The organism is Psychrobacter sp. 4Bb (assembly GCF_002836735.1).
In the GTDB taxonomy this organism is placed as follows: domain Bacteria; phylum Pseudomonadota; class Gammaproteobacteria; order Pseudomonadales; family Moraxellaceae; genus Psychrobacter.
The window spans coordinates 1-49,556 of the sequence record NZ_PJAS01000064.1; the positions used below are offsets into that span (position 1 = coordinate 1).

The following is a 49,556-nucleotide window of genomic DNA, read 5'->3' on the forward strand; positions in this document are numbered from 1 at the left end:
TTTTCTAATCGCTCAATGTTCATGAAACCAATGACAGATGAGAGCATTTTGAGAAAATGGTTTTTATAGTCAAATCCGTAGTTTCGGTCTATAACCTGCTTCTGTACATGAGTTTTAGTTGCTTGTAATCTTAGCAAACGATTTGCACACATTTGTATAATATTATCCATGGATTCTTCTATCCAACCACATAGCTCAAGTATTGCAAGTTTCGAATAATATAGCTGTTTTTTGTAGTCTGTAGTTTCCAAATACAATTTATTCAATTGTTTGAGGTTATATTCTATATGTTTGCGAACAATCATGAGCTGTATACACTATGAAAAAATTTGTATGGATGCTGATATGCGAGCTTTAACCTTTTCTTTTTTAGCAACTCCATCATTGAGATACTCGGTCGCTAGTGAAGAATGTTCTCGAAGTTTTCTGAAACGCACTTTCAAATCTTCTTCTGATAACTCTTCGAGTTCATCTATATTTTGGGATATACCTGCTAGAAGAGCTTCTAATATTGAAACACCTATTCTTTCACCTTCATCTAGAATTTTTGTATCTATTAATTTTACAGTTCTAGTGAAGTTTATCCTTTTACTATTTAAGAAGGCGTCACTAGGGTCTCTGTTGATTCTCATATATTCATTCAGAAACTTAGACAGGATGCCTTTATATGTAGATAGGTTATCGTTAAACGCAAAATGTCTTAGTATCATTTCAACATTTTTAAATCTTGAATCATCTTTATCTTTTAATCTATTTATTGATCTCCAATGAATATCTTCATTTAAGTCTTTCAAAAGAGTATTGAAGTTACCACTAAATATACAGTTTCTTATCTCTTGGTTATTTAATTTAGTACCCCCAGTATTCAGTCTATGAAATATAGTAAACAAATATTCCATATGTGACTTTTTACTATGATCACACCTTAAAACAGTTACTGGCAAAGTTAGGTTCTCTAGTCTTTGATACAGGATATGATCAATACTAGTCTCATCTTTAAAATGAGAGACTTTTTTACCAGCTAGTTTCTTATCAATATCATCAAGATCAGATAAGCGCCATGTTTTATCTTCTAAGAAACGAATAATTGCGGTCATTCGCTGCAAGCCATCTATCACTTGCCATTTTTGGGTCTTAAAATCTAAACTAAAACACATGCTTGGTATAGGTAGCTGCTTTATCAATGAGTCAATAAACCTCGTTTGAGCTGGTGGGCTCCAAACTGAATTTCTTTGAAAGTCAGGTGTTATATCCAGTATGCCTTTATCATACATTCGATATAAATCTGCACAGGAACGTAGTTCATTATAGGCAATTATATCTGATGGGGGTTGCTGATCAGATTCATCTTCATAGAATAAGTTTTCTTCTTCCTTTTCTAATTCCAGTTCTAGATTGGTTACTGAATCCATACTCATAAGTTGTCTCAATTAAGTTAAATCGTAAAGGTTTTGAATATATAGAACTTACATTGTAATAGTATTTAGCTTACGCATCTGAAAAGTCAATTTTTTCTTTAACACAGGTACTAATTTCACAACACCTCAAACCCAAACTTACCCAACGCTTCTCGCAGCATCGCAATATTATAATAAGCATGTGCATTGACGGTGTTTTGAAAGAAGATATATAACGTATCAAAATGATGTCGCTGATTAGCAATCGCTTGCGCCCAGTCCTGCATCTCCGCTTCGCTATAGCGATAATCATGGCGGTCAGCCGCACTCATCGCATCCCACCAGTTTAGGTTATTGCCATGCATCCGAAGATAGCCAGTGCGTTCAGTGAATATCAACCGTGACGGCGGTAATCCGCTGACCTTAGGGTAATCAACACTACACCAAATGAGTCCTTGCCGCCGAAAGCTATCGACCACTTGCGGGGTGTGCCAGCCGTTATGACGAAATTCAATGGCGAGTGGATAGTCTTGAAACCAACTGACGAGATTGGCCAGATAGAGACGATGCTCACGAGTACGATCAAAGCCATGTGGGAACTGAAGTAATAATGGCGCTAAAGCATTTGCTTCGATAAGTGGAGATAAAGCGTTTAGAAATGCCTGTGCGTGTTCGGCAGTGCCTTTACGTGCATGAGTAAAGTCTTGATGCAGTTTGACGGCGAACTTCAACTGACTGTCCGCCTGTACATAAGCTTTATCAACCATCCCAGCAAAGGCTTTCTGTCCGATGGGCGCATAGAATGTGCTGTTGATTTCTACTGCGCCGTATTGTTTGGCGTATTCACGTAAGAAATCGGTCTTTTTAGTGCCGGTGGAATACAGTGTACCGAGCAAATCGGTATCGCTATAGCCACCAGTGCCGAGGTAAATGCGCTGGGTAGGGGAACTGTCCATGTTGACCACTCACTGCCGTTTTGAATAATAAAATTTACTAAGATATCTACTTTCGACTGCTATTTGACAAGCTACTTTTTACGCGACCAGAGCCATTCAATCAGTGCTAGTAGTGCATCATTGTCTGTGCCAATATTATCTTCATTGTCGCTAAGCTCACGACTATGTAGTTCATGAGAAATGGCTGCACGTCCGTCATTAAATAGCGATTGCGCATAACTGGTGGCATTATCGACACCCATCAGTTTTACGTAGGTAGATTTGTCTAGTTTTTCATCGCTACCTGCAGGCTTACCAAGTGTATCAGTCGTCATCGTGACGTCTAGCACATCGTCTTGGACTTGAAAGGCGAGACCGATATGTTGCGCGCACTCTTGTAGTGCCATGCGCTGCGGAGCCGTTGCACCAGCACAGACACCGCCCATGAGCATCGCTGCTTCAATCAACGCGCCTGTCTTATCACGGTGGATGGCTTCCAAATCATCCTGCGCGACACTGACACTGGCTTCGGCATTAAGATCTAACATTTGACCCGACACCATGCGTCTGGCGCGCGGCGCAAATATTGCCATGAGCTGACTTGCAATATTTGTATCAAATGGCGCAAAGGTTGGCATCTCTGCGGTTAATACTTCAAAGGCTAGCGTCTGCAATACATCTCCTGCCAGCAGAGCCGTCGCTTCATCAAAGGCGATATGCGCAGTCGGTTGCCCACGGCGCAGCTCATCATCGTCCATACAGGGCAAGTCATCATGCACCAACGAATAAGTATGCAGCAGCTCTACCGCCAATGCGGCACGGCGCGACATATCATAGTCTGAGTCGTTTTCTAGTAGCGCGTCCAGCTCAGCATCGAGAGTATTGATATCGTCATTAGGCTCGTCTGTACGCGCATTATTGCTGCTATTAATACTGGCAAAAGCGCTGGCAACCATCAGTGGGCGTACCAGTTTACCTTGACCCGTCATTACGTAACGGCAGGCATCTACCAGTGGGCTAGGGAGCTTGGCATAAGCAAACAAGACCTCGATATCTTGCGCTAATTGGGCACGCACAGCACCATGGAATTGCTCAGTGCTTTGAAAAGAGACAAAGTTAGAAGGGATAACGCCAGTAGAGGTAGTGCTAGAAGTAAGGGAAACAGTCATAATCCAACCATTTATCAGGGATACAGTAAAACTTATTAGGGATAAGGAAAAAACGCTATTAGTGTAGCATGATAGGTCATATCGCTTATGTGACACACGGTATCAATTGATTATTTTTTGCATTTTTCTACCAAAGTCTATTCGAAAGTAGAGCAATCTTAGCTGCAATATAACGACAAGATTTCGTTACCGATGGATGATGTCACTCTCTGGTTGAATATGTTCTGATAAAAGAGCAAGCTAGGCTGGTACGTTAATTTTATTATAGTAGAAAAGTGGTATTGAATGCTGACACTGAATAGCTAGCACTGACCAAGTAGCATCGATCAATTGGCACTTATTAGATAGCGCCAACGGACTGTCGTTCCAAAGATGGCATTCGTTGAGCCAACAACACGAAATAAATCTAAATTAACAATTCAGTATACATTTATTCACTAAAACACTTTTAGCGTAAGGTAAATGCCTGCAAGTGATTTAAGAGTGACTTGCGAGTATGGTATTAGCTTGTGACAGTTAGGGGCATAATCCCCTACACTAATTGACGTGAAAATGGTCTGATGGTGGCCCTACTGGGTTTTTTCTCAGGATGTTCAATCGTCGATACCGAGTATTAGACCAAGTCTCAGTCAATATTTTGAACATCAGTACCTGCAACAGCAGTATATAAATGAAGCGTCATATGATGTCATGCAAGAGACGCAAAATACGTGCATCATGATGAACGCTGGATAATAAAGACATCTTCACTTGTGAGCTAGTTATATGTTTGTCTTTATAACATGACAAGCGCACAGTGCTATTACCCATTTTACTAACAGTAACTGGCTATTTATTTTAATTCAAAACGTAGCTTTCGTTATATAGAAAGGAGTTTCAAATGGTATACCAAGGAAATCGCATCACGGTGACAATGCTAGAGGATGGCATCGCCAACATGCAGTACAACGCCGAAAATGAGAGCGTGAACAAATTTGATGCCGAAACTAACAAACAGTTTGGTGAAGCAGTTAGTGCGTTAGAAAAAGCCGACAACGTAAAAGGTCTTATCGTTACTTCAGCCAAAGGCGTGTTTATCGCTGGTGCTGATATCACAGAATTCGTCGGTTCTTTCAAAAAATCAGAAAGCGAGATCAAAGATTGGGTCGTTCATGTTAATGACGCTTTCAATCGTTTTGAAGACCTGCCATTCCCGAAAGTTGCGGCTATCAATGGCGCGGCAATGGGCGGCGGTTGTGAAATGACTTTGGTTTGTGAATACCGTGTCATGAGTGACAAAGCGATCATCGGTTTGCCAGAAACTCAGCTAGGTATCTTCCCAGGTTTCGGCGGGACAGTTCGTAGTACGCGTATCATCGGTATCGATAACGCACTTGAGCTGATCGCGACTGGTAGCCCAAAGAAAGCATTGGCAGCATTGAAACTAGGCTTGGTTGATGCGACTGTACCTGCTGATGACTTACAAGATGCCGCAATTGATCTAGTCAAAAAATGTATCTCAGGTGAGCTTGATTGGAAAGCAAAACGTGAAGAAAAACTGGCTCCAGTTAAGCTAAACCAGCTTGAGCAAGCAATGGCGTTCAACAGTGCCAAAGGTGCTATTTTCGCTAAAGCCAATCCTAAGCAATATCCAGCGCCAGCAATCGCTATCGAAACGATTGAAAAGCACGTTAATTTATCACGTGACAAAGCAATCGAAGTAGAAGCTGCTGGTTTTGCAAAAGCCGCTAAAACCCCACAAGCAGAGAGCTTGGTTGGTCTATTCTTAAATGATCAGCTAGTCAAAAAACTGGCCAAAAAACACAGCAAGCAAGCACACGACATCAGCGAAGCTGCTGTACTAGGCGCTGGTATCATGGGTGGCGGTATTGCTTATCAAGCAGCCAGCAAAGGCTTGCCAATCATCATGAAAGATATCAAGTCTGAGCAATTAGACCTTGGTATGGGTGAAGCGAGCAAATTGCTTGGTAAAATGGTAGAACGCGGCAAGATGACCCCAGCAAAAATGGGTGAAACATTAAGCCGTATCCGTCCTACTTTGAACTATGGTGATTTTAGCGATACTGATATCGTTATCGAAGCGGTCGTAGAAAATCCAAACGTGAAGCGTGCGGTACTAAAAGAAGTAGAAGGTCTAGTAAAAGACGACTGTATCCTAGCGTCAAACACCTCGACCATCTCTATTACGTTCCTAGCAGAAGCGCTTGAACGTCCAGAAAACTTCGTCGGTATGCATTTCTTCAACCCAGTACATCGTATGCCATTGGTAGAAGTTATCCGCGGTGAGAAATCATCTGAAGAAGCCATCGCGACTACGGTTGCACTTGCTTCTAAAATGGGTAAAGTGCCAGTAGTAGTTAACGACTGCCCAGGTTTCTTGGTAAACCGTGTATTGTTCCCATACTTTGGCGCGTTTGACTTGCTACTGAAGCAAGGTGCTGATTTTGCTCATGTCGATAAAGTTATGGAAAAATTCGGCTGGCCAATGGGCCCTGCATACCTAATCGACGTGGTTGGTCTAGATACTGGTGTACATGGCGCAGCAGTGATGGCTGATGGTTTCCCTGACCGCATGAAGCCTGATTATAAAGGTGCTATCCAGCATCTATATGACAATGAGCGTCTGGGTCAGAAAAACGGTATCGGTTTCTATAAGTACGAAATGGACAAGCGCGGTAAGCCAAAGAAAGTTGCTGATGAAGCCACTTACGAGTTGCTAAAAGCCACGACTGACAGCGAAAAGCAAACGTTTGACGATCAAGCAATCATTGATCGCACTATGATTGCCTTCTGCAACGAAACCGTTCGCTGCCTAGAAGACAACATCGTAAGCACACCAAGCGAGGCCGACATGGCGATGATTATGGGCGTAGGTTTCCCTCCATTCCGTGGTGGCCCATGCCGTTATATCGACCAAATGGGTCTAGATAACTACTTGGCACTATGTGAAAAATACGCACATCTTGGCAAAGCTTATGAAGCGCCACAAAAGATTCGCGACATGGCAGCCGCAGGCGAGACTTTTTACGCAACAGCGTAATAGTCAGTCATTACTAGGATGAAGTGCAGTACGTTTGCTATTTTGCATGAAAGCAATTGAGACATGAATCGTCTTCAATAGCGAACGTACGATTATAGTTGGTTCGGTTTAATGCTAATACGTGTAAATCAAGCGCAAATGTACCTATTGTACTTTGAGCGAGATTAATGAGGTAATAGTTGTAAATTGGGCTGACTACACTGACAATAAAAATTGAAAAGGAATATGGTATGACAACTTTAAGTCCAAAAGATGTGGTCATCGTAGATGGCGTACGCTCGGCAATGGGCAAAACCAAAAACGGTATGTTCCGTCATGTACGTGCTGATAGCATGTCAGCGGAACTAGTACGTGCGCTAGTAGAACGTAATGACTTTGATACCAATGATATCGAAGACATTATCTGGGGTTGTGTCAACCAGACGCTAGAGCAAGGCTTGAACATCGGTCGTAACATCGGTTTGCTAGCTGGTATCCCAAAGACTGCTGGTGGCCAAACGGTTAACCGTCTATGTGGTTCTTCTATGCAGGCGCTACATACTGCTGCTGCACAAATCATGACCAACCAAGGTGATGTATTCATCATCGGCGGTGTTGAGCACATGGGTCACGTAGGCATGATGCACGGTGTTGATTTGAACCCTGCTGCTTCTAAGCATTATGCAAAAGCGTCAAACATGATGGGCTTGACTGCTGAAATGCTAGGTCGTATGAACAACATCACGCGCGAAGAGCAAGACGCGTTTGGTCTTGAGTCACATCGCCGTGCATGGGCTGCAACCACTGAAGGTCGTTTTGACAATGAAATCATCGGTATCGAAGGTCATGATGCTGCTGGTCGTCTGCAACTATGTACGGTTGATGAAGTGATTCGTCCAGACGCAACGATGGAGCAAATGCAAAAGCTACGTCCAGCGTTTGATCCAAAAGGCGGTACAGTAACAGCGGCAACCTCATCTGCATTATCTGACGGTGCGTCAGCGATGCTAGTAATGAGCGCACAAAAAGCCAAAGATCTAGGTCTAAAGCCACGTGCCCGTATCCGTAGTATGGCTGTGGCTGGTTGTGATGCAGCTATCATGGGCTATGGTCCTGTACCTGCTACCCAAAAAGCATTGAAGCGTGCTGGCATGAGCATTGCTGACATGCAGACCATCGAGCTAAACGAAGCATTTGCTGCTCAAGGTCTATCGGTATTAAAAGGTCTGAACCTATCTGACAAGCAAGACATCGTTAACATCAACGGTGGTGCCATTGCCCTAGGTCATCCACTAGGATGTTCAGGTGCTCGTATCACAGTGACATTGCTAAACGCAATGGAGCAGTCAGATACTGAAATTGGTCTAGCGACGATGTGTATCGGTCTTGGCCAAGGTATTGCTACTATTATTGAGCGTGTTTAATCTTATTTGTATAAACAAGATTATTTGAACACTCAATAAGTAGCTACTCGCTAACGAAAAACCTCTAGTCATAACGGCTGGAGGTTTTTTTATGAGTAAAACTGATGTTTGGTAAACTAATAAATCACGGAGTCGAAAAACACGGTATTACAGCGATTAAAAATTATCTCCATTGACGCATTCATGAAACTATGACTAAATAAGAGAAAGATGAACCATGGCACTGTTTATGATAATTCTAAAATAGTTTTTAGTTGCAACTGTCAGCCGTACAAGGAGTGTACTATGTCTACTATGATTAATGATCGCACCTATCGCATCGCTCGTGAGAATACCCAAGCAATGATTGTCGATGTGCAAGAGCGCTTAACGCCGCATATCTACGATCACGAAAACATTGTCAAAAAAACCGTTACCTTGATTAAAGGGCTGCAAGCGCTCAATATTCCAATCATGCTCAATGAACAATATAAAAAAGGCTTGGGCGATACCTTACCAGAGCTGCGCGATGTACTCGAAGGAGACAATGCCAAGAGCTTTGAAAAGGTCACCTTTAGTGCCTGTGATAACAACGATTCATGGCACCATTTAGCGCAGCAGAACCGTAGTACCGTGTTGCTTTTTGGTGCTGAAGCTCATGTTTGTATTATGCAAACGGCACTGGATTTATTGGATAATGGTATGCAGCCTGTCATTATTGGGGATGCGGTGGGTTCTCGTTTTCCTTATGATAAAAAGCAAGCAATTCGCCGTATTCGCCGTGCAGGTGGGGTGATTAGCACTGTAGAATCAATCTTATTTGAACTATGCCGTAGCAGCGAAGATCCTGCGTTTAAAACCATTATTAATTTGATCAAGTAGGTGGTTTAAGGTTTAGGTACTTAAAGACTTGGATAAATAGAGTTTCAATTTAACCATTTATCTTCTAATTTATAATAGATAGCGCTTAGTAAAATAAGCGCTATTTTTTCGATAATGGTAATAGTCTTTTAACCATTGTTAGATATCAAACTAACTATAATATCTTGAGTAATGAAACTTAGAATCGCCAGAAATTATAAGCATTAAAACCAATAACTAGAGAAAGCCAGAGAAAATCAATGTCGCAAGCCAGCTCTATATCACTCACTAACTCCGAATCTACTTCATATATCGATGATGTCACTCATTTCTTATTGGAGTTAGATGCGCTCAAACGCGTGAATCGCCGCAGCTATGTGACACAGACCACTCGCAAAGAAAACTCCGCCGAACATTCTTGGCATTTAGCGATGGCATGTTGGTCGATTGCTGAATTATTTGCACTAGATGTCAATCATGAAAAATTGCTGAAGATGGCGTTGGTTCATGATTTGGGTGAGATTGATGCGGGTGATACTTTTTTATATGCCGATACGCGTACTGATGCACACGTCGAAGAGCGTGCAGGCATTGCCAGATTACAACGTGAGCGAGGCAATGGCATTAGTGATTTAAGCGAGGTTTGGGAAGCGCAGGAAACAGGAAATAGCAAAGAAAGTCAGTTGCTCAGAGTCGTTGATCGCTTATTGCCATTTTTACTCAATTTAAATACCGATGGTAAAACGTGGATTGAGCTTGGTGTTACGCGCTCGCAAGTGGCGGGTGCGCATGCATTTATCAAAGACAGCTTTCCTCCTATCCATGATTGGCTCTCACATAATATTGAGTATGCAACTCAGAAAGGCTGGCTGATTGATGCGTAAATTTGGATAAATAGCAGGCGTAAAAAAGCCCAATCAAGTACTATGATTCACGCTTAACTGGGCTGATATTTTCAGTATTTTTATATAGGTGTGTTATTGAGCGTTTGCCATTCCTAGCAACTGACCCATTTGCACGATGCTGTCGGCTTGCATACTATCTAGCCAGTCAGCCTTTGCTGCTTTTGGTAATACTACGATAGCCGTTGAGCCTAAATAAAAGCGTCCAAGCTCTTCGCCTGCTGCAAACTGCATATCATGATCAGACTCGAATATGTCGTCAGTACGAGCAATCTTGCCAGTGGCGACAGTTTCAATACCAGCGACGATCATAGCACCAACCATCACGACAGCTGCTTTGCCATACTTGGTATCAAACATACAGACCAGACGTTCATTACGCGCAAACAAGTCTGGCACGTTAGCCGCCGTAGTATTGTTGACCGAAAACAGTGTACCAGGTACATAGCGAGTCTTGGTCAATGTGCCAGTAAATGGCATATGCACACGGTGATAATTACTAGGCGCTAAGTAGATAGTCGCAAAACTACCATCAGCGAAATAACTGCCATCTTCACTATCAGCAAGTAATTGACCGACATCATAGTGACGACCTTTTGCTTGTAGTAGTTTGTGGTCTTCAATTTGTCCTAGCTGAGAGATAATACCGTCCGCAGGACTCACGATACCGTTTGCAGTAGCGTCGATGGTACGAGCGTCTTCTTTTAACTCGCGGGTAAAAAAGTCATTAAAACTCTCATAGGCATTTAGGCTTTGGCGTTCGTACTCGTCTAAGCTGATATTATAAGCTTTGGCAAAGCTACGGATAAAGGTACGTTTGACATAAGGATGGCGACTGGCGGCCAAACGTCCAGCGACTTTACTGAGCTTTTGCTGCGGCACAAGCTGTTGTAAGGTGGTAAATACATTCATAATAAGGCTACCAAAATAAGGTGTAATATAAGAAATAATAGTTAAGTTAATGACGGTATTTTATCATGGACAGCATATTATTGTATGGCCATAATCTGTTAAGGAATTAGTAAATGAAAGCACTCATACAACGGGTGAAGCAGGCTAGTGTGATCGTCGATCAGCAGTGTATTGGTGAGATTGAGCATGGAGTATTGGCATATATTGGCTTAGGGCATGAAGACGATTTTGCCACTGTCCAGCGTATGATTGACAAAATACTGACCTATCGCATTTTTGAAAATGACGATGACCCTGCCAAATTTGGTAAGCTGGATAAAAACGTTCAGCAGGTTGCTGGTGGATTGCTTTTAGTTTCACAATTTACCTTGATGGCAAAAACAGACAAAGGGCGCCGACCAGACTTTGGTGGTGCGATGGCACCTGCTGCGGCGCAAGTATTATTTGAACAACTGGTCGACTATGCCAAAACTAAGCACCCGAACGTGGCAACTGGTCAGTTTGGTGCTGATATGCAAGTGTCGAGCGTCAATGATGGGCCGCTCAATTTTTTACTAGAGATCTGATTTTAGAGTGTCATCAAGCTGTCATAATTAATCCGTTTAATAGGTAGAGACTGGTGAGTATATATCGCCTTTTTACATGCTAGATTTTGTCCTCTAACACCGAGAATGTCCTATGTATAATGAGCAAATTTTGATTGTTGAAGATGAGCCTGCGATTCGTGAAATGGTTGTCATGACGCTAGAGATGGCTGGGTTTGATAGCTTGCAAGCAGCTGACGTGTCAGAAGCGCATCAGCAAGTGGTCGATCATAGACCGTCACTGATACTGTTAGATTGGATGTTGCCGGGTGACAAGAGCGGTGTGGATTTTTGTCGCATGCTCAAAAACGATGAGCTACTCTCTGAAATACCAGTCATTATGCTAACGGCAAAAAGTGAAGAAGACAGTAAGGTGCATGGTCTAGATGCAGGCGCAGATGATTATATGACCAAGCCTTTTTCGACTCGTGAGCTGATTTCTAGAATCAAAGCCGTACTACGCCGCAGTAGTGCTATGAGTAGCGATAAACCTATCGAAATTGGACAGTTAAGTTTAGATACCAAGAGTCAGCGCGTGACAGCTGCAGGTAAAATCGTTGATGTTGGGCCTACAGAGTATCGCCTATTGGCATTTTTTATGAGTCATCCTGAGCGCGCCTATACACGAACGCAGCTGCTCGATCAGGTATGGGGCGGCAATGTATACATCGAAGACCGAACCATCGATGTGCATATTAAACGTCTACGTAAATTACTGCGACCTTATGACTGTGATACATTGATACAGACGGTACGTGGAACAGGCTATCGATTTTCTAGCCTGATTGAGCCAAGTTAATCTTGTACAAATAATGCCGCAGCAATATTGAGGCAGCGGATAGTGGTAAGGATAAAAAATGGACAAGATAGCGCCAGCACAAAGTGAGCAATCAGCTCTATTAGAGCAAATATCTACTCAAAGCACAGCGGAGCAACTCAAAAAAATCGGCAGTGCACTACGAGCCTTGCGCGATGCAGTGATTTTGCTCAACAACAATGATGGTCTAGAATGGTGGAATCAGGCAGCACAAGACTTATTGCTGCTACAGCCAGAAGATAAAGGTCAAAATATTTTTGACTTTATCACTGTACCTGAGTTCCGCCAGTATTATGAAGGTACAACGATACCTAACGATGGCGTCCATATAGAATCATGGCGAGATCCTAGTCGCTACTTAAAGTGTGAACTGACCCCTTTCGGTGATGAAAAACTGCTGTTTGTATATGATGTGACCCGCTTGCGGCACTTAGAGCAAATGCGTCAGGATTTTGTCGCAAATGTCTCGCATGAGCTTAGAACACCATTGACGGTAATGATGGGCTACCTAGAAAATTTCTCCGATCAGCCAGATATGCCGCCGCAATGGCGTCGTGGTTTTGAGCTGATGACTCAGCAAACAGCCCGTATGAACAGAATTGTGAACGACTTACTGCTACTGTCTAAGATTGAAATCGAAGAATCGCACGAGCTGCATTACATAGATATGACTAAGCTACTGACCAATATCTATGACGATGCACAGGCCTACAACCAAGCGTACAAACATATCATTCATTTGCATATAGATACGTATGATGGGCTGTACGGGTCAGAGATGTACTTGAATAGTGCGCTATCCAATCTAGTAATCAATGCGATCAAATATACGCCAAAGGGTGGCAATATCACTATCAGCTGGACAAGGACGTCTGATGGCTGTCGTTTCGCGGTTGAAGATGATGGGATCGGTATTGCGTCAGAGCATATCGCCCGTTTAACAGAGCGTTTCTATCGTATCGACAAAGGTCGTAGCCGTGCAACAGGTGGTACAGGGTTGGGACTCGCGATTGTAAAGCACGTATTACACCAGCACGAAGCGCAATTGCAAATCGATTCAGTAGAAGGGGAAGGATCGACATTTAGTGTGGTATTTCCCTCAAATTACGTCAGATCCGTCACAGCCAATTAATATGATTTAGGGTCTGTATTAACGACAGTTTTTCGGCTTCATTTTTTTAGCTGATATCAATTCAGTGCTACTTCAAATTAGGTTAACGACATACTTTTCTGTATCCGTTAATTCTTTTGCAACAGCGGATAAGGGTTGACCGCACTGCCATTAATATAGATACCATAATGTACATGTGTTGGTGTCCCTTTTGCATTACCGCTATCACCCACATAACCTATCACATCGCCCTGATTGACCCAGTCATTGGGTGAGATGTCAGCATAGTCTTCTAGATGAGCGTAGTAATGTCCTGCGCCACCAGGCCCTACCACCACAACCACGCGTCCACCCAACGTGTTCTCACCAACCTTGCTTACCACACCTTGCGTGGTCGACTGCACGGGAGTGTTGCGCGGTGCAAAGATATCGATGCCTTCGTGGGATCGGCCTTGACTACGTGCAGCGCCCCAAGTGTCTGTCAGGTTTCGTTCTGGTAGTGGACTGGGTAAGCTGTTTTCGGTCGGCAGCTCTTGTTGCAATAGACTCAGTTGCTGCCATTTGGCAACCACAAATGACTGCGTTTGTTGACTGATACTGGGTAGTAGCTTATCAAAAACAAATAACAGTGCTAGCAATACAGTAGCCTTAATCAATAGGCTTATTAAACGACTGAAAAGAGAAGGTCTGGGAGGCTGGTTGTTTCCATCTGCTAGCATTGATGTCTCATATATATTTTATGTCATTTGAGATTTTATTATAAAAGCTTCGTCTGATAACGTATGTATCGCATTGTTATCTATCGTTTTTACCCCCATAGTTATTCTTATGGTTAAGGATATAGACAGCAAATACAGTTTTATCTACTTAACATTTCTGCTGAGCATAGACAGTTGCTACTGATGGTTAATATTTTATGAATGATGCTTTTAATCCTGCTGATATTTCTGCCACGCGCGAAACAGCGCTGGTTATCGATACCGAAACAGATCAGGGTAGTGATCCTAGACCTATCCAAGTTGCTACTATCAATGTAGCAACTGGCTTTGAATGGATGAAATACTTTAACAGTGGTCGATCTATTTCACCCATTGTCATAGAGGTGCATGGTATTACCGATGATGATGTGGCTGGACTTGAGCGCTTTGAGCTAGAGCAGTTTGAATTACCAGAGTACTTGATTGGTCATAACGTACGTTTTGATTGGCGAGTGATTGGCAGTCCTTCTGCTAAGCTGATTTGTACGGTGAGACTTGCGCGGGCAGCCTTTCCAGAATGGCGCGCTTACGGTCAGTCTAAGTGTATCGAGCAGTTATTGGGCAAAGGTGAAGCGAGTGCAATGACAATTGCCGCTCATGATGCGCTTGGCGATGCTCGAATGTGCTATCTACTGTATCAAGCGTGCTGCGAGCGTCTAGAGATTGCGCCGACAGATTTTGCAGCAGCACATGCTATTTCTAATAAAGCGACCCCTGTGAGCAAGATGCCGTTTGGTAAGCATAAAGGCAAGCCGATCAAAGACGTGCCCATCAGCTATGTTAAATGGATGATAGGCAATATTCATAATATGCAGCCATCGCTGTATTCGGCATTGACTAAGCGCTTAAAACTGGATGAAGCCGAAAACGCAAAAAAGTAATCTAAGTTGTTACGTAGCTAATATATAAGAGGCTACGTAACGATAAAATTATGGTTGGTCGTGCAACCATGTCACCGCCATCTGCCATAGCTGCGGCGCTTTGATATTGGTCTTACTGCTAAAATAGCGCATATGACCGATATGATTTAGTCCAAAATCTTCAGGGTCTAAGAATCGCTTTTCGACGGGCATTTTTGTAAACACCCTTATCATATCGTCCATGTTTTCACTGTTGGCGATATCGTCATCGCTAAAGCCAAGCCACAGTGCTGGCATGCTAAGCTCATCGTAGAAATGCGTATGTATGCTTTTGCCAAATGCGGTTTTGATATAGCCTGCGCCATTGCACCATTCACGCCATTGACGAGCCACACCGCGTGGCAGTGGCTCACCCATACCTATTTTATCTGACGGCGTATAGCCCAGTGTTAAATTAGTGAATGGAATAAACGCATCCATAAAGCCCATGGCTTTGAGCTTATATGGCATGCCCATATTTTTGATACGCCCTGACGAGCAAGCGACATTGAACACTGAGCCAATCGCCTGATAGTTAGGCATCAAGCCAATGAGCTGACCACCTGCGCTATGACCGATAAGATGATAAGTCGCATCAGGAAACTCATCTTGTAAGGCATCAAGTACAGCTGGCATGTCATGGCGACCCCAACTGATCAAGGAAGCGCTACATTTTGCCAGATCGGTCGATAGGGACTCACCGATTCCTTCGTTATCAAAGGTCAGCACACCAAAGCCGCTTTCTGCTAGGTAGGTCGCAAAATTATGATAAAAGTGGCGCTTAATACCTGTGGCGGGTGCCATCATGATTGCTTTTTTTGTCGCATCTTTAGGGCGATAGACAGTGGCTGCCAATGCTTGGTTGCGATTGGTCATGATGCTTAATGAGTAAGTATCAATATTGCTCGCGTCATGCACATTACTTTTACTAGTGAGATTGCTATTAAGCACAGAGCTTGATAGCTCGGCAGTAGGAGAGGTGTTGTGATTATCCATGGGTTATACCTTAGTATTTTTATTAGTAGATAATGAATATCGAGCTATGATGAACAATAAATGCGCATCTTGAAAGTGTAGTCGTTGCGTAGTGATAAATCGTTGTGACTATGTGGTAGCATTGCTTATGTTAAGATAAATGCTGGCAAGACAGTTGCGCAAATATGACTTCCAAGTTTTGTATGACTTGGTTGAGTTTGTCTTATGAAACATGTGCATGACAATATAAATGATAGGTGTCGGTATGCAGCCCTCACTAATAACAAGCACTCAATAAAAACTGACAGGTAATTAAGGAAGCTATATGCAAATGAAAATCAACGATGACACTTATGATGTAATCACAAGCAAAGACATTACAAATATTGAAAAAGCAGTCGACAAGTCTGCCTTATCAATGCCGCTCGTGGCTGTATATTGCGGTTCACGCTTGGGCAACGGTGACGTGTATGAACAGGCGGCGCGCGAGCTCGGCAGTGCCTTGGCAAATAATGGCATGGGGCTAGTATATGGTGGCGCTAGTATCGGTCTGATGGGCGCAGTTGCGGATGAAGTAATCAATGGCGGCGCGCAAGCAGTGGGCGTGATTCCAACCTTTATGCTCAAGCACGAAATCGCTCATGAGCAGCTGACTCGTTTGCATTTGACTGACACTATGCACACGCGTAAGACCGTTATGGCAGAGTATGCCGATGCCTTTATCACGCTACCGGGCGGGCTAGGAACATTAGAAGAGATTATGGAAATCGCCACGTGGCGTCAATTGTACCAACACGAAAAACCAATGATTATTCTAAATATTAATGGCTTTTATGACCGTATGATTGAGCATCTAAAATATACGGCTGAGCAAGGCTTTATGAAGCAGCAAGATTTGGATCGTCTGGTGGTGTGCAATACCATCAGCGAAGCAATTGATATGCTACAGACAGTAGTGACCATAGATGATGCTGTGGATACAGAAAAGATGGCTGGTAGTAATCGCTAAGGTATATAAAACTTACCAACCTTTATCAGTAGTAGTAACTGTTAGAATATTAAGACCCATTACAAAAAAAGGAGCAGACAACCAAATCTCGGTTATCTGCTCCTTTATTATATGTATTAACAACCTATCAGCGAATCATGTCTATTAGGCATCAGCAGGCGTGAGATCGTCCAATGCTACTTCACGAATACTATGATTGACATGAGCCATCGCTATCGGGAATCCACGCTGCTCAGCAAGCTCACGTGCAACCTCATCAACCGTGAGGCTATCATTATGGACAAGGTACGACCATTCATGGGCATAGCGGCTACGATTCATAGGCGTATCGTTCTCTATCAAACCTAGATCTGTCAGCTCACTAACTATTTGATCAGCGGCAATCAAGGTCGAGGATGCTTTGACGTTTTCTGCACGGGCATAACGTATATTAGAGTACAAGCTCACATCAGCGACTCGCAGGGTATCATCCTGTCCAGGAATCTGCTGCCCACCGTATAGAGCATTGCCAACAGTTCGCGCGCTGTTAAATGTCGGTACAAACTCAGCGACATATTCAATCGCTTGTTGGCTACGTGCTTGTAAAGGCGCTTTATCCCAACCATCTTCAATATAGTGCACATATTGCTGTGGCAGTTTGGGCTGCGCACTGTCTGTACTTGATGCGACAAGACCATCATCAAACAAAGTAATGGCTTTGCTCATACCGTGAATCTGAAAGTATCCACCAGAGTAGGGAGTAAGCTGCGCCATGCCTTCTGGCGTACCTCGTTGACCATAGACGATAATCTCTGGTATCTGTCCACCAGCATCGCCCCAATGGGTCACATAAGACGATTTGAACTCAACCATACGCGTGACTTCGACACCAACCATATCGTCAATAACACCTGTACGGAAACCGCAAGCATTGACTAGGTAATCAACTTCGATAGACTCAGGCTGAGAGGCGTGTTCTTGACTATGGATCTGTTGATAGTCGATACGCCATTTGGTGACATGATGGTCAGCGTTGGTACAATTTTCACAATCTACCGGCACGACTTTTTGCACAGCAGTTTCAGTAAATACATGCGCATTGTCGTATTCTTCGAGCGCAAGCTTAGCAGAAGCGGCTAAACGAAAAATATTCCAGCCATATTCTTGAACGACAATTAACGGAAATTTAACTTTGTTTAAATCTAGGTATCTAGCGACTGGAATCATCCACTCATCAACCGTACTTGGTACAGCGACTTGCTCACGTTCAGACAGCTCAATCAATTGCTCATGGCTGTAGAGTTGATAGTAATCTTCAGGCTCACCCAATACCTTATTATTAGCATCTTGCTCGATCAATTCTTGATAAGCATCGGTCAAAATGTCTAAACGCGGTAGTAAATCTTCAGGCAGTCCTTCGTCACGTGTCGGTACAGCAAACACCGTAGGACGGACGTCAATAGTGTGCGGATACAAACGCAAAATATCGATACATTGCTTAAGCAGCGCTACGCAATCTTCGTCCGGTATTTCACGGTACAAGTTACCACCTGCATGCAAATGACACATAGGTGGTCCATCAATGAGAGATTTTTTCTTTTCAAACAAATAGGTCTCTAATCCTAACGCAGCAAGTCGAATCGCAATCGTCGATCCCGCAGTACCGCCGCCCAAAATGCCAACGCGCTTTTTAGGTTGAGTGTTTTGTGCCCCATAAGATAACACCCCAGAATGAGCGTCACGATTAAAGGATTGAGCGTATTTTTTATCAAAAGACTGAGTCATTGTCGTCGTTGTATCCTTAATAGCATCTGTATTAGGCCGTGCTCGGTATATGTATCAAATGTTCTATATTTCTTGATATGCGTGCGAAGGTAATTAAGTTCAACACACAAATCTGAACTTCAATAGTCATCTTTTCTATTGTTTAGCCATTCTTCATCTCTATAGGTTTATTTTACGAAGAACTACAGACAATATGATGGGAAATACGTAAGAAGATGCATGAGTTTTGTCAACGAGTCGCTATATGTGTGAAGTTTTTCAGAGAAACAAGTCTGTCTAAAAATAGAGTAAACGAGAGAGGTGGCAAACTTGTGAAATCAAAAACAAGGTCGTTTTATTGTTTTGTAAAATTCGACCACTTTTGTAAGCGTGTATATTGATTATCAAGATAATATAAAACCATATGCTATATTTATTTTGCTTAACAAGAAGTGTCGGTTCTGTTTTGATGACTGTTCAAAATTACAAATGTCAAAATTAACAAAAGGGACAGTCGATAAAGTAAACGACAACAAGCTTATCGCTATAAAAAATACGACTAAAATTACAAGGAAGTTATGATGAAAAATATAATGATGTTATCGGCACTAACAGGTGTATTAACACTAACTGGCTGTACTACTTTAAAAAACGTAGTCGGTAACGATATGTCAGGTACGCATGAAGTACAGGCAACCAGCAATAATACCGCACCAGTCATTAGCAAGAATGGGGTGTTGGTAGATGCTACCAACCATATGACGTTGTATACGTTTGATAAAGACTCTATGAATAAGTCAGATTGCGGTGCAGCTTGCCAAGTTGTGTGGCCAATTTTCAAAGCGCCTAGCGATGCTAAAGCCTCAGGTCAGTTCGCTGCATTTAAGCGTGAAGATGGCAAATATCAGTGGGCAATGAACGGTAAGCCTTTATACTTCTATGCTAATGACACAAAAGTTGGTGACAAAGACGGTGATGATAAACTTGGCGTTTGGCACGTTATCCCAAGTAAATAACAGGTGTTAGATATAAACTAACTCGGAAACGTTAAGATAGAAAAGCAGCCTATCCTCAATTATAGAGGCAGGCTGCTGTTTGTTTGGTTCTATTTTCCACTATCGAGAATACTACCGTGCGTATATTCTCTAATAATAGATGTGACCTGTACTATGTCACATTTGCTAAAGGCTCAACCTGAATGGTCTCTAGCACTTCTTCTTTGCTAGGCTCTTTTTTATATAAAGGAAAAAAGTCTGAAAGCAGATCATTTTCCGTGAACCAGATATCAGCTACTAACTCTGTATATTTTGCTACGTTAACGACGAGTCTATAAGTCTTAAATAGTAACTCTTGCGAGCTAAAGCCTTTTTTATACTCATATAAAGAATCTAAATTGGAGCCAACGCCGCCACCAAGATGTAGTACTTCATAACGGTTCTCTCGTCCCCAATTACGAGCGACATGAGTGATAAGTTTAGAAGGTTGTAGGTGCGTATAGGCGTTCAGCGTGCCACCAAGGTGGAACTGCATAATGCCAGACTCTTGGCAGAGCGTATATATAGAAGACCCAATCGCTTTATCGTCTTGATAGGCAGTTATTAACAGTATTTTTTCTTGAAGGTTTTCAAGCAAATTAAAGAAATAATCATCATCAAAGAAGTAATAATTACTGGCCTTGACGTGTCGCATTGTCTCTTTATAAATGTCTGAAAACACCATGGCGTTCTGTCGGGTCAAGAACTCTGTTTTTGTCACGACATCCATTTTCATGGCTTTTTTGATACCGCGGCGATGTCGATTTTGTGTCTCGCTCCAATGCTCTTCTTCTGACTTACTTAAATCAGACATCAAGGTCAGCCCGTGAGTCAGTGCTTTGCCAACTGTGGGTATCCATTCTTTATTAATAATCGGATGCAACCGCATAAACAAAGACACGCAGCCTCTCTCGCAAAGAAAAGCCCTTATCTCATCTAGTACGATGTCTAACTCGGCATCAGTGAGGGTTTTGTCCATCAACGGGCCACCGTAACCATAAGTGGAAGTAGCATCCCAATGCTCTGAGTCAATGTCTCTAATTATAATGGGTAACAATACTTCTTTATTTTTATAGTGGGCGATGATGCCTTGAGGCTTGCCCTTGTCGATGACAGCTGAGGCCGCAATCCAACCAGATAAGTGGTATATATCAAAATGATGATTTGATACCTTCTTATCCCACTCAGCATCTATCGCTATGTAATCAACTTGTACTGTATCCACGTTGCTGCTCCCTCAGTGTTGCGTTATATATTCGTAAATCCGTATATACGAATATAACAACAAATTATGAAGCCTTCAAGTACATAAAAACCTTTTATGTAAAATAATGAATATATTATTAGAGCGTAGAAGAATCTATAGGAAATAAAAAAGCAGCCTGCCTCTATAAATGAGGGTAGGCTGCTTTTCTCGTTTTTGTCGAAAGCTATTAGAGAGCTATAAGCTTACTTTGATTTTTTTTCTACTAGCTCGCCATCGATTTGGATAGGAACATTGGTCGTAATACCAGCAGAGTAGGCTGTCATACCATAAGCTGCACGGTCTATAGTGCCAGTAGCACGGAAGCCAACGACTGGCTCTTTGGTCAGAGGGCTATTAGCGATTTTGTTTAACGTGACATCTAGGGTTAGTGGCTTGGTTTGACCCAGTAAAGTAAAGTCCCCAGTTACTTTTGCTTGCTGCGGATTTACAAAATTAACCTGAGTAGATTTAAAGCTCATAGTAGGGTATTTTTTAACGTTAAAGAACTCTTCCGTTTTTAAATGTTTGTCACGGGCAGCCCAAGCAGTATCGATACTGTCTGTATCAATGACAAAGTTCAGCTGGGTTTGGTTAGGGTTCTTTAGATCAAATTTAACGGTACCGTCTACATCGCTAAAGTGTCCCATGACCGTAGAAAATCCCATGTGATCAACTGAGAAACCGACACGAGTGTGAGAGTTATCTAGTTGCCACTGAGTCGGCAGTGCAGCGCTTGCCATGGTAGTGATAGAAAGTATTGAGCTGATCAATAGGGCTTTTGTAGTGGTTTTCATTGAATAGTCCTTACATAGTATTAGGGTATTGGTGCTCGCCGATGAACAAAGAAGAAAACATTTTTTGTAAAAAATGAGTAAATATATTGTAGCTATGTGTCCTAGAGTTGCGATAAATAAATAGCGCAGCCAACCTATATTTGGTTAGATTAACTACATATAAAAATGTAATTGATTAATATATCTAACCAAAACATTGTACTGGGTTAACTCATACATCTCAACACTATTTCTCTATTATTGACAACTTATCACATATCTCTATCACAACTGCTCCTTGCGTCTTACGTCAAAAACCGTTAAAATCGCGGTTTAATTTTCCCGCTGGGGAAAGGCTAAGCGAACAGAAGGGTGGTGTTGGGTGCTGGAATAAGCCAGTGACGCAGTTGCCATACTTGTAATGTCCTTAGTGCCTCAGTTACGTATGTCATTATTTGTTTGATACATCATCGATGGTGTTGTATTTAGACGTTGTACATACATCGGACCTAGAGAGTATATTATGCGTAAAGATATCCATCCTAATTACCAAGAAGTTTTGTTCCACGACACTAACGCTGACGTGTTCTTTTTGACTCGCTCAACTGCTAAGACTAAAGCGACTCGTGAATACGAAGGTAAAGAATACCCATACTACCCACTTGATATCTCAAGTGCGTCGCATCCATTCTATACTGGTGAGCAACGTAAAACTTCTACTGAAGGTCGTGTTGCAAGCTTCAACAAACGCTTTGGCGCATTTGGTGGCCGTAGCAAGAAAGCTGCAGACGCTGCTGAATAATTTGCACTTATGGTGTAAATATATTTCGTTAAGCAATAAAAAACCGCTGATTATTCAGCGGTTTTTTATTGCTTAATTTTTTATGATCTAAAAATAAAGCTAACAGTCTATTTAGCGCTCAAACTCAGTAGTAGATGAGTCCAATAACTGAATAGAATCTAGTAACTGAATAATGGTTTCTACGATTTGCTGCGCCCAATAGCCGTACATCAGACTGCTAGGATGAAAGCCATCACTGGCAAACATCACATTGATATCGATAGCCGAGCCATTTGCATGCTCCTCTAGCATCCGTGTAAAGTCGGTTGCCATATACGTAACACCAGCATGAGCCGCACAAACCTGCTGTAATATCTCATCCAGTACCGATGCTTTTGCACCCACAAAGTTATTGAGCGGGGCAGGGATTGCAGGCATTTGCGCCATCGGCGGCAAACTTAAAAAAACCAATTCTCGTACGCCAAATTTACGCTGTGCGATATTGATAATGTCTTCAATTTGCTGTTGCCACTTATGCACAGAGACATTGGACGTCGTGTCATTGACCCCTACGCTTAGCAACATCACATCAATAGACTGCTCAGGAGCCGGTAGGACATATAACCTGCGTAGAATATCAAAGCTGGTATGACCTGTTGTCGCTTGCAATGACCAATTGAGTCGAGCAAAGTTTGCTTGGATAGTTTCGTTTTGTTCCAGTATCGGGATGAGCTTACCGACCAACGCTTCTTGTTGCGTTTGGCTACCCACGCCTGCTGCTGCCGAATCACCGACGACCATGAGGTTAAATGTCTTAGCGTCTCGCGTTGATACTTCATCATTCGCTTGAGGCAGCTCAATTACGCCGTGCCTTTCACCATGTGGTTCAGGCAAGCGAACCGTATCACGCTTGATTTTGCGACCTTGATAGAGGTAGACAGGGGCAAGTAAAACGTCCTTTGCGACCGATGTTAGTTTGCTAGTATCTACCATCCTGCACGTTCCCTAATAGTCGTAAGACTGTCTTCAATTAACAATTTACCATCGACGTAGACATCATGTAATAGATTGTCAGTTGGGTCGCTCATCTGATTTTCTTTGACGGTTGTTAGCTGGCCGCTGTCGTCTTTTACCAGTGCCAATCGTCCTTTTTTTGAGCGCTTAGAGCGGCTGGTCACAGGGTCTTTGTAGATATCTTTCCATGTCCCATTTATAGAGATAGCACTGGCTTTCATTGCCCAACTCATGGTGTCACGATTGACTTGCTGTAATAGCCCGCCACCCATACCGAAGGTGACATTGTCTGCGCTAAATCCTGCTTTTAGTATCACATCAATAATCTTACTCAAGCTCTGCGGACTGATGCCATCGCCTTGAATGACACGCACATAATCTGGCAAGACCTTATAGCCTTTACTATTAGTGGTTGTGCCAAACTTCACTGCTAAGCGCTCTAATGCCTCACGAACCACTTTAGCAGGGTCGCCGCTGTCAGGTCTGATGACCAAGGTGCCACCCATATTTTTGACATCGTCTTTTAGGCTGCCACCCCAAATATTATCAATGGCATTCCACAAATCATAGCTGTCAGACACCACTGAAAAGCTTTTGCCTGTGCCACCGAACTGCTCAATCATATTGGCAAAGGCCTCTGTCTCACCATCGCGGCCCCAGGCGGTCATGGTGCTGTGCTCAGCTGCAGGGATAGAAAATGCAGGCATGTCTTTATCCATTTGATACCAACGACTGGCAGCGACCAATGCCGTCATCGAATCAGTACCTGCAAAATTCACCAAGTGCGCTAAGCTACCGAGCGCGACGGATTCTTGGCTAGAAGCACCGCGCGAGCCAAAATCATGCAGTCGAAAAGTGAGCGAATCGATATTGTCCGCTGACTTCTCTAAGGCTTTACGAATGATGCCTTTGCAATAATGAGAGACGCTAGCGACGGTGGATGGATACCAAATAGCGCGTAGTAGCGCTGTTTCGATATAGCTGGGTAGCCAGTAAAACTCAGGATCGGTGTTGATCACTTGGCAGACTACATTGGACACAGGCACGATACTGCCTTCGGGCACGGCTTGGATACGCAATGGCAAGTAGCCGTCGTGTTTTTCGATCAAATGCTCCCAACCAGCACGATTGAAGGTTAGGCCATGCGCTTGAATCACCTTTTCGGCTTCATCGATATCTTGATGAGTAATAGGAGTGCTTAAGTACTCTTTGATAAAGGCTTGTAGACCAAAGAACACCACATCGTAGTCGCCCTTGCGCGCCTCAATGTAGCTTGACAGATATTCACTACCGCTCGGGTATTGCACCCAGTGTGAAGTCTTATAGCTGTCGCTATTTAAGATTAAGTTGTTTAGATTGCTGGTATACATCACAGAACTCCTCTGCTTTGAAATGCCGCAGCTGCTTTAATGAAAAAGCAGTGGCGGCGGTTGATTGCCGTCTATCGGCGTTGGTATCAAGTTATTAGTGAGATATTTAGTGATAACTGTTTTGATAATAATTTGCTCAAGTAGCTATTAGAAAAAGCTACTAGAAAAGCGATTAGCAGCGAACTATAAGCCAACCATTTTAGTAATAATCGCATAGTGATCTTCAAACATCATCTTCGCATCGAGCTCAGCCAATGGTAACCAAAATGCTTTGGTCGCATCGTCGCCACCTTTTACTTTTGGCAGACCTTTTGGATCGTTTTTGAGCTGAAAATAAAACGCTTGAGTAATGGTGCGACCACGCGCTGAGCGATATGGATCGTCAAAGGTATGTTGGCTATGGCAGGAGCCGCGCAATACTGGCTCAGGCACTTTGAGGCGAGTTTCTTCGCGTAGCTCACGGATACAAGCATCAAACAGCGTCTCTTTTGGATTCAAAAATCCACCCGGCAGCGCCCACAGTCCACGTCCTGGCATACTGCGTCGCTCAACCAGTAGGATGTGCCCCGACTGTACGATCAATGCATCGGCTGTCATAAAGGTCGGCGGGTACGGTGCTGATTCCCACTGTCTTTTGTATTTATCGATGAAGTCTGCTTCTTCATGCAGTTGATGATAATCGTCAGTTTGTTTGAATGCATCGAGGACGTTGCGCGTAGACTCAGGCGTACGCTCAGGTGTTGGCGTAGCACCCATCAGATAGCTGTCACGAATCGGCGTGGCTGATAAGTTATGATAATTGGGCACTGACACAGAGTCCCAGTTGGGGAACAGTGACAGATAGTACGATGAGCTGTCTTTTGAATGACCAATCAAGCCAATATCCGTCTGCAAGTCGCCAGTGACAGATTTTACGCCTGCCTGCACATACTGTAGCCAGCGGGTGTCATTGTAGAGTGCATCATCTAAGCCAACACAGTGAATACGTGCGGCTTCTTCTTCAGAGTAGGCACCTTTAATCATTGCGGCACGCTCAGCGACGCTAAACGGATTGCGTAAGCTACGTGGCAAGTTGGCTGAGCCGATCAGCATAATTACTTCGTCTGAGCGTTTTAGTGCCTCATCGATGACGGCTTTGTGCCCAGCATGAAACGGCTGAAAGCGACCGATAAAGACTAGATAACGGTAGTGTTTACTGCTTTTCTGATCTAGGTTTTGCTTATCTGACTGTTGCTCTGATAATTCACTCATAGACGCCAACTTCCTACGACTTATTTTTATTGATTAAAAATTAATGACGCTAATACTGACACAGCCCATGACTTTCTGACAAGTATAAAGATGTTTTGTTGGATCTGTTAGCTAGGTTGCATTTAGATAGATGAGTGTATTTCCTATAAGGAACAGGGTAATAAATAAAATAATTATGGCAATATATATTGAGAAGTAGCACTTAAAAGTATTTGCTTCTTTGGGCGTTAGGTCGCTTTTATGATCCGCATAAAAGATTATGTGATATGAAGGATTATAAAACAGGACGAGTACATAGGGCGCTTTATCGTAACGATTCATTATTTGCTTGGTCATAGTAAAGTAGTACTGATAGACAATTGCCATAGCAATAGTTAACACAACAAAGGTCATCAGTATTAAAGTGGTCATTATTTACCCTGAGTTCTCGCATGCTTCTCTATCCATGCCGTCACCGTTGGCCAAATCTCTGTAGCAGCATTGCGGCTAACCATAATGCGACTGTGCGTATAGTCATCTAAATCGCCGTTACTAAGCGAGTACTCTCGAAAGATATTGGTTGAATTGTTAAAGCCATCAAAAAACAAACGACAGCCGCAAGTAGGGGATATGAAGGTATCACCTTTTGCGCTAATAGAATAAACAGGAATGGTAATCTGTGGCATATGATGACGATAGTCAACAAAACCATCGCCAGTACTTTTCTGCTGATTAATGCTTTCGTTCATTTCGTCTGTATTCGTCCTGCCTTTATCAAAATTAGCCTTTTTCAAAAAACTACTTCTAAAGTTTTTACGCAAATTCCAATCGTACCACTGAGTCATCGTATAGTAACTTTCGTTAAAAGGGCCTACCTTTAATTGCTTAGCGGGTATGAATCCGACCAACCGAGTAACTATCTTGGCCGTAAGGATTTTCGCGTAGCTGGTCGAGTCCTTTACTGCGCCAAAAGCTTGGCAGGCAAACATACTGATGCTATTGACCTTATCGATATAGCTTGGGTTTTGGACAAGAAACATGGTCAAACCAACACCGCCACCACTATGAGTAACGCAGTGCAGGTTATCGATCTTTAATTCTTCAAAGAAATAACGAAAAGTCGCTTCATAGTCGTAAGTGGCGACGGTCTCAAAGTTGAATTTTTCTTTCGGTAGCGAGCTATCACCATGCCCACGCCATTCCATGATGTAGCAGTGATGACCAAGCCCTGCAAAATATTCAGCGATTTTGAGGCAAGTTTGCTTGTCAGAAAACGTACCATGCGTCAAAAATATGTTTTGCGGTGTGATGTCAGGCAGGCTGTTTTCTGACGTGTTAGCTATCGTATCTTCTTCTGAATTATCAACTACTTTCCAAACGGCAATTTTCTCATCGTCCTTGGTAGTTACTAGGTGCAACGTCCGTGTCATCATAAAAATGATCCTATCCAAAAAATACTTAATCTTTATACAAGTCGATATTTATACAAGCTGATATTTATACAAGACAATTAAAAGCTACCATGCTCATAACGCTACTGCGCAAAACCACTCAAATTATCAATACTACGTCAAAACCAGCTGACTTGCTCGGACTAGATGTGAACGGTATGGCATATCGAAAACGCTAAGTGCGCTTGATAAATGGTACCGCTGTCTTTATATAGAGAATAACTTGGCAGCCTACACAATCATTCAGCGTGTTTATCTGTCCTGGTTTAAATATAAAGTTGCTTTGCCACCTGTTAGCATCATTAAAAAAACCAATGACAACCATTTGCAACGGCCACGGTTCAATTCACAGTAGCGTGGTCGGAATTGATGTGTGATTCAGGTATAATGACTGCTATAGACGGATTAAACTTTATAATCATGTCGACCAATGTCATACAATAATAAATACCAATCATTGCCAGTCTGCATGTCTTACATAAATCGTAAACATTTTAAAAATCCAAATTCACGACACAGTAGCCATAATAGATATAGCGTTTGTGTCATAACGCATAGGAAACATTATGAGTGAGCAAAACCAAGCTGATAACCAACTAGACCAAACTGCTGGCTATGAATCAGCCCTAGATACCGAGCAAGTCGAAGCAAAAAGTAACATCACTATCACTGAGTCAGCTCAAGGCTACTTAGCAGATTTGTTGTCTAAGCAAGATACCGATGGTATCGGTGTGCGTATCTTCGTTGAGCATCCTGGTACGCCGCGTGCAGAGTGCTGCATGGCTTATAACCAGCCGGGCGAAGAAGACAGCGCTGACTTGCGTTTTACGTATGAAAATTTCTCTGCCTTTATCGAGGCGGCGTCAGTACCTTATCTAGAAGACGCGGTCATCGATTATAATAAAGATCGTTTCGGTGGTCAGCTGACTTTCCGCGCACCAAACTCTAAAGTACCTAAAGTAGGCGCTGATGCCAGTGTCGAAGAGCGCATCAACTATGTATTGCAGTCAGAGATTAACCCTGGCCTGGCAGCGCATGGTGGTGACGTACAGTTGCTTGAGCTGATTGATGAAGAAGGCATTGGTTTAACCGCTGTATTGAAATTCGGCGGTGGTTGCCAAGGGTGTTCAGCGGTTGATATGACTTTACGCCAAGGCGTTGAAGTGCAGCTGAAACAGCAAATTCCAGAATTGACCCAAGTGGTTGACGAGACTGATCATACTCGTACAGAGAATGCTTACTACAAATAAAATGAAAAATAGTTAAAAGCAATTGGCTGCTATAAAGGTGGCCATATCTCTAGTATAGATATGCCTGTTTGGTTTGCTGCTTATGAATATTTGTCATGAAGAGATGAGTATTTTGCTATTCTTTTAATAAAGAAGCTGAGTTATGATGAACTCAGCTTTTTTTATTGCTATGATTTAGCAGACAGTTTTTTAAGGTGACTTTGAGCGATACGTCGTTAACAAATCATCTTTTATCAAAATAAAGGAATGTACTATGAGTGACGGATCAGCAGACCAGCAAACAGCCCAAAAATCAGAAACCCACCAACCAGTAACCCCTCAACGTCTTGAGACCTTAGCGATTCATGCTGGCTATAGTGTAGAGCCAACGACCAAAGCAGTCGCCGTGCCTATTTATCATACCAGTTCATATGCGTTTGATAATACTCAGCATGGTGCAGATTTGTTTGATTTAAAAGTCGCAGGCAATATCTATACTCGTATCATGAATCCGACCAACGCGGTGCTAGAAGAGCGTGTGGCTGCGTTAGAAGGCGGTATCGGTGCGCTTGCCGTAGCTTCTGGTATGGCTGCCATTACTTATGCGATTCAGACCATTTGCGAAGCAGGCGACAATATCGTCGCTGTATCAACGCTATATGGCGGTACTTATAATTTGTTTGCCCATGCATTGCCGCGTCAAGGTATCGAAGTGCGCTTCTTTGATCACAAAGACCCAGAAGCCATTCGTGACTTGATTGATGACAAAACTAAAATGGTGTTTGCAGAGAGTATCGGTAACCCACTAGGTAATATCGTTGATATTCAAGCGCTCAGCGATGTCGCTCACGAATACGGTGTGCCTGTCGTGATTGATAATACGGTGGCGACGCCAGCGATATGCCGTCCATTTGAGTTCGGTGCAGATATTGTGATTCACTCATTGACCAAGTATATGAGTGGAACCGGTACTTCAATCGGTGGTGCGATTGTCGATAGTGGTAAGTTTGCTTGGGGAGATTATCCTGAGCGTTTCCCACTGTTGAATACGCCAGATCACAGCTATCATGGAGTAAACTTCGTCAAAGACGTAGGCGCGCCAGCCTTTATTGCCCGTGCCCGCGTTGCGCCATTACGTAATACTGGCGCAGCCCTCAGCCCGCTTAATGCCTTTGGTATCTTGCAGGGTATGGAGACGCTAAGTTTACGTATGGAGCGTCACGTGCAAAACGCACAAGCCGTGGCAGAATATCTGCGTGACCATAACAAAGTTGCTTGGGTGAAATATGCAGGTCTGTCTGACCATCCTGAGCATGAGCTTGCCAAAAAATACATGAAAGGCACGCCTTCTGCTATTCTGACCTTTGGGGTAAAAGGTGGACTAGAGGCAGGGGCGCGCTTTATCGATGCGCTGCAACTGATCACTCGTTTGGTAAACATCGGTGATGCGAAATCACTAGCCTGTCATCCAGCGACGACCACGCATCGTCAGTTAAATGAGCAAGAGCTAGAAAATGCAGGCGTTAGTACGGACATGGTACGACTATCGATTGGTATCGAACATATCGAAGACATTAAAGCCGATCTCGCCCAAGCACTAGCCACTGCTTAACAACAAGCGCTTATTAAGTTGAGCAAACTGTTTAAGCAAGTCTAATATAAACAAAAAGCCCATATCGGTTTGATATGGGCTTTTTGTTTTGCGTCCAACAGATGTGTTTAACGATTAAGCAGACAGTACACGCTGCGCGATATCTCGATAATCCTGCGAGGCAAGACGCGGTCCGAACTGCTGAATAACTTGAGCTGATATTTCGCTGGCAAGACGACCGCATTCTGGCAGACTATACTGCTGCGATAATGCATATAAGAAAGCACCAGCGTAGTTATCGCCTGCACCGTTGGTATCGATGACGTTGGCCACTGCTGGCGTTGCAACGTCATACACTTCAATTTCTGCCTCGTCATTAGGCTGGTGGGCGATTACCGCACCATTGGCACCATCAGTGACGACGGCAATTTGGCAATATTCAAGCAGGGCACGCGCCGCTGCTTTGACTTGTTTTTTATCAGTGAATAGCTTGGCTTCTTCGCTATTACAGAATATCACTGCGACTTTGTTGCCGAGCATATTAAGCAAACCATCTTTGGCAAATTTTACTACCGCAGGGTCAGCAAAGCTCACCGCGATTTTTGCATTATGAATGCCGGCTTGTTGACGTAATTGAGTCATCGCTGGTTGGATGCTCTCAGACATCGCCAAATAGCCTTCGATATATAGCCAATCTGCTTGCGTCAATGCGTCAAAATCAACATTGTCAGCGACAATCTCACTTGAAGTACCAAGATAGGTCTGCATGGTACGCTCGCCATCTTCGGTGACGGCAACCACACATGAGCCGGTCACACCGCCTGCATGGATAGATTTGTCTGAGGTTGCGACACCTGCTTCGTGCAAGTCTCTGAGATAAAATGCCCCTTGATCATCATCACCGACGCGGCAAGCATAAAAAGGCTTACCGCCTAAGCTGGCAAAGGTAAACATAGTATTGGCTGCAGATCCACCGCCTGCTTGTTTTGATGGCTCAATCTCAGCCAGCTTAAAATAAGCCAGTAGTTGCTGCTGCTCTTCAATACCAGCCAGCGTCATATTACCTTTGGTCAGCTCAGTCTCTTCTAGTGCCGCATCTGATAGCACATACTCGTGATCAACCAACGCATTACCTATTGCCATTACATCGTACATTGATTATTTCTCCTCAATTTATTTATAAACAGTTGTCTTTCTTATTATTAAAAACTAGTCTGCTTGCAACTCTAGTAGACGCTGATAAAGCGCATTTTTTTTCACACCAGTGATATCAGAGGCCAGTGCGGCCGCTTTCTTGACTGACAAATCCTCTAGCAAACGCTGTAGTAATTTATCATGCGTACTGATGTCGTCAGTATCTTTTGCCACACCGACGCCAGCGACGACCACGACTATCTCGCCGCGCTGCTGGTTATCATCTGCTTTAACAAACTCAACCAACTCGCCAAGGGTGCTCTTGTGTACCGTTTCAAAGGTTTTAGTTAATTCACGGCAAAAAGTCACTGCGCGGTCTGCACCAAATATCGTTGCCATGTCTTCTAGACTAGCTACGATACGATGCGGCGCTTCATAAAAGATTAAAGTTTCAGTACGTGCGATTAGATCGCTCAGCTGTTTTTGACGACCATGGGTTTTGGCGGGCAAAAACCCAATAAAACTAAATCGATCAGAAGGCAATCCTGCTACTGACAATGCACCAATTGCAGCAGAAGCCCCAACGATAGGTGATACGGTCACGCCAGCTTCATGCGCGGCTTGCACCAGTTGATAACCTGGATCGCTGACTAGAGGTGTACCTGCATCACTAATCAAGGCAACCGAATGACCTTGCTTAATCATTTCGATAATTTTGGGCGTTTGAATGGCGCTATTATGTTCGTGGTAGGCCCATAGCTTATTGTGACCTTTTTGCTTGGCGGTTGTGTCATCATTTTCGATACTACTTTTGACAGGACGAATCTCTGAGTCTTTTGTCTCGTCACTTTTGCTGCCTTTGGTATCGATGCCAAAATGCGACAGTAGTTTACCTGAGGTGCGGGTGTCTTCGCAGGCAATAATGGCAACCTGCTTTAAGACATCAATTGCATGCGTTGTCATGTCGGACATATTGCCAATCGGCGTGGCAACGATATAGAGACAAGCTGGCATCGCAGTAGGGGTAGACATGAAAACCTCGAGTCGTTAAAAAGACATTAAAAAATAATAGTGCGCTAGTATGTACAGTCGTTATCTATGGTTTTTCAGTCAAATAATGAGTGAAGAAATCGATAGATTGTGAGAGTAGAACGCGCAGAAGTGGCTAGTTTAGCATGTTGTGCTATGATAATTCTCAAATGTTAATCAGACCAATTCACCTTATGCCGAACCATAAGCCTTTAATCTTAACCTCACCAAAACAGCGCCAAGGTAGTCGGTTTGAGCAGCAGGCGTGTGAGTATTTACAAACGCAAGGGTTGAGGCTAGTCGTGCAAAATTGGCAAAAGCCAAAAGTAGGTGAGTTGGATCTGGTCATGATTGAGACAGGTTTAGCATGGTCAACACTAGTATTTATTGAAGTTCGCCAGCGCAAGTCCTCGAATTATGGCGATGCAGCACTCAGTGTGACAGCCAGCAAACAGCGCAAAGTTATTAAGACAGCGCAGTCCTTTTTGCAGCAGTATCCTGAGTATGCTCATTATGACTGCCGGTTTGATGTTATTGCTTACAATACGATGAGTAAGTTAAATTCAAGAAATGAGGAGTTAGACCATCAACCAGAATGGATTCAAAATGCTTTTATAGCCAGTGCATGGTAATAGAGTAAATAAGATAGATGCTGCCAAGTGAAGCATTTAACCACATCTGACAAGTAAGGTTCGTTACTAAAAAGCTAACCGCTGATGACCAAAATTAAGTAAAGTAGCGGTTATAGTCAACTTTTTATAAATCAGATACAGTATTAGCTTACAGCTAAGTTTAGCTCATCACTACTAGGCCGTGTTTTCTCCAAAATAAAAACACGGCCTAGATTAAGATTTGCTCAATTTATAAAATTGTCACAACCATGTTCTAAGAGGTAAATAATGACACGGATGCATTTGCGCACTGCTATTTTTGGTTCATCACGCCGTATTACGACTGGCATTATGATTGCTGCCTGTGTTGTCAGTACAGGTTGTGCCACCAATTATCTGACCAACAGTACAGAAGGGACTTATGGTGTACCAATGACTGAGCGCACGATTCCGCAGCGTCTGCTCGATCGTAGTATTGAACATACTGCCAAAATCAATGTGTACGGGCTAAAAGAAGACTTGCAGCAAACCAGTCGTATGGGTATCGATAGCTTCAATAGCGAAGTGCTGCTCACAGGTGAAATACCAACTGAAACGCTCAAAGCAGAAGTAGAAAAAGTCGTTAGCTCTATGCCAGATGTACGCCGTGTCTACAATGAGATGGAAGTAAGTGCATCAAAAGGGTATAGCTCAACGGTTCATGATGGTTATATCACTTCAAAGCTACTGGCGAAAATAGCCGCCAGCGATGGTGTGAGTGCGTCACAAATTAAAGCCGTTACCAATAATGGTGTGGTCTATATTATGGGTCGTATGACACCTACTCAGCAGAGTCACTTGATTGATATCGCCAATGGTACTGTTGGAGTCACTGAGTTGGTATTGCTGACAACTGTCGTTGACGATAGAGGTGTCAAAATAAATAATGATGACATCATGTATGAGAATAATTTGGCCAATCCTGCAGTAGCGCCAGCTGCCCAAGATACTACTATCAGCACGGCAACGCCTATTGTCATAACAGAAGAAGAGGCCAATACTACGCAGCCGTCATCAAGCCCTTATATTGACCTTTATCAGAATCAATAAAAAACCTTAGTTCGCCATGCAATAAAGGACGTTAATCACAATAAGCCTAAATAGTGATAACAGTAAAGGCACGAGAAATCCTCAGCCAGTGGTTACTATATCAATAGTAAAACGTAGCAGAGTCAGCGCATTAGCCAACGATACTAATATCAAACACCTCATTGGCTAGTGGATGAACCATTATCGCTGTTAGCCTGTTACTACTGATTGATAAATAAATGTAATAGGATACTGGTCATGAAGGATTCACAGGCAAATATACAACCAAATGAAGAAACAAGCGTCATTGGTAGTGTAAGACTACATAACAAGCCTGCTCATAAGAAAACACGAACGTTGAGATTTGGTGGTGCGGCAATATTGGCATTGGGTAGTATCGCGCTAGCCACGCAAAACGCACAGGCATTATCGCCATTGGCTATCGTCAATGGGATTACTTCTAGTGGTGGCGTTGGGGTGAGTAAGGATATCTTATACGGTGATCAGCCTTCTCAAGACCTAGATATCTATTATCCAAAACCTTTAGCACAAGCAATGAAATCTCAAAGTGCTATTAATACTAGCTATCCTATGGTGGTATTTGTCCATGGTGGTTCATGGGAGAGTGGTAATAAAGAACAATACGCCTTTGTCGGTCAGAGCTTAGCCAAAGCAGGGTATGTCACCGCAGTGATTAATTACCGTAAAGCGCCTGAGCATGTCTATCCTGATTATGTCAAAGATGCGGCTCAGGCAATTGCTTGGAGTATTGAAAATGCGACCAGTCTCCATGCTGATCCGTCACGCCTAGCGGTGATAGGGCACTCTGCTGGCGCGTTTAATGCAGTAGCAGCCGTTGCCAACGAAGACTTTTTGGCGCCTTATGGTATTAAGCCAACAGATATTGCAACCGTTATTGGGATTGCGGGCCCTTATAGCTATGATTTCCGCAAGTTCAGTAGTGCAACAGCGTTTGGCCCTAATGCCACACCTGATGAGGTGATGCCAGATCGTCAGATTAAAGGCGCGCAGCCGCCATATTTATTATTAACGGCAGAAAAAGACAAAATTGTACATGTGACGAATACAATCAAAATGACAGAAGCGTTTAAAAAAGCAGGCGTCACCGTTGAAACGGGCGAAATCGAAGGGGCCAGTCATGCAACCAGTATTGGCGCGATGGCACCGCCGCTGCGCTGGGTCAATGATGTACGTGCGCAAGTATTGACCTACTTGGATAAAACGCTCAAATAGCTTATCACTATGCATATCGACGACTTTTGACCATTTAATTGATAGCACTGTCTCAATGCTCAAACATACTTGAGTAAGACAGTACTGTAAGATATGCAAACTCTTGTTATAATGTCATCACTTTAAATCTATACCCTATTCTAAACTTTAAGGCAGACTATTCTATGAGCATGAACGCTGACGATTTGATCGCATTTTTACAGACTCACTTCCCAGACGCTTTTATTCAAGCTGCCAACCAAGGTAATAAGTTTGACGTACGCGTGGTCGATGCCAGCTTTGAAGGCAAGCGCGCGGTTCAACGTCAGCAAGCAGTATATGCGTTAGTTAATGACAAGATTGCGAGTGGCGATATTCACGCACTCAATATCCAAGCGCTGACGCCTGCTGAGTGGGACGTTCAATCAAAAGGCTAATCAAATAGCTGTCTATATGACTAGATATTACTGAATCGGCCATATGCATGGTTGAGAGTTGTAGTTCTGGTTTTCATAATTTTCTATACTCATCGCTAGGTTGTCACCTTTATGGATCAATTTTTAATCACTGGTAGTAGTCGTATCGCAGGGGAAGTCACCATCTCAGGCGCCAAAAATGCCGCTTTGCCGTTACTCGCAGCTATGATATTGGCTGAGACTCCAACGACACTGCATAACGTGCCGTCACTACAAGACGTGCGAACGTTGATTGAATTGATCGGTGGCATGGGTATCAAAATCCAAAAGCAAGATGATACGGTCACTTGCGATACTAAGAGTATCGATAACTTTTATGCCCCGTATGATTTAGTCAAGACCATGCGCGCGTCAATCTTGGTACTAGGGCCGCTACTGGCACGTTTTGGCGAAGCTGAAGTTTCATTGCCAGGTGGCTGCGCGATTGGTTCACGTCCTGTTGATCAGCATCTAAAAGCATTTGAAGCGATGGGTGCCGAAATCAGTGTAGAGAATGGCTATGTAAAAGCCCAAGCACCAAAAGGTGGCAAGCTATTAGGCTGTAATTTCTCATTTGATATGATTACCGTTGGCGGTACTGAAAACGTCATCATGGCAGCAGCATTGGCCAAAGGCACAACAGTCTTAGGCAACTGTGCGTTAGAGCCAGAAGTGGTTGATTTAGCCAATATGTTGGTTGCAATGGGTGCCAAAATAAGCGGTATCGGTACATCAACGATGACCATCGAAGGGGTAGAGCGTCTACACGGCTGTGAATACTCAGTTGTCCCTGACCGTATCGAAACAGGCTCATACCTTGCTGGTGCTTTAATGACACGCGGCGATGTATTGACCAAAAAAACATCTGCTCTATTATTGACGCCAGTGCTAGAGAAGTTCGAAGACATGGGTGCAACTATCACGAGCGGTGATGACTGGATTCGCGCACAAATGAAAGGCCGTCCAAAGGCGGTTGATATTCGTACACAGCCACATCCTGGTTTCCCAACGGATATGCAAGCTCAGCTAATGGCGATTGCTTGCTTAGCTGACGGTACAAGTACTTTTATCGAAAACATCTTCGAAAATCGCTATATGCATGTACCAGAGCTCAATCGTTTGGGCGCGTCTATTCAGGTTGACGGTCACACTGCCGTAGTACGAGGTGTGGAAAACTTTACTGCAGCACCAGTTATGGCAACGGATTTACGTGCTTCTATGTCATTGGTAATGGCGGCTGCAACTGCAGAAGGCGAGAGCTTAATCGACCGTATTTATCATATTGATCGCGGTTATGAGCATGTCGAAGAAAAGCTGCGTAACCTTGGTGTCAATATTCAGCGTGTGAATACCAACGATTAGCATCATCAGATTGATGCTAACTTTTGGGCAAATTACACCATAAATTAAAATCTCCTTACCTTTTTATCATTTTTAATTAGGGGGAGGTATCAACTGTACATGGACATGATGTCATTATGACTGAGACAAGCAAACCTTTACCAGCCAGCGGTTTATTAAACGAAGTAAACGATGAGTTTTCAGGTCTAACCTTGGCTTTATCAAAAGGCCGTATTCTAGAAGAAACCATGCCACTGCTACGTGCAGCTGGCGTTGATCTTTTAGAAGATCCTGAAGCCTCACGTAAACTTATTTTTCCAACCTCAAATCCAAATGTGCGTGTATTGATTTTGCGTGCCAGCGACGTGCCGACCTATGTCGAACATGGCGCTGCTGACTTTGGGGTGGCGGGTAAAGATGTGCTGCTTGAGCATGGTGCCAATCATGTTTATGAATTGCTCGATTTGCAGATTGCTCAGTGCAAACTGATGACTGCGGGTGTGAAAGATGTACCACTGCCAAATCGTCGTCTGCGTATCGCGACCAAATATGTCAATGTCGCTCGTGCTTATTTTGCGAGCCAAGGTCAGCAGGTTGATGTCATCAAGCTTTACGGCTCGATGGAGCTTGCGCCATTGGTCGGCTTGGGTGATCTGATTGTCGATGTGGTCGACACAGGTAACACATTGCGCGCTAATGGACTTGAAGCCCGCGATCACATTTGCGATGTTTCATCACGTCTGATCGTCAATCAAGTGAGCTATAAGCGCAAATTTGCATTACTAGAACCAATCTTAGATAGCTTTAAAAATAGTATCGCCAATAGCTAATTATCCAGTGCAAGTCATTGGTAATATAAAGCATGGTTATACAAATTTTTAAACCAGTTTAGCAGGCTATGAGTGACGTAGCGTGCTAAACTGGTTTTGTTGTCTTAGCTTGCGAAAATATAAAAACATCGTAAAATTCAAATAAGAAGACATCGAATAAGTCGCAATACTCTTACCGTACAAATCTACTTTACTCAGTTCCAAACCGTTCATTTTTAGCACTACTTTATGCTCAGATATAGGATTAGGTCATGCGCCAGTTAAGTACCCAAGATGCCGATTTTGATAGTCAATTAACACAATTGCTTGCCTTTGAAACAGTCAATGATGCTGAACTATTACATACCGTCGACGATATCATCGCCCAAGTACGTGCTGATGGTGATAGCGTCGTATTGGCATTGACTCAGCAGTTTGACCAACATCCAGCAACGTCGATGCAAGAGTTAGAGTTGTCTAAAGAAGCGCTTGCTGAAGCGTTTGCCAATCTTGATGAAAAAGTAAAGATAGCGTTGACCACAGCAGCGACTCGGGTACAGACATTCCATGAGCGCCAAGTACAAGAAACATGGCAGTATGAGGATGAGCTAGGCAACCGATTGGGTCAAAAAGTCACACCACTTGATCGCGTTGGGATTTATGTACCAGGCGGTCTGGCTTCTTATCCATCGTCAGTATTGATGAACGCCATTCCTGCTAAGGTAGCTGGCGTCACTGAAGTTATCATGGTTGTACCAGCGCCTAAAGGCGTGCTCAATCCTTTAGTATTGGCAGCGGCTCATTTGGCCCAAGTCGATCGCGTCTTTACTATCGGTGGCGCTCAAGCTGTAGCTGCTTTAGCTTACGGCACTGAAACCATCCCAGCCGTGGACAAAATTACAGGACCAGGCAACAAATATGTCGCCGCAGCCAAACGCGCGGTATTTGGTCAAGTTGGTATTGATATGATTGCTGGACCTTCAGAAGTATTGGTATATGCAGAAGGCGAAGCACAAGATAGAGCGAACTGGCTAGCGATGGATCTATTGTCACAAGCTGAGCATGACCGTATTGCACAAGCTATCTTTGTGACGACTAGTGAAGAGCAGCTCAACGAAGTAGCACTTGAGATAGAAAAAGCTCTAGCTGAACTGCCAAAAGCAGATATCGCGCGTGACTCATTGCAGAACCGCGGCGCACTGATTTTGGTAAAGGATCGTAGCGAAGGTATGGCACTTATCAATCGTATTGCTCCTGAGCATTTAGAGTTATCTGTTGATAATCCTGACGCACTATTGAATGATATTCGTCATGCCGGCGCTATCTTTATGGGTCGTCATACGCCTGAAGCTATTGGGGATTACTGCGCAGGACCAAATCATGTACTGCCAACATCAGGTACGGCGCGCTTTTCTTCGCCGTTAGGTGTTTACGATTTTCAAAAGAAATCCTCTATTATCTATTGCAGTGAATCCGGCAGCAAGCCTCTGGCTGAGACAGCTGATATTTTAGCGCAGCGTGAGGACTTAGAAGCCCATGCGCGTTCAGCTCGTTATCGTTATCAGTAATTGATTTTGAATTTTTAGCTTTTACTTTTGATATTTATTTTTAATAGTCTTTGTGGCTAATAGTAGGATAATTTATGAGTGAGTCAAAGATAGACACCAGACTATGGTCGTCTAAAGCGCGCAACTTGTCACCTTATGTTCCAGGTGAGCAGCCGCAACACGACAATCTATGCAAACTAAATACCAATGAAAACCCATTTCCACCCTCGCCAAAAGTAGGGGAGGCTATTGCCAAGGTTTTGGAACAGCAGGCTGATGAGTTACGTTTGTATCCTGCTCCTGAATCTAATGACTTGCGTGCTGCATTGGCACAGTCATACAACCTTGATATCAATCAAGTATTCGTTGGTAATGGTTCGGATGAAGTCTTGGCGTTAGTATTTGCGAGTTTCTTTCTAAAAGAGCGTCCGCTGCTATCACCTGATATTGGTTACAGTTTTTATCCTGTATATGCGCAGACGTTTGGAGTAGAGCTCGTACAGATTCCTCTAGAAGAAGACTTTAGCATTGACCCTGATGCTTATCGTCAGCCTTGTAGCGGTATTATCATCGCCAACCCTAATGCGCCAACGGGCTTGCTATTATCACTTGCTGATATTCGCAAACTTGCGAGTGAGCATTCTAATGCGGTCATTGTTATTGATGAAGCGTATATCGATTTTGCTCAGATAGACGAGAGCAATGCAGATGCTTCAGTCTCAGCAGTTAGCCTAATCAATGAATGTGATAACGTCATCGTGACCCAAACCTTTTCAAAATCACGCTCGCTTGCTGGATTGCGGGTTGGTATGGCCTTTGGCAATGCATCATTGATTGAAGCACTAACACGGATGAAAAATAGCTTTAATAGCTATCCGCTGGATAAGTTGGCTCAAGCTGGGGCGACTGCGAGTGTGTTAGACACTGATTACTTTGAGCAGACCCGTCAGCAAGTCATTGATTTACGTATGTCGCTAACAGCAGAGTTGACGACATTGGGCTATAAGGTCCTACCGTCGCATGCCAACTTCGTATTTGCTCGTCCAAAAGATGGCGATGCAAGTGCTGTCGCGAGTGCGTTACGCGAGCAGGGCATTATCGTTCGCCATTTTGATAAGCCGCGTATTGTAGAGTACTTGCGTATTACTATCGGTACAGCAGAGCAGAACAACCGTTTGATTAATGCGCTAAAAGCCTTGCAAGTCGATGCTAGCGTTGCTGCTGAATAATATTAGATTGATAGCTTAATATAGGATATTGGTAGGTAAGTCTCTTTACTCATCACGTAAAACACTATCGCTAAGTCTTAAAAAAAGCCTGCTAACGTTATGTTGGCAGGCTTTTTAATTTCAAATTAGTGATGACATTTAACTTTGTAAGGCTACATATTTTGAGCCAGTACTGATAATAAGTTACCTACTTTATCTAAGCATTCTTGGTATTCAGCATCACAATCAGACGCGACCGTAATACCGCCACCTGCCCACAGGTTGATGTGCCTTTCTTTATTAAGGCTGTCATTTGACGAAGTATTGGCTTGCAATGTACGAATGAGTACATTCCATTGACCACTACCATCAAAGTTCATATAACCCATAGTGCCACAATAAGCACCGCGTGGCGTAGATTCCAGTTCAGCGATGATCTCGACAGCGCGTTTTTTTGGTGTGCCAGTGATAGAGCCTGCAGGTAGACTACCAAATAATACCGCTAACGGATGAGTATCAGCTTTTAGCTCAGCGGTGATAGTACTGACCATATGATGCACATTGCTAAAGCTCTCAATTGCAAATAACTGTGGTACTTTCACACTACCAATTTTGGCGTATTTACCTAAATCATTACGCAGTAAATCTACAATCATGACATTTTCGGCACGGTCTTTTTCGCTATTGACCAGTTGCTGCTTATACATTTCATCTTGCTCGTTAGTATTACCTCGTGGCATGGTTCCCTTGATAGGCTTGGTGCGAATAGAGTGTTTGCCAGTGTCGATTTCTCTAGTGAATGTGAAAAACAACTCAGGTGAGCAGCTTAACAATTCAAAATGATTGATGTCTGAGTTAAAGCTGTTGCTTCTATTTAGGTAATCACCATCATTGATATCAACGCTCACATATCCTGCAAAAGGCGCTTTTGTATTGCGATATAGCGCAGGCAAATAGTCAATAAGTGAATAGGCTGATTGAACATCGTTATTTTTACACGCTAAACTGCCAGACCATTTCTGTGTCAGGTTTATCTGATAGCAGTCACCTTGCTGTAGATAGTCTTGTGTGCGATTAAATGCTTGTTGATAATCAAGCTTACTCCATCGCGGACTTAAAACGAGGGGAGTGATGTTTGATGCATCTTTAAACTGTGGTTGATTAAGATATTTATCAGACAGTTTTCGATCCAGTTCGTCTAGGTAATAGGTAAGATTGGTTACGAGACTATCGTTTGTCTTATGATGGATACTCTCAGAAGCATCATCGTTAGTTAGATGACTCTTTAACGTCCAACCTGTATCAGCATGTGCCGTAGGTGTTAGATAAATATCATAATGTGCCAACGAAGCAGACGGCTGCATTGCCAATTCAATCCTATCGGCAGGGCTTAGTTCGAGAGCTGCAATATCATAACCAATAAAACCGATTAGCCCATGATGATAACTGGGTTTCGAGCTTTCTTCGTTATTGATATATGAGGTGTCGTGATTAACTTCTTGAGAGTTACTATAAGCGATTAGCTCTTCTTGCCACTCTAGATAACTCATATAAGCTGTCGTGCTAGCATCACTATTATCAGCGCTATTTACATCAGTATCGCGGCGCACGTCAGTACTGCGACAACTCTTAATCACCTTGTAAATATTGGGTAAATCACTAGAGGACTGCTCATCTTTGGGATAGACAGACCAGCTGACTTTTGGGAGTAAACCGATCACGGGTCGACCATCATTATTAAGCCAAACAAGTTGCCAGTTTGCTTTAATGTCTTGGTCGAGCAAGTGACGCTGTAGCTGCGGCATCAGCTCTGCAGCAGACAAATCACCAAAACGCCAGCTAGGTTTGCTAGCTGGCGATGGCGCAGAATCTGTCTGCTCAGTTGTATTATGATTTGATACAAGCATGGATTAAGCGTCAAACTTTTTGATAATTAGCGTAGCGTTAGTACCACCAAAGCCAAAGCTATTACTCATCAACGTTTCAAGATTTGCTTCACGCATTTCGGTGACGATATCGAAACCTTCAGCAGCAGGATCTAAGTTATCAACATTGATACTTGGAGCGATAAAGCCGTCCTGTAGCATTAGCAGACAATAAATCAGCTCTTGTGCACCAACAGCGCCCAAGCTATGACCTGTCATTGATTTGGTCGAGCTGATAGCAGGTACTTTACTGACGTCATTATCAAATACTTTAGCAATCGCTTTAAGCTCAGTAATATCGCCCAGTGGTGTACTAGTACCATGACTATTGATGTAATCAACGCTTTCTAGACCTGCTTCGGCTAAGGCTTGTTGCATACAGCGAACTGCACCTTCACCACTTGGCGCAACCATTTCTGCACCATCAGAGCTGGCACCATAGCCAACGATTTCAGCCAAAATATTGGCGCCGCGTGCTTGAGCATGCTCCAGACTCTCTACAACCACCATCGCGCCACCAGCAGCAATCACAAAACCGTCACGGTCTTTGTCATAGGCTCTTGAGGCAAGTTTTGGTGTGTCGTTATACTGAGTACTAACTGCGCCCATGGCATCAAACATACAAGACTGCGTCCAATGCTCAGCTTCACTACCACCAGCCAATATTACATCGGCTTTACCCAATTGGATAAGCTCAGCAGCATGACCGATACAGTGTGTTGAAGTCGCGCAAGCAGAGGCGAGCGAGTAGGAGACGCCTTGTATTTTTAGACCGGTTGCTAAAGCGGCTGATACCGAGCTGCCCATTGTCTTTGGTACTGCCATTGCGCCGACACCGCGTAGACCTTTTTCGCGCATAGCATCGATAGCATTGACGATATTTTCTGTTGATGCACCGCCTGAACTTGCCACTACACCCACTCGTGGGTTGTTATTGATGGTATCAAGTGACAGGCCAGAGTGCTCAATCGCATTTAGCGCACTAACATAAGCGTATAGGCTAGCGTCACTAAAGAACCGTTTCAGCTTACGATCGATACCACTGGTATCCAGTTCTGATTGATTGATACTACCGCTCACGTGTGATTTAAACTCGTGCTCAGCATAAGAATCGTTAAATGTGATGCCAGACTGACCTTCTTTGAGGGCAGTGGTGACAGTATCTAAATCATGTCCAATACAAGAGACAATCCCTGCTCCAGTAATAACGACGCGGCGCATATGCTATTCCTTATAAGTAACGACTTGCTAGCAGTTGGTTGCAATAATCGTGGTAAATCTATATATGATGTTTAACTATGAGTTAATTCGAGCATTATAATGAAAAAATAGTCTATGTAGATAACGATAGCATGAATTTAGGTAACGAAATTCTGTTAGCGGTCTATCAGAGGCAATATAAATTCAGTGTACAATTATGCTCTCAGTTATGGCACATGATAACGTATCAAGCACTGGAAATCTTTGGACAAGTGTAAAATAACGACAAAATAACACTTATGACTGAGTTTTGAGTAAAGAGATGAGAAGTAAGACTAGCTACTGACTATGGACAGAATTATACTTTAGATACAAAATTTGTGATTCTAATAACATTGTTCGCACTGACACTAGTTACGATAACTGGCTAAAATAATAGATTCATTATTATCAATAATTAACTATCATATTAAAATACAACTATATTAAAAACCACTTCATCATATTAAGGACATCACGATGGCAAAGCGTAGTATTCTTTCTAAAAGCATCAATACCATTGGCTCTTTTACTCGAAACAATCTAGAGCGTGTAGGGGCTATGATTGATAGCGTAAACGCTAAAACGGGCAAACCGCGTCAATATAAAGCTGTAGACCTAGGCGATGAAGACTACCAACAAGACTTGTTTCGTGAGCAAACGTTGAAGGCGACGCAGCAACTTTTAGGACCACGTTTTGCTACTTATGGTAAATATGCCAAGAAAGTCGTGCCGAATAGTTTTTTCCAGTCGACAGTTGACGGCGCATTTGCCCAAGTGGCCAACCTCGCTGCCAACTGGAGTCAACTAGACTTACCTAATGAACATCGTTTTGCCAATATTGCTACTTTAGATGACGAAGAGCGTTATGCGCTAGCTACTGATATCGCTAATCAAAACCGCGCGCTTGCAATGATGGGTGGTTTGACAGGTTTGGCAGGTCTACCAGGTTTGCTAGCTGATACATTGTGGCTATTATTGGTTTCATTACGTACAGTTTATCAGATTGCTGCTGTATATAATAAGCCGCTGACAGGTAAGCAAGGCGTCAAGATGGCGTACGAACTACTATCAAACGCTGACTTGAGCAAAATGCAAGAAAAACAAGCGCTACTAGCTGGTCTAGGTATTGGCAAAGGTTTGCTCGATAATGCTCAGAGCAACGGACTACATAGTGAACTTAAAAATCTCGGTCTGAAAAATAAAAATGTAAATTTCTATGCTGCGCAAATAGACAAAGTCGCAAGCCAAGTAGGTGTAGATTTAGATCAGATCAATTTATCATGGGTTCGTCGTTTTATTCCTGTCACCGCAGTAGCGATCGGCATGCACTATAACAGCCAATTGATCGACGAAGTTATTGGCGTTGCTCAAGCGACCTTTGCACCAGAAGCAAAATTGGCTAATCGTGCTATTACTGATGACAGCAGTAGTGAGGCTAAAGTAGAAAAGGCTGATACTGATGAGGCGAAAAAAGACACAGAGCGCAAAGAAAAAAGCAATGATTCAGAAAAAGTCACTGATAAAGGAAAAGAAGAAACTAGCAGTGAGAAAAACTCAGACAAGCAAACGTCTGGTAAAAAAGCCAAGTAATAGACATATTATTTGCTAGTTGGGCTATATATTTATAAGCACGATGGTATTTATCTTGGTTTGATTGAGCAATACGACTTGAAAATTAGGATAAATACCACCACTTAGTTACTATCAAGTACCATTTCAATGTTAAACATCTTTTCTTAATGATGCTTGAGCTCGCTTTGTTTGCTTTATTTATTACGCTATTTTTCGGCGAAAAATCTATAAAGTGATACAATGAGAGGCTGAATGCATATCTATCAAATGTTGTAAAGCGAAACCATTCATAAGTGGTTGAAATAGCAGCAACAACTCTTTATAATACACTGTCCTAAAAATGGGTGCCCCCGAAATCTGCAATTATTGTCAGATAGATGGTGCATTGGCCCATTTTTTTGTTTTATACCAAACGGGAGAAGGATGCCTTATGGCAACAACTAACCAATTGATTCGTAAAGGTCGCAAAACCATCAAGGAAAAGTCAAAAGTTCCTGCGTTGGAAGCGTGCCCACAGCGTCGCGGTGTATGTACTCGTGTATATACTACCACGCCAAAAAAACCTAACTCTGCCATGCGTAAAGTATGTCGTGTACGTTTGACTTCAGGCTATGAAGTATCAAGCTACATCGGCGGCGAAGGTCATAACCTACAAGAGCACAGTGTTGTTCTAATCCGTGGTGGTCGTGTAAAAGATCTACCAGGTGTACGTTATCACACTGTTCGCGGTGCATTAGATTGCGCAGGCGTTAAAGACCGTAAGCAAGGTCGCTCTAAGTACGGTGCTAAGAAGCCTAAAGTTTAATAACTAAACGTTATTAGACAAGCTTTTTGCACTACCCAATAACTGTGCATGGGTTTGGTGTCAGTAGTAGTATCGCTTTTATATAAATATATATCTGTGATTTGCTCTTAAAACATACCACCATGCAGTAAGGCTAACTGATAACTCACTGCCATATCCTAATGATAAGTAGTCGATGTTGTGAATGTTAGACACTCCTGAAGATAAGGAAATTTATTATGCCAAGACGTCGCGTCGTTGCTGCCCGTGAGATCCTACCGGATCCTAAGTTTGGTAGCCAAACTGTTGCAAAATTCATCAACCATGTAATGAGTGATGGTAAAAAATCTACTGCTGAGCGTATCGTTTACGGTGCACTTGAGACAGTAAGTGAGAAGCGTAAAGTTGAAGATCCAGTATCTTTCTTCGAAGAAGTGCTAGAAAATGTACGCCCAATGGTAGAAGTAAAAGCTCGCCGCGTCGGTGGTGCAACCTATCAAGTACCAATGGAAGTACGCCCCTCCCGTCGTACTGCATTGGCTATGCGTTGGTTAGCTGAAGCTGCTGCTAAGCGTTCTGAAAAATCAATGGCTTTGCGTTTAGCTGGCGAATTGAATGATGCTGCTGATGGCAAAGGCGCTGCTATGAAAAAGCGTGACGAAGTTCACCGCATGGCAGATGCTAACAAAGCATTCTCTCATTACCGTTTCTAAGCTACTTTTTAATAGTAGCTTGAGATTAGAGGCTCATGCCATTTAATCTTACATTGTTGTTTATTCTATTGATTGCCGCCATCATCATTCGGTCATATATAAATGTTATTTATTGATGACTGAGGTGGCGGACATCTATCCAGATGTCTCTCTTAACAAATACAGTTTTTGCTGGAGAGCATCCCAAATTTGATGCCGCACTATTCTTAGTATTTGCTCTTTTTTTGTCCGTATTAGGCTCAATAATCAGTAAGTAATATTACGAAGCTGAACGCTTTGTCATAGAGTATGAGGTAGAGACACAATACATTATTATATACACGACTTTTCCTAGGAAAACACTATGGCTCGTAAAACTCCCCTAAAACGCTATCGCAATATTGGTATCTCAGCGCACATCGATGCTGGTAAGACAACCACTACAGAGCGTGTTTTATTCTATACCGGTGTTAGCCACAAAATTGGCGAAGTACATGATGGCGCAGCCACTATGGACTGGATGGAGCAAGAACAAGAGCGTGGTATTACTATTACCTCAGCGGCAACAACTTGTTTTTGGTCAGGTATGGCTAAACAGTTTGACGAACACCGTATCAACATCATCGATACCCCAGGTCACGTTGACTTCACGATCGAAGTTGAACGTTCTATGCGTGTACTTGATGGCGCTTGCATGGTTTACTGTGCAGTAGGCGGCGTTCAGCCACAGTCTGAGACCGTATGGCGTCAGGCGAACAAATATAAAGTACCACGTCTTGCATTTGTAAACAAAATGGATCGTGTTGGTGCTGATTTCTATCGTGTTATCGAACAGATCAAAACTCGCTTAGGCGGTAACCCTGTACCATTGGTTATTCCAATCGGTAAAGAAGATGACTTCGAAGGCGTTGTTGATCTAGTGACCATGAAAGCTATCTATTGGGACGAAGCGTCTCAAGGTATGCAGTATGATGAGCGCGAAATCCCAACTGAACTACAAGAAAAAGCAGCAGAATACCGCGAGCATCTTGTAGAAAACGCTGCTGAAGCAAACGAAGAGTTGATGAACGAATACCTAGAAAACGGTGAATTGACTGTAGAACAAATTCACGGTGCTATTCGTCAGTTAACCATCGATAACGAAATCATCCCGCTTCTTTGTGGTACTGCCTTTAAGAACAAAGGTGTACAGAAGATGCTAGATGCCGTTATTCAGTATCTACCTGCACCAATTGACGTACCTGCTATTAAAGGTATTCTTGATGACAAAGACGAAAGCGAAGGCAGCCGTGAAGCATCAGATGAAGCACCTTTCTCAGCACTAGCGTTCAAAATCATGAATGACAAATTCGTTGGTAACTTAACCTTCGTACGTGTTTATTCCGGTGTAATGAAGCAGGGTAGCAGTGTTTATAACCCAGTTAAGATGAAGCGTGAGCGTGTTGGCCGTATCGTACAGATGATGGCAAACTCTCAAGAAGAGCTTGCAGAGATTCGTACTGGTGATATCGCAGCTCTAGTCGGCATGAAAGATGTGACTACTGGTGATACGCTATGTGATGAAGACAACGTGATCACTCTTGAGCGTATGGAATTCCCAGATCCAGTTATCTCTCTAGCTGTTGAGCCAAAAACTAAGGCTGACCAAGAAAAAATGTCAATCGCTCTTGGCCGTTTGGCTAAAGAAGATCCATCGTTCCGTGTACACACTGACGAAGAATCTGGTCAGACAATCATCAGTGGTATGGGTGAGCTACATCTAGAGATTCTAGTTGACCGTATGAAGCGTGAATTCAACGTTGAAGCAAACATCGGTGCGCCGCAGGTTGCTTATCGTGAAACGATCCGTAACACGGTTGAACAAGAAGGCAAATTCGTACGTCAGACTGGTGGTCGTGGTAAGTTCGGTCATGTTTGGTTACGTCTTGAGCCACTTGATCCAGCTGGCGATACTGAATACGAATTCGCTGAAGAAGTTGTTGGTGGTACAGTACCAAAAGAATTCCACGGTGCTGTTGATAAAGGTATTCAAGAGCGCATGAAAAACGGCGTACTTGCAGGCTACCCAGTAGTTGGCGTAAAAGCGACCTTGTATGATGGTTCTTATCATGACGTTGACTCTGATGAATTGTCATTTAAGATGGCTGGTTCTATGGCCTTCAGAAAAGGTTTCTTAGCAGCTGACCCAGCGCTACTTGAGCCAGTAATGAAAGTAGAAGTTGAAACACCTGAAGACTACATGGGCGACATCATGGGCGATCTTAACCGTCGTCGTGGTTTGGTACAGGGTATGGAAGATCTACCTGGCGGTACTAAACAGATTCGTGCTGAAGTACCATTAGCGGAAATGTTTGGTTATGCCACTCAAATGCGCTCTATGTCACAAGGCCGTGCAACTTACTCAATGGAATTCCAAAAGTACGCTGAAATTCCAAAATCAGTTGCTGCTGAAATCATCTCTAAGTTCAACTCTAAAGATGATGACGAGTAAATAAAACTTACTGAAAGTGACAATATAGAGTATGTCTGTGTATTGTCACCGAAGAATACGCCAATAACTTGTTAAAAGACTTGTTATTGGCCGCGATTTTCTTATAATATCTGCACATTAGTATGTGCAACCTTTTAACAATTATCTTAATGTGGTCAAAATCGTCTTAATAATCATATTTATATGAGTTAAGTCTTGAACC

The 49,556-nt window shown here is 43.1% G+C and carries 42 protein-coding genes and 1 pseudogene; 25 read left to right on the top strand and 18 right to left on the bottom strand.

Going from position 1 to position 49,556, the window contains the following annotated elements; all coding sequences use genetic code 11:
• The 4 genes and pseudogenes from CXF60_RS14550 to CXF60_RS08450 form a co-directional block, all read right to left on the bottom strand.
• Positions 1-305: pseudogene (locus CXF60_RS14550) on the bottom strand (hypothetical protein); the annotation flags it as partial.
• Between the two features lie 12 nt (positions 306-317).
• Positions 318-1,418 carry a DUF262 domain-containing protein gene (locus CXF60_RS08440; protein WP_219621829.1) on the bottom strand — a complete coding sequence of 367 codons (1,101 nt, stop codon included), beginning with the start codon at positions 1,416-1,418 and terminating at the stop codon, positions 318-320.
• A 116-nt stretch (positions 1,419-1,534) separates the two neighbouring features.
• On the bottom strand, positions 1,535-2,353 hold the full coding sequence (locus CXF60_RS08445; protein WP_102091586.1) for a DUF72 domain-containing protein: 819 nt from the start codon (positions 2,351-2,353) through the stop codon (positions 1,535-1,537).
• Positions 2,354-2,424: 71 nt separating this feature from the next.
• The gene (locus CXF60_RS08450; protein WP_102091587.1) at positions 2,425-3,501 is read right to left on the bottom strand and encodes a polyprenyl synthetase family protein; all 1,077 of its coding nucleotides are present in this window, start codon (positions 3,499-3,501) and stop codon (positions 2,425-2,427) included.
• An 880-nt stretch (positions 3,502-4,381) separates the two neighbouring features.
• Here CXF60_RS08450 and fadB point away from each other — a divergent pair.
• From fadB to CXF60_RS08470, 4 genes are all read left to right on the top strand, one after another.
• Positions 4,382-6,541, top strand: coding sequence for a fatty acid oxidation complex subunit alpha FadB (fadB, locus tag CXF60_RS08455; protein WP_102091588.1), 2,160 nt, complete (start codon positions 4,382-4,384; stop codon positions 6,539-6,541).
• Positions 6,542-6,771: 230 nt separating this feature from the next.
• Positions 6,772-7,944, top strand: coding sequence for an acetyl-CoA C-acyltransferase FadA (gene fadA / locus CXF60_RS08460; protein WP_102091589.1), 1,173 nt, complete (start codon positions 6,772-6,774; stop codon positions 7,942-7,944).
• Positions 7,945-8,229: 285 nt separating this feature from the next.
• Positions 8,230-8,805 carry an isochorismatase family protein gene (locus tag CXF60_RS08465; protein ID WP_101205330.1) on the top strand — a complete coding sequence of 192 codons (576 nt, stop codon included), beginning with the start codon at positions 8,230-8,232 and terminating at the stop codon, positions 8,803-8,805.
• 239 nt (positions 8,806-9,044) lie between these two features.
• On the top strand, positions 9,045-9,668 hold the full coding sequence (locus CXF60_RS08470) for an HD domain-containing protein (RefSeq protein ID WP_102091590.1): 624 nt from the start codon (positions 9,045-9,047) through the stop codon (positions 9,666-9,668).
• 93 nt (positions 9,669-9,761) lie between these two features.
• Here CXF60_RS08470 and asd read toward each other — a convergent pair whose 3' ends face one another.
• Positions 9,762-10,598, bottom strand: coding sequence for an archaetidylserine decarboxylase (gene asd / locus CXF60_RS08475; RefSeq protein ID WP_102091591.1), 837 nt, complete (start codon positions 10,596-10,598; stop codon positions 9,762-9,764).
• 113 nt (positions 10,599-10,711) lie between these two features.
• Between asd and dtd the strand changes: the two genes are divergently transcribed.
• From dtd to phoR, 3 genes are all read left to right on the top strand, one after another.
• On the top strand, positions 10,712-11,164 hold the full coding sequence (dtd, locus tag CXF60_RS08480; protein ID WP_102091592.1) for a D-aminoacyl-tRNA deacylase: 453 nt from the start codon (positions 10,712-10,714) through the stop codon (positions 11,162-11,164).
• 112 nt (positions 11,165-11,276) lie between these two features.
• The gene (gene phoB, locus CXF60_RS08485; RefSeq protein ID WP_057761786.1) at positions 11,277-11,981 is read left to right on the top strand and encodes a phosphate regulon transcriptional regulator PhoB; all 705 of its coding nucleotides are present in this window, start codon (positions 11,277-11,279) and stop codon (positions 11,979-11,981) included.
• A gap of 58 nt (positions 11,982-12,039) precedes the next feature.
• Entirely contained in the window at positions 12,040-13,131 is a 1,092-nt protein-coding gene (gene phoR / locus CXF60_RS08490) for a phosphate regulon sensor histidine kinase PhoR (protein WP_057761783.1), read from the top strand.
• Positions 13,132-13,238: 107 nt separating this feature from the next.
• Here phoR and CXF60_RS08495 read toward each other — a convergent pair whose 3' ends face one another.
• Entirely contained in the window at positions 13,239-13,829 is a 591-nt protein-coding gene (locus CXF60_RS08495; protein WP_102091593.1) for a M23 family metallopeptidase, read from the bottom strand.
• Positions 13,830-14,026: 197 nt separating this feature from the next.
• On the opposite strand from CXF60_RS08495, the gene CXF60_RS08500 reads away from it, so the two are divergent.
• Positions 14,027-14,749 carry a putative quorum-sensing-regulated virulence factor gene (locus CXF60_RS08500; protein WP_102091594.1) on the top strand — a complete coding sequence of 241 codons (723 nt, stop codon included), beginning with the start codon at positions 14,027-14,029 and terminating at the stop codon, positions 14,747-14,749.
• 48 nt (positions 14,750-14,797) lie between these two features.
• On the opposite strand, the gene CXF60_RS08505 is transcribed toward CXF60_RS08500, so the two are convergent.
• The gene (locus tag CXF60_RS08505) at positions 14,798-15,643 is read right to left on the bottom strand and encodes an alpha/beta hydrolase family protein (protein ID WP_323807176.1); all 846 of its coding nucleotides are present in this window, start codon (positions 15,641-15,643) and stop codon (positions 14,798-14,800) included.
• Positions 15,644-16,067: 424 nt separating this feature from the next.
• Here CXF60_RS08505 and CXF60_RS08510 point away from each other — a divergent pair, with 424 nt between their 5' ends.
• A complete protein-coding gene (locus CXF60_RS08510; protein WP_102091596.1) occupies positions 16,068-16,751 on the top strand; it encodes an LOG family protein in 684 nt (227 codons plus the stop codon).
• A gap of 144 nt (positions 16,752-16,895) precedes the next feature.
• On the opposite strand, the gene CXF60_RS08515 is transcribed toward CXF60_RS08510, so the two are convergent.
• The gene (locus CXF60_RS08515) at positions 16,896-18,515 is read right to left on the bottom strand and encodes an FAD-dependent oxidoreductase (protein WP_102091597.1); all 1,620 of its coding nucleotides are present in this window, start codon (positions 18,513-18,515) and stop codon (positions 16,896-16,898) included.
• A 557-nt stretch (positions 18,516-19,072) separates the two neighbouring features.
• Here CXF60_RS08515 and CXF60_RS08520 point away from each other — a divergent pair.
• The gene (locus tag CXF60_RS08520; RefSeq protein ID WP_228707084.1) at positions 19,073-19,510 is read left to right on the top strand and encodes a COG4315 family predicted lipoprotein; all 438 of its coding nucleotides are present in this window, start codon (positions 19,073-19,075) and stop codon (positions 19,508-19,510) included.
• Positions 19,511-19,661: 151 nt separating this feature from the next.
• Here the strand turns inward: CXF60_RS08520 and CXF60_RS08525 are convergent, their stop codons facing one another.
• The gene (locus CXF60_RS08525; RefSeq protein ID WP_145990209.1) at positions 19,662-20,753 is read right to left on the bottom strand and encodes a GNAT family protein; all 1,092 of its coding nucleotides are present in this window, start codon (positions 20,751-20,753) and stop codon (positions 19,662-19,664) included.
• Between the two features lie 224 nt (positions 20,754-20,977).
• On the bottom strand, positions 20,978-21,568 hold the full coding sequence (locus CXF60_RS08530) for a YceI family protein (RefSeq protein ID WP_102091599.1): 591 nt from the start codon (positions 21,566-21,568) through the stop codon (positions 20,978-20,980).
• Positions 21,569-22,070: 502 nt separating this feature from the next.
• Between CXF60_RS08530 and CXF60_RS08535 the strand changes: the two genes are divergently transcribed.
• The gene (locus CXF60_RS08535) at positions 22,071-22,349 is read left to right on the top strand and encodes a type B 50S ribosomal protein L31 (RefSeq protein WP_057761772.1); all 279 of its coding nucleotides are present in this window, start codon (positions 22,071-22,073) and stop codon (positions 22,347-22,349) included.
• Positions 22,350-22,460: 111 nt separating this feature from the next.
• Here CXF60_RS08535 and CXF60_RS08540 read toward each other — a convergent pair whose 3' ends face one another.
• The 4 genes from CXF60_RS08540 to CXF60_RS08560 all read right to left on the bottom strand — a co-directional run bounded on the left by CXF60_RS08540 (position 22,461) and on the right by CXF60_RS08560 (position 27,375).
• Positions 22,461-23,321 (bottom strand): SGNH/GDSL hydrolase family protein, encoded by an 861-nt coding sequence (locus CXF60_RS08540; RefSeq protein WP_102091600.1) that lies wholly within the window; start codon positions 23,319-23,321, stop codon positions 22,461-22,463.
• Positions 23,315-24,712: a nicotinate phosphoribosyltransferase gene (locus CXF60_RS08545; RefSeq protein WP_102091601.1), complete on the bottom strand. Its 1,398-nt coding sequence runs from the start codon at positions 24,710-24,712 to the stop codon at positions 23,315-23,317. Before CXF60_RS08545 ends, CXF60_RS08540 begins: the two co-directional genes overlap by 7 nt.
• Positions 24,713-24,895: 183 nt before the next feature.
• Positions 24,896-25,963 (bottom strand): bifunctional nicotinamide-nucleotide adenylyltransferase/Nudix hydroxylase, encoded by a 1,068-nt coding sequence (locus CXF60_RS08550; protein WP_057761766.1) that lies wholly within the window; start codon positions 25,961-25,963, stop codon positions 24,896-24,898.
• Positions 25,964-26,373: 410 nt separating this feature from the next.
• Positions 26,374-27,375 (bottom strand): alpha/beta fold hydrolase, encoded by a 1,002-nt coding sequence (locus CXF60_RS08560; RefSeq protein ID WP_102091603.1) that lies wholly within the window; start codon positions 27,373-27,375, stop codon positions 26,374-26,376.
• Between the two features lie 584 nt (positions 27,376-27,959).
• Between CXF60_RS08560 and nfuA the strand changes: the two genes are divergently transcribed.
• Positions 27,960-28,643: a Fe-S biogenesis protein NfuA gene (gene nfuA / locus CXF60_RS08565; RefSeq protein ID WP_057761762.1), complete on the top strand. Its 684-nt coding sequence runs from the start codon at positions 27,960-27,962 to the stop codon at positions 28,641-28,643.
• Between the two features lie 253 nt (positions 28,644-28,896).
• Positions 28,897-30,234 carry an O-acetylhomoserine aminocarboxypropyltransferase/cysteine synthase family protein gene (locus tag CXF60_RS08570; protein WP_228707085.1) on the top strand — a complete coding sequence of 446 codons (1,338 nt, stop codon included), beginning with the start codon at positions 28,897-28,899 and terminating at the stop codon, positions 30,232-30,234.
• Positions 30,235-30,348: 114 nt separating this feature from the next.
• On the opposite strand, the gene CXF60_RS08575 is transcribed toward CXF60_RS08570, so the two are convergent.
• Positions 30,349-31,368: an adenosine kinase gene (locus tag CXF60_RS08575; RefSeq protein ID WP_102091604.1), complete on the bottom strand. Its 1,020-nt coding sequence runs from the start codon at positions 31,366-31,368 to the stop codon at positions 30,349-30,351.
• Between the two features lie 54 nt (positions 31,369-31,422).
• Positions 31,423-32,379, bottom strand: coding sequence for a 16S rRNA (cytidine(1402)-2'-O)-methyltransferase (gene rsmI / locus CXF60_RS08580; protein ID WP_102091605.1), 957 nt, complete (start codon positions 32,377-32,379; stop codon positions 31,423-31,425).
• 143 nt (positions 32,380-32,522) lie between these two features.
• Between rsmI and CXF60_RS08585 the strand changes: the two genes are divergently transcribed.
• From CXF60_RS08585 to hisC, 8 genes are all read left to right on the top strand, one after another.
• The gene (locus tag CXF60_RS08585; protein ID WP_101205347.1) at positions 32,523-33,008 is read left to right on the top strand and encodes a YraN family protein; all 486 of its coding nucleotides are present in this window, start codon (positions 32,523-32,525) and stop codon (positions 33,006-33,008) included.
• A gap of 267 nt (positions 33,009-33,275) precedes the next feature.
• Complete coding sequence (locus CXF60_RS08590; protein ID WP_102091606.1) at positions 33,276-34,076, top strand: BON domain-containing protein; 801 nt, start codon at positions 33,276-33,278, stop codon at positions 34,074-34,076.
• 237 nt (positions 34,077-34,313) lie between these two features.
• The gene (locus tag CXF60_RS08595) at positions 34,314-35,309 is read left to right on the top strand and encodes an alpha/beta hydrolase (RefSeq protein ID WP_102091607.1); all 996 of its coding nucleotides are present in this window, start codon (positions 34,314-34,316) and stop codon (positions 35,307-35,309) included.
• 164 nt (positions 35,310-35,473) lie between these two features.
• A complete protein-coding gene (locus CXF60_RS08600) occupies positions 35,474-35,725 on the top strand; it encodes a BolA family protein (RefSeq protein ID WP_102091608.1) in 252 nt (83 codons plus the stop codon).
• 111 nt (positions 35,726-35,836) lie between these two features.
• Positions 35,837-37,105 carry a UDP-N-acetylglucosamine 1-carboxyvinyltransferase gene (murA, locus tag CXF60_RS08605; protein ID WP_102091609.1) on the top strand — a complete coding sequence of 423 codons (1,269 nt, stop codon included), beginning with the start codon at positions 35,837-35,839 and terminating at the stop codon, positions 37,103-37,105.
• 116 nt (positions 37,106-37,221) lie between these two features.
• A complete protein-coding gene (gene hisG, locus CXF60_RS08610) occupies positions 37,222-37,914 on the top strand; it encodes an ATP phosphoribosyltransferase (RefSeq protein WP_102091610.1) in 693 nt (230 codons plus the stop codon).
• Between the two features lie 251 nt (positions 37,915-38,165).
• Positions 38,166-39,461, top strand: coding sequence for a histidinol dehydrogenase (hisD, locus tag CXF60_RS08615; protein ID WP_102091611.1), 1,296 nt, complete (start codon positions 38,166-38,168; stop codon positions 39,459-39,461).
• A 74-nt stretch (positions 39,462-39,535) separates the two neighbouring features.
• Positions 39,536-40,669, top strand: a complete 1,134-nt coding sequence (hisC, locus tag CXF60_RS08620) for a histidinol-phosphate transaminase (protein ID WP_102091612.1) — start codon at positions 39,536-39,538, stop codon at positions 40,667-40,669.
• 152 nt (positions 40,670-40,821) lie between these two features.
• Here hisC and CXF60_RS08625 read toward each other — a convergent pair whose 3' ends face one another.
• Together CXF60_RS08625 and CXF60_RS08630 are read right to left on the bottom strand one after the other, a co-directional pair.
• Positions 40,822-42,555 carry an anthranilate synthase component I family protein gene (locus tag CXF60_RS08625; protein ID WP_102091613.1) on the bottom strand — a complete coding sequence of 578 codons (1,734 nt, stop codon included), beginning with the start codon at positions 42,553-42,555 and terminating at the stop codon, positions 40,822-40,824.
• 3 nt (positions 42,556-42,558) lie between these two features.
• Entirely contained in the window at positions 42,559-43,794 is a 1,236-nt protein-coding gene (locus CXF60_RS08630) for a beta-ketoacyl-ACP synthase II (protein WP_102091614.1), read from the bottom strand.
• Positions 43,795-44,292: 498 nt separating this feature from the next.
• Between CXF60_RS08630 and CXF60_RS08635 the strand changes: the two genes are divergently transcribed.
• The 4 genes from CXF60_RS08635 to fusA all read left to right on the top strand — a co-directional run bounded on the left by CXF60_RS08635 (position 44,293) and on the right by fusA (position 49,354).
• Entirely contained in the window at positions 44,293-45,405 is a 1,113-nt protein-coding gene (locus CXF60_RS08635) for an EcsC family protein (RefSeq protein ID WP_102091615.1), read from the top strand.
• Between the two features lie 412 nt (positions 45,406-45,817).
• Positions 45,818-46,192 carry a 30S ribosomal protein S12 gene (gene rpsL / locus CXF60_RS08640; protein WP_011281154.1) on the top strand — a complete coding sequence of 125 codons (375 nt, stop codon included), beginning with the start codon at positions 45,818-45,820 and terminating at the stop codon, positions 46,190-46,192.
• A gap of 218 nt (positions 46,193-46,410) precedes the next feature.
• Complete coding sequence (gene rpsG, locus CXF60_RS08645) at positions 46,411-46,884, top strand: 30S ribosomal protein S7 (RefSeq protein ID WP_057761735.1); 474 nt, start codon at positions 46,411-46,413, stop codon at positions 46,882-46,884.
• Between the two features lie 343 nt (positions 46,885-47,227).
• Positions 47,228-49,354 (top strand): elongation factor G, encoded by a 2,127-nt coding sequence (gene fusA, locus CXF60_RS08650; protein WP_101205359.1) that lies wholly within the window; start codon positions 47,228-47,230, stop codon positions 49,352-49,354.
• The last annotated feature ends 202 nt before the right edge of the window (positions 49,355-49,556 follow it).

What these genes read in the sequence shown, in the direction of transcription:
- CXF60_RS08440 (WP_219621829.1), bottom strand. Translation starts at nt 1,418, where the DNA reads ATGAGTATGGATTCAGTAACCAATCTAGAACTGGAATTAGAAAAGGAA.
- CXF60_RS08445 (WP_102091586.1), bottom strand. Translation starts at nt 2,353, where the DNA reads ATGGACAGTTCCCCTACCCAGCGCATTTACCTCGGCACTGGTGGCTAT.
- CXF60_RS08450 (WP_102091587.1), bottom strand. Translation starts at nt 3,501, where the DNA reads ATGACTGTTTCCCTTACTTCTAGCACTACCTCTACTGGCGTTATCCCT.
- fadB (WP_102091588.1), top strand. Translation starts at nt 4,382, where the DNA reads ATGGTATACCAAGGAAATCGCATCACGGTGACAATGCTAGAGGATGGC.
- fadA (WP_102091589.1), top strand. Translation starts at nt 6,772, where the DNA reads ATGACAACTTTAAGTCCAAAAGATGTGGTCATCGTAGATGGCGTACGC.
- CXF60_RS08465 (WP_101205330.1), top strand. Translation starts at nt 8,230, where the DNA reads ATGTCTACTATGATTAATGATCGCACCTATCGCATCGCTCGTGAGAAT.
- CXF60_RS08470 (WP_102091590.1), top strand. Translation starts at nt 9,045, where the DNA reads ATGTCGCAAGCCAGCTCTATATCACTCACTAACTCCGAATCTACTTCA.
- asd (WP_102091591.1), bottom strand. Translation starts at nt 10,598, where the DNA reads ATGAATGTATTTACCACCTTACAACAGCTTGTGCCGCAGCAAAAGCTC.
- dtd (WP_102091592.1), top strand. Translation starts at nt 10,712, where the DNA reads ATGAAAGCACTCATACAACGGGTGAAGCAGGCTAGTGTGATCGTCGAT.
- phoB (WP_057761786.1), top strand. Translation starts at nt 11,277, where the DNA reads ATGTATAATGAGCAAATTTTGATTGTTGAAGATGAGCCTGCGATTCGT.
- phoR (WP_057761783.1), top strand. Translation starts at nt 12,040, where the DNA reads ATGGACAAGATAGCGCCAGCACAAAGTGAGCAATCAGCTCTATTAGAG.
- CXF60_RS08495 (WP_102091593.1), bottom strand. Translation starts at nt 13,829, where the DNA reads ATGCTAGCAGATGGAAACAACCAGCCTCCCAGACCTTCTCTTTTCAGT.
- CXF60_RS08500 (WP_102091594.1), top strand. Translation starts at nt 14,027, where the DNA reads ATGAATGATGCTTTTAATCCTGCTGATATTTCTGCCACGCGCGAAACA.
- CXF60_RS08505 (WP_323807176.1), bottom strand. Translation starts at nt 15,643, where the DNA reads ATGACCAATCGCAACCAAGCATTGGCAGCCACTGTCTATCGCCCTAAA.
- CXF60_RS08510 (WP_102091596.1), top strand. Translation starts at nt 16,068, where the DNA reads ATGCAAATGAAAATCAACGATGACACTTATGATGTAATCACAAGCAAA.
- CXF60_RS08515 (WP_102091597.1), bottom strand. Translation starts at nt 18,515, where the DNA reads ATGACTCAGTCTTTTGATAAAAAATACGCTCAATCCTTTAATCGTGAC.
- CXF60_RS08520 (WP_228707084.1), top strand. Translation starts at nt 19,073, where the DNA reads ATGATGAAAAATATAATGATGTTATCGGCACTAACAGGTGTATTAACA.
- CXF60_RS08530 (WP_102091599.1), bottom strand. Translation starts at nt 21,568, where the DNA reads ATGAAAACCACTACAAAAGCCCTATTGATCAGCTCAATACTTTCTATC.
- CXF60_RS08535 (WP_057761772.1), top strand. Translation starts at nt 22,071, where the DNA reads ATGCGTAAAGATATCCATCCTAATTACCAAGAAGTTTTGTTCCACGAC.
- CXF60_RS08540 (WP_102091600.1), bottom strand. Translation starts at nt 23,321, where the DNA reads ATGGTAGATACTAGCAAACTAACATCGGTCGCAAAGGACGTTTTACTT.
- CXF60_RS08545 (WP_102091601.1), bottom strand. Translation starts at nt 24,712, where the DNA reads ATGTATACCAGCAATCTAAACAACTTAATCTTAAATAGCGACAGCTAT.
- CXF60_RS08550 (WP_057761766.1), bottom strand. Translation starts at nt 25,963, where the DNA reads ATGAGTGAATTATCAGAGCAACAGTCAGATAAGCAAAACCTAGATCAG.
- CXF60_RS08560 (WP_102091603.1), bottom strand. Translation starts at nt 27,375, where the DNA reads ATGATGACACGGACGTTGCACCTAGTAACTACCAAGGACGATGAGAAA.
- nfuA (WP_057761762.1), top strand. Translation starts at nt 27,960, where the DNA reads ATGAGTGAGCAAAACCAAGCTGATAACCAACTAGACCAAACTGCTGGC.
- CXF60_RS08570 (WP_228707085.1), top strand. Translation starts at nt 28,897, where the DNA reads ATGAGTGACGGATCAGCAGACCAGCAAACAGCCCAAAAATCAGAAACC.
- CXF60_RS08575 (WP_102091604.1), bottom strand. Translation starts at nt 31,368, where the DNA reads ATGTACGATGTAATGGCAATAGGTAATGCGTTGGTTGATCACGAGTAT.
- rsmI (WP_102091605.1), bottom strand. Translation starts at nt 32,379, where the DNA reads ATGTCTACCCCTACTGCGATGCCAGCTTGTCTCTATATCGTTGCCACG.
- CXF60_RS08585 (WP_101205347.1), top strand. Translation starts at nt 32,523, where the DNA reads ATGTTGTGCTATGATAATTCTCAAATGTTAATCAGACCAATTCACCTT.
- CXF60_RS08590 (WP_102091606.1), top strand. Translation starts at nt 33,276, where the DNA reads ATGACACGGATGCATTTGCGCACTGCTATTTTTGGTTCATCACGCCGT.
- CXF60_RS08595 (WP_102091607.1), top strand. Translation starts at nt 34,314, where the DNA reads ATGAAGGATTCACAGGCAAATATACAACCAAATGAAGAAACAAGCGTC.
- CXF60_RS08600 (WP_102091608.1), top strand. Translation starts at nt 35,474, where the DNA reads ATGAGCATGAACGCTGACGATTTGATCGCATTTTTACAGACTCACTTC.
- murA (WP_102091609.1), top strand. Translation starts at nt 35,837, where the DNA reads ATGGATCAATTTTTAATCACTGGTAGTAGTCGTATCGCAGGGGAAGTC.
- hisG (WP_102091610.1), top strand. Translation starts at nt 37,222, where the DNA reads ATGACTGAGACAAGCAAACCTTTACCAGCCAGCGGTTTATTAAACGAA.
- hisD (WP_102091611.1), top strand. Translation starts at nt 38,166, where the DNA reads ATGCGCCAGTTAAGTACCCAAGATGCCGATTTTGATAGTCAATTAACA.
- hisC (WP_102091612.1), top strand. Translation starts at nt 39,536, where the DNA reads ATGAGTGAGTCAAAGATAGACACCAGACTATGGTCGTCTAAAGCGCGC.
- CXF60_RS08625 (WP_102091613.1), bottom strand. Translation starts at nt 42,555, where the DNA reads ATGCTTGTATCAAATCATAATACAACTGAGCAGACAGATTCTGCGCCA.
- CXF60_RS08630 (WP_102091614.1), bottom strand. Translation starts at nt 43,794, where the DNA reads ATGCGCCGCGTCGTTATTACTGGAGCAGGGATTGTCTCTTGTATTGGA.
- CXF60_RS08635 (WP_102091615.1), top strand. Translation starts at nt 44,293, where the DNA reads ATGGCAAAGCGTAGTATTCTTTCTAAAAGCATCAATACCATTGGCTCT.
- rpsL (WP_011281154.1), top strand. Translation starts at nt 45,818, where the DNA reads ATGGCAACAACTAACCAATTGATTCGTAAAGGTCGCAAAACCATCAAG.
- rpsG (WP_057761735.1), top strand. Translation starts at nt 46,411, where the DNA reads ATGCCAAGACGTCGCGTCGTTGCTGCCCGTGAGATCCTACCGGATCCT.
- fusA (WP_101205359.1), top strand. Translation starts at nt 47,228, where the DNA reads ATGGCTCGTAAAACTCCCCTAAAACGCTATCGCAATATTGGTATCTCA.